A 55,175-nucleotide genomic window follows, 5' to 3' on the forward strand; every position below is an offset into this window, starting at 1 on the left:
ACAGCTCGCCGCGCTTCGTCGTGCCGACGACGCCGCCGACACCGACGTGGTCGCCGAGGTCGACCGTGGCCGCGAACGACGGGTCGCCGCTGATCATGACCTGCAGGTCGCCGGACCAGTCGCGCAGGGTGGCGAAGCACAGTGCGCCGTGGTCGCGCAGCCGCACCACCCGGCCGGCCACGCTGACCCGCTCGCCGGTGCTGGTGCCGGGCGGGAGGCCGGGGTGCGCCGCCCGGATCGCGGCGATCTCGTGGGTCCGGGCGAACCCCGGCGGATACGGGTCGACGCCGTCGCGGCGCAGCGCCTCGAGCTTGGCGAGCCGGACCCTGACCTGCTCCGGCCGCCGGTCCTGGACGGCGGGGGCGGGCTCGACCTCGATCAGCGCCCGCGGCGCCTCGCTGGAGACCGGCGTGCCCCGCCGCAGCAGGGTGCGCAGGTTGGGCACGACCAGGAACCCCTCGGCCGCCGCCGACGCGAGACCCACCTTCGCGAGGTCCCGGACGTCCTCGAAGCACAGGAACCGCGGCAGCCACTGCGGGTTGTACTTCACGTTGGAGCGGTACAGCGACTCCAGCTGGAACCAGCGGGACGCGAACAGCAGCAGCGTCCGCCACAGCCGCAGCACCGGCCCCGCGCCGATCCGCGCCCCCTCCTCGAACACGGCCCGGAACACGGCGAAGTTCAGCGACACCCGCTCGACACCGAGGCGCGGCGCCTCCCGCATCAGCGTCGCCACCATGTGCTCGACCAGGCCGTTGTCGCTGGCCCGGTCGCGGCGCATGAGATCGAGGGACAGCCCGTCGGCACCCCACGGCGTGAGCGACAGCAGCGCCACCTCCCGGCCGTCGCGGTTGTGCGCCTCGACGAGCACGCACTGGCCGTCGTTGGGGTCGCCGAGCCGGCCGAGCGCCATCGAGAAGCCGCGCTCGGTCTCCGTGTCGCGCCAGCGGGCGGCGAGCTCGATGATCCGCGCCATCTCCTGCGCGCCGATGTCGGCGTGCCGGCGGATCCGCACCGTGTAACCGGCCCGCTCGACCCGGTGCACCGCCTGGCGGACCTGCCGCAGCCGCGGCGCCTCGAGGTCGAAGTCGCGCACGTGCAGGATCGCCTCGTCGCCGAGCTGGATGACGCGCAGCCCGGCGCGGGCGTACGCGGTCGCGCCCTCCTCGCTCGCGCCCATCACCGCCGGGGTCCACGCGTAGTCGCGGGCCTCCCGCAGCCACGCCTCGATCGCCGGCGGCCACGCGTCGGGCTCGCCGAGCGGGTCGCCGCTGGCGAGGGAGACGCCGAAGACCACCCGGTACGTGACGGCGGCGCGCCCGGTGGGGGAGAACACGACCTCCTTGTCCCGGCGGGTCGCGAAGTAGCCGAGCGAGTCGCGGCGGCCGTGCGCGGCGAGCAGCTGCCGGACGCGCCGCTCCTCGTCGGCGTCCAGCGACGCGGTGGCCCGCTGCGAGCGCAGCAGCGCGAACAGGGCGGCGAACAGGGCGATCGCGCCGAACGCGCCGAGGATCAGGTTGACCCAGCCGGGGGCCCGGCCGTGCAGCCCCACGTCGAAGCCGAACGCTCCACCGAGGACGGTCTTGCCGCTGTACGCGAGGCGCCCCGCCCCCGGCCCGAGCGAGCCCGGGAACAGCTCGACCAGCCCCCAGCCGAGCAGCGTGAACGCGCTGATCAGCACGCCGAGGGTGGCGAGGGCCTTCGGCAGGCTGGCCCGCTGGACGCGGGCGGAGAACCCGCCACGGGCCAGCCACAGCAGCACCAGCAGCACGGAGGTGATGACGGCGTTGGCCAGGCCGGCCGCCGCGCCGTGCCACGGCAGCCGCAGCTCCCGCGCCTCCTCGCCGCGCTCGGCGCCGCCGAGCAGCACGAACACGTCGAACAGCAGCTGCGCGCCGAGGAACAGCGCCAGGATCCAGTAGATGACGCGCTTGCGGTTGTGCACGGCGGCGGCGAGGGTCGCCAGGATCGCGGCGTAGCCGAGGTTCGCGGGCGCCGGCAGCAGCAGCGCGTCGACGGTGACCCGCACGGGGTGGACCCGCGACCCGAGCGCCGCGGAGACCGCGGCGACGGCGCACAGGACGGCCACGGCCAGCAGCCCGCCGGCGAACCAGTCGGGAAGCCTCGCGCGCAGCGTGTTCATCGGGACATCATGGCTGAGCGCGTTTCGGAATTCGTCCCGCGGGTGATGATGCTTGCATGGAGGACATCACCGCGCTCATCCTCGACGACCACCACGCGTTCCGCCGCGGCTTCGCCCGCCTCGACGACGCCCGCGGCGAGGAGCAGCTTACCGCTGTGTGGGAGTCCCTGGCCCTCCACCTGGAGATCCACGCCGAGGCCGAGGAGCGGATCCTGTACCCGCACCTGCTCAAACGCTCCGACGACGCCGACGAGGAGACCGACGACGCGATCCGGGACCACAACAAGATCCGCGACGCGATCGAGGCGGCCCGCTCCCAGGCGGTCGGCTCCGACGGCTGGTGGAAGGCGGTGTGGGAGGCCCGCACCGAGAACAGCGAGCACCTCGCCGAGGAGGAGGACGAGGTGCTGCCCGACTTCCGCAAGCACGCCGACATGGACCTGCGGGTGTCGCTCGGCGCGCAGTGGCTCACGTTCTACGGCGAGCACCCGAGCGGCAAGGGCCTGACGTTCCGCGACAAGGACCCGCAGCAGTACATCCGCGAGCACAGCTAGGCATATCGGGTGCGTCGCGGGGGACCTACCCGCGCATGACAACTGTGCTGATCACCGGTGGCCTCACCGGCATCGGACGGGCCACCGCCGAGGCGTTCGCGGGCCAGGGCGCGGACGTGGTGGTCGCCGGCCGCCACGACGCCGAGCTGCCCGCCGGCGCCGTCTTCATGCACGCCGACGTGCGGCGCGAGGATGACGTCCGCCAGCTGGTCGACGACACCGTCACGCGCTTCGGCTCCCTCGACGTCGCGGTCAACAACGCCGGCACCGAGGGCACCCCGGGCGCCGTCGTGGAGCAGACCGCCGACACGTACGCCGCGACCTTCGACACCAACGTGCTCGGCACCCTGCTGAGCATGAAGCACGAGCTGCGGGTCATGGCCGAGCAGGGCCACGGCAGCATCGTCAACGTCTCGTCGGTGCTCGGCCACCAGGGCGCGCCCGGCTCGGCCGTCTACGTCGCCAGCAAGCACGCGGTCGACGGGCTCACCCGCTCGGCGGCCCTGGAGGCGGCCGGCACCGGCATCCGGGTCAACGCCGTCGCGCCGGGGCCGGTCCAGACGCCGATGCTGCAGCGGTACGAGACGTCCACCGGCTCGTCCGATCTGGTTTCGGGCGTCCCGCTCGGCCGGCCCGCCACCCCCGACGAGATCGCGAAGGCCGTGCTGTTCCTCGGCTCCGAGGCGTCCAGCTTCATGACCGGCGAGGTGATGTACGTCGACGGTGGCGCGTCAGCCCGGTAGTTCGAGCCCGTGGCGGTCCAGGGCCTCCTCGACCGCGGCGCACACCTGCTCCACCACGAGCACCCGGGCCGTGGGCTTGTCGTCGCCGGGGATGACGTGCCACGGCCCGGCCGGGTGGTCGGTGTGGGCCAGCATGTCCTCCACCGCCTGCTTGTACGCGGGCCGCTTCTCCCGGTTGCGCCAGTCCTCGTCGGTGAGCTTCCACGAGCGCAGCGGGTCGTCGCGCCGGCTCTGGAAGCGGCGCAGCTGCTCCTTGCCGGAGATGTGCATCCAGAACTTCACGATGACCATGCCCTCGGCGGCGAGCGTCCGCTCGAACTCGACGATCTCCTCGTAGGCGCGGCTCCACTGCTCCTCGGTCGCGAACTGCTCGACGCGTTCGACGAGGACCCGGCCATACCAGGACCGGTCCAGGACCGTCATCCCGCCCCAGCCCGGCAGCACCGGCCAGAACCGCCACAGGAAGTGGTGCCGCTTCTCGTCGTACGTCGGCGCCGCGAACTGCGCCACCCGCACGTGCCGCGGGTCGAGGTGGTCGACGAGCCGCTTGATCGAGCCGCCCTTGCCGGAGGCGTCCCAGCCCTCGAATATCACGCACAGTGGCGGTCCGAGCCGCGCCTTGTCGCCACCGATCTGCCCGCCGAGCGTCAGCCGGAGCCGCAGCAGCCGCTCCTGGGCCGCCGCGAGCCGGGGGCCCGCCTCCGATTTGGGCAACGTGTCGTGGAGGTCGACCTTCGACAGGCGCTTCATGGCCTCCAGCCTCGCATGGGTTCACCCTCCGTGCGTGACGAGCGCAACGCACTTCCTGTCGCCCATGTGGCCGCGCCGCAACCAAGGGATGGGACAGTACAGGGCATGAGCACGAAACGGGCGCTGCGGATCGCCGCGCTGCTCGTCGTGCTGGGTGTGGCCACGGTCACGCTCAAGGACAAGCTGCCCGACCCGGACCAGATCGCCGACACCATCGCCTCCGCGAGCCCCTGGTGGCTGGTCCTCGCCGCGGTGGCGGAGCTGGTCTCCCTGCGGCACTTCGCCCTCCAGCAGCGCCGCCTCCTCGCCGGTTTCGGGGTGCGGATGTCGGTGCCGCGGGCCGTCGCGGTCACCTTCACCCGCTCCGCGATCTCCTTCAGCCTGCCGGCCGGCTCGGCCGTGTCCGCGGGCTTCGCGTTCCGCCAGTTCCGCACCGCCGGCGCCACCCGCCGCACCGCCGGTGCCGTGGCCGTCCTGTCGTCCCTGCTGTCCGGTCTGGCGCTGCTGCTCATGTACGGCGCCGTCGTCCTCGTCCCGCACGGCGACGCCACCGGCACCGGCCACACGCTCGCGCTGGTCCTCACCCTGCTGGTCGGCGCCACCGTGGTGTTCGGCCTGGACTTCCTGCTCTTCCGCGGCCCGCTGCCGCCCGCGCCCGCGCTCGACGAGGAGCCGGCCGGCCGGGCGCCCGGCGGCCTGGTCGCGCGGGCCAGGGCGGCGGTCGCGCGCACCGTGGCCGACCTGCGCCGCCTGCCGCCCCGCTCCTGGGTGGTGTCGCTGGTGCACGCCACCGTCAACTGGGGCCTGGACTTCGCCTGCCTGGCCGCGACGGCCGCCGCGTTCGGCATCGACGTCAGCGTGGTCGCGCTGGCCACGGTGTACCTGACGGTGCAGCTGGTCCGGCAGGTGCCGATCAGCCCCGGCGGCATCGGCGTGGTGGAGGTCGCCCTGCTGGCCGGCCTGGTCTCGGCGGGCGCGCCGCAGGGTCCGGCCGCCGCCGCGATGCTCGTCTACCGGCTGCTGTCCTGCTGGATCATCATCCCGCTCGGCGCCCTCACGTACGCCGTCCTCCGCCGCCGCCCGGCGCCGGAGCCGTCCAAGGCCCCCCGCCAGCCGACCCCGGTCGCGTAAACCTCACACAGATCTTTCAAACTTCACAACGTCTTGTTAGATTCGGTGCCGTGCCCGCACCGGATCGACTCGACCTCACCCTGCGCCTCGTCCGTGGCAGCGGCCGGCTGACCCTGGCCGAGCTCGCCACCCGCCTCGGCGTCTCGGAGATGACCGTCCGCCGCGACCTCGACCAGCTGCAGGAGCAGGGCCTGGTCCGCCGGGTCCGCGGCGGCGCCGTCGCCCTGGACGTCCCGGTGGACGAGGCGGGCTTCGACGTCCGCGCCCAGTGGCAGTCGGCGACGAAGGCCCGCCTCGCCGCGGCCGCCGCCGACCTGATCGCCCCCGGCGGCACCGTCCTGCTCGACGCCGGCACCACGACCGCCGCGGTGGCCGCCGCCCTGGCCGCCCGCTTCGGCGCCGCCCCTTCCCCCTCGGGGCCGTTGACGGTGGCGGTGCTCAGCCTGCAGGCGGCGGTGCGGCTCGCCGACCAGCCCGGCATCAGGCTGCTCATCCTGGGCGGCGAGTCCCGCGCGGGGGAGCGCAGCCTGGTCGGCCCGCTCGCCCTGAGCGCCCTGGACCAGCTGCGCTTCGACACGTTCATCATGTCGATCGGCGCGGTCCATCACGACCTGGGCTGGTCCGAGTTCGACCTGGACGACGCCGCCGTGAAGCGCGCCGCCCTGCGCCGCGCCGGCCGGACCATCGTGGTCGCCGACGCCAGCAAGCTGGGCGTCCAGGCGTTCGCCCGGGTCGCCCCACTCTCCGCCGCCGACATCTTCGTCACGTCCACCGCCGCCCCACCGGCCGCCACCTCCAGCGCCACTGGGACCGGCGGTGCTTCGGGCGCCGCCACTCGGGCCGGCGTTGCTGCGGGCGACGATCCTTCAGTCAGCGTCACTTCGGCCGGTGGCCCTTCCGGCGGCGCCACTCCGGCCGGCGGTGCTCCGGGCAGCGCCACTCTGGTTGGCAGTGCTCCGGGCGGCGCCACTCTGGTTGGCGGTGTTCCGGGCGGCGGTCCTTCCATCAGCGCCACTTCGGCCGGCGGCCCTTCCGGCGGCGCCACCCCGACCGGTGGTGGTCCGGGCGGCGCCATTCTGTTTGGCGGTGTTCCGGGCGGCGGTCCTTCCATCAGCGCCACTTCGGGCGCCGCCACTCCGGCCGGCGGTCCGTCCCGCAGCGCCACTTCGGCCGGTGCCACTCCTGACAACGCCACTCCTGGCAACGCCACTCCTGGCAACGCCACACCTGACGGCGGTGCCGCCTACGGCAGTGCCGCTTCCCACGGCGCCGCCGCGACGGACGCCGCGGCCGAGACGCTCGCAGCGCTGCGGGCGGCCGGCGTTGACGTCATCACCACCGACAACCCTGAGGAGTTCCCGTCATGATGATCCTGGTAGCCGGCCCGTACCGCTCGGGCACCGGCGACGACCCCACCAAGCTCCAGGCCAACGTCGACGCCATGAACGACGCAGCCGTCACCCTCTTCCGCGGCGGCCACCTCCCCGTCACCGGCGAGGCCCTCGCCCTGCCCCTCATCGAGCGCGCCGGCTCCACCACCGTCGGCGACCCCGTCTTCGACGAGATCTTCCACCCGATCTCCGCCCGCCTCCTCACCCACTGTGACGCCGTCCTGCGCATCGGCGGCCCCTCCACCGGCGCCGACGAGATGGTCGCCCAGGCCCGCACCGAGGGCAAACCCGTCTACACCACCGTCACCGAGGTCCCCGCGGCATGACCCCCGGCCGCTGGGCCGGCCCGAGCCGGACCGCTCGCCCCCGACCCCACGGCAACAGGGCAGCGGGGTCGAGGGTGACCGCCAAGGGCTCGGTCAGCGTGAGCGCCTCGCCCGGTCCCGCCTTGCGTCCTCGACGTAGCGGCCGCCGTCGAGCCGGTGCAGCCTGAGCGTCACCGCGCCCGGCGGCTCCTGTTCGGCGAGGAGATACCAGGCGATGCCCGCCTCCGCGTAACACCGCATCTTGACCACGAGGTCCGACTGGGTGTTGTCGCGTGCCACGACCTCGGCGACAAGGGTCAGTTGCCGGGCCTCCAGCACCTGCTCGTCATCGTCGGCCGTGTCCGCCACGATCACATCGGGGATGACGATCCGGCCGGGGCGCAGCCGGACGTTCACTGCCTTCAGTGCGAACAGGCCGGCTGCCTCGGCTGGACCGTCGAGCGCGCTCGCCAGCAGTGACGACACCCGCTGGTGACTGTTGTTCAGCAGGGGGCCCGTCACCAACCTCCCATCGAGGAGCTCCACCCGGTCCAGGGTCGGATCGAGTGCGAGGAACTCCTCTTCCGACATCATCGTCATCATATCATCTTATGCCGACAGCTCCTCGGGGGCGAGCGGCGAGACGGGGAGGCCCACGGGGCGGGCGGGGCGGTCCGGGCGGGGGACGGCGGCGAAGGAGATGAGTTTGAACCAGGCGGGCACGTCGCGGCGCAGGTCGGGCGGGCCCTGGATGGTGACGGCGCCGGAGCGCAGGGCGTCGGACCAGTCCAGGTCGCCGAGCCAGACCTCGACCATGCTGCGCAGGTCGGCGGTCACGTGCACGGCCACGTCGAAGCCGGGGTCGGCGTCGCACACGTCCGCTTCGGTGGGGGTGAGGACGAGCCACCACTTGCGCAGCGAGGCGGCGACGGCCGGGAACTCGAACTGGATGACGGTCCGGCCGGAGGGGAGGGCGTCGTGGTCGACCCGGCGGTGCATGTCCCACAGCAGGATCTTCGGGTCGAGGTCCTGCTCGCCGAGGTGGCCGATCCAGCGGATGCCCCACTCGCCGAGCGCGGCGACGATCGGGGCGAGCTCCTGGCCGGCGGGGGTGAGGCGGTAGCGGACCTCGACGCCTGACTTGTGGCGTTCGGCGACGCCGGCGGCGACCAGGTGCTGGAGGCGCTTCGACAGCAGCGTCGGGGACATGCGGGGCAGGCCGCGGCGCAGGTCGTTGAAGTGCCGGTCGCCGCCGACGAGCTCGCGGACGACGAGCAGGGTCCAGCGCTCGTCGAGCAGCTCCATGGTCTTGGCCACCGGGCAGAACTGGTAGTACGACGCTCCCATGTGCGCACCGTAATGTCGGCTCGGCGACTAGTACAGATCCTGTACTGGTGACGCCCCGGCGGCGATTCCTACGGTCGAGGACATGCAGATCACAGACATGACCGCCGACCAGGCGTTGAAGAGCAAGCACCGGGCGATGTGGGCGACGGGCGACTACGCGGCGGTCGCCGCGGACGTGATCCCGGCGCTCGGGCCCGTCCTTTCCGAGGCCGTGGCCGCCGGGCCCGGGCAGCGGATTCTCGATGTGGCCGCGGGTTCGGGCAACGCGGCGATCCCGGCCGCGCGGGCCGGCGCCGGCGTGGTCGCCACCGACCTCACCCCCGAGCTGCTGGAGATCGGCGAGGGGCTGGCCGGCCGGCACGGCGTCACCCTCGAGTGGCAGGCCGCCGACGCGGAGGCGCTGCCGTTCGCGGCGGGCGCGTTCGACACCGTGATGTCGTGCGTCGGGGTCATGTTCGCCCCGCACCACCAGGTGTGCGCCGACGAGATCGTCCGCGTGCTGCGGCCGGGCGGGACGATCGGGCTGGTCAACTGGACGCCGCAGGGCTTCATCGGGCAGATGTTCGCGACGATGAAGCCCTACGCGCCGCCCCCGCCGCCCGGCGCCCAGCCGCCGCCGCTGTGGGGCGACGAGGCCCACGTCCGCGCCCTGTTCGGCGACCGCGTCACCGGCGTCGTGGCGCAGCGGCGGACGCTGCCCGTGACGGTGTTCCCGACCGCGGAGGCGTTCCTGGAGTTCTTCAAGCGCACGTACGGCCCGACGATCGCCGTCTACGCCGCGAACTCCGGCGACCCGGCGGCGCTCGCCGCGCTGGACGAGGCGCTGCTGGACCTGGCCCGGCGCCACGACCTCGGCGGCGGCGCGATGGAGTGGGAGTACCTGCTGTTCACCGCCCGCACCGGGGCCGCCGGCGAGTAGCCCCCGGGGCCCGGCTCAGCGCACGCCGCGGACCAGGAGCAGGACGCCGGTGGTCATCTCGAAGACGAACATCGGCGCGTACAGGGCGGGGTTGACGACCGCGGTCGCCTCCGGGAACGCGATCGTGACGAGGCTGCCCGCGGCGAGCAGCGCGGACGCCGCGACGCCGAGCCCGGCCAGCCACCGCGGCACGTACCGCGACCGGTACAGCAGATAGGCGAAGACCGTCGAGCCGAGTCCGAGGAAGACCAGGCCGATGCTGTACCCGACGGCGTGGGCGCTGGTGGCCACCCAGGCCAGCGCCGCCGCCTGGTCCGGGTCCAGCGCCCGCACCTCGTCGCCGCCGCTGACGAGCTGGAGCACGACGGTGTTCGTCAACGTGTACGCGGCGAGCACCGCCACCTGCGCCAACCGCCAGAACGCGCCCAGCGCCGCCAGCGGCCAGCTGATTTTGCGCAGCAGCACGAAGTACGCCACGGCCAGCGCCGCGTCGCCGACGTCGCAGAGCAGGTCCACGGCGGCGCCGACCCGCAGCAGCCGTTCGTGGTCGAGGAAGCGCTGGGCGGTGTCGTCCGCGCCGGGGAACGTGCCCGGCACGTAGATCTGAGCGAACACGCCGGCCGCCATCAGCACGAGGTACAGGGCCCCGATGACCCGCGCGGCCCGCCGCTGCGCGGTGTCGACGGGCTGGGTCGTCTCAGTCGTCTCAACGGTGTCAGTCATGCCCGACAGGGTGTCCGCGCGGGCGCCGGGGTCGCGTCGGTCCAGCGGCGGTGTCCGGGCTGCGCCCACCGTCGTACGCCGCCGCCCGGCTACGCCGTACGGAGTACCCCGGAGACCTCCGGACGGAGACGGCGCTGGATGCCCGGGCTGACCTACAGTGCTCGCATGACCCTGAAGAGCCAGGGTCCGGGGCGGCGGTCCGCGCCCGGCCTGGCGCTGTTCACCGCGGCCGCGCAGGTGCTCGGCACGGCCCTGCTCGCCCAGGGCCGGCCGGGGCCCGCCGGCTACACCCTGCTGGTCCTCGGCGGGTTCGCGCTGGCCGACCGGCACCGCTTCCCCCGGCGCAACTTCGTCGTCGTGGTCGCGTTCGCCGTGGCGTACCACGTGCTGTGGCCGCCGGTCGGGGTGACGCTCCTGGCACCGGTGTTCGCCGCGTCGGCGGCGCTCGTGGCGGGTCACCGGATCCTGGTCTGGGCGGCCGCGCCGGGCGCGTACGCCGTCTGGGCGGTCCTCGGCCCCGGGGCGGCGGACCGGTTGCTCCTCGGCGCGGCCGTCGTTGCCGGCCTGGGCCTGGCCGCCGAGGCCGTGACGCTGGCCGCCCGGCCGGTCGTCCGGGCGCTCCGCGAGCGGCGGCGCCTCGCCGAGGAGCGGGAGCGCCGGCAGGCCAGCGAGGCCCGCCTGCGCATCGCCGCCGAGCTGCACGACGTGCTCGGCCACCACCTGTCCCTGATCAACGTGCGGGCGGGCGTCGGGCTGCACCTGATGGACCGCGAGCCGGAGCAGGCCCGCAGCGCGCTCGACACGATCCGTCAGGCCAGCGCGGAGGCGCTGGGCGAGGTGCAGTCGGTCCTCGACTCGCTCTACCCGGACGGTCAGGCGGCCCCCCGCGCGCCGGCGCCGGGGCTGGACCGCCTCGACGGGCTCACCGCCGACGCCGGCCTGCCGGTGCGCACCGTCGTGGACGGTGAGGTCCGGGCGCTGCCCGCGCGCACCGACCGGGCGGCGTACCGCATCGTGCAGGAGGCGCTGACGAACGTCCGCCGCCACGCCGGTCCCGGCGCCGCCGCGACCGTCACGCTCGGGTACGAGCCGGCCGCCCTGGTCATCCGGGTCGACGACGACGGCGGCGGCGCGGCGCCGGCCCACACCCCGGCGCGACCCGGCAACGGGATCACGGGCATGCGGGAGCGGGCCGCCACGCTCGGCGGCACGCTGAGCGCCGGGCCCGCCCCGGAGGGCGGCTGGCGGGTCCAGGCGAGCCTTCCCCTGGAGGCGGCATGATCCGGGTGGTGCTCGCCGACGACCAGACCCTGGTCCGGGTCGGGTTCCGGGCGCTGCTCGACGCGGAGCCGGACATCGAGGTCGTCGGTGAGGCGGGCGACGGCGCGCACGCGGTGCGCCTGGCCCGCCAGACCCGCCCCGACGTGGTGCTCATGGACATCCGGATGCCGGGTGTCGACGGCCTGGCGGCGACCCGGCAGATCGTCGCGGACCCGGCGCTCGCCGCGGTGCGCATCCTCGTGCTCACCACGTTCGAGCTGGACGAGTACGTGGCCGAGGCCCTGCGGTCCGGCGCGGCCGGGTTCCTGGTGAAGCACACCGACCTGGCCGAGCTGGTCCGGGGTGTGCGCGTCGTCGCGGCCGGCGACGGGCTGCTCTCGCCGGGCGTGACCCGCCGGGTCATCGAGCGGTTCGCGGCCCGCACCGCCGGCCCGGCGTCGCCGCAGCGGCTGGCCGAGCTCACCGACCGGGAGCGGGAGGTCGTCGCGCTGGCCGGTCAGGGCCTGTCCAACGACGAGATCGCCGCCCGGCTGACGGTGAGCCCGGCGACCGCGAAGACCCACGTGTCGCGCGCGATGGTGAAGCTCGGCGCGCGCGACCGTGCGCAGCTCGTGGTCTTCGCCTACGAGGCGGGCCTGGTCCGCCCCGGCTGGCTCGACTGAGCCGGCTCCTGTTCGCGTGCGCCGGCTCGGTGATGACGATCATGTCGTCGGGTCGCTCCGGGCCTCCAGCCGTTCGAAGCGCTGCCGGGCCGCCTGCGGGGTGCCCAGGCCGAGGCTCAGCGCGATGTCCTGCCAGGTCATCGCGCGGGCGCGGGCGGTCTTGAGCAGGTACAGCTCCGTGGCGTCCACTTCCGCCCGCACCTCGGGCAGCAGGGTCAGCGCCGCGACCAGGTCGGACCTGTCCAGCGCGGGCTCGCCCGGGGCCGGCGGGATCGACCCGGCGGCCATCGCCGCGGCGACGCGGACCACCTCGTGCGGGGCGGCGACGTCCGCGTGGGTATGCCGCGAGCGCAGCTCGGGCGATGCGGCGTGGCGCTCGGTGAGGTGGGCCAGCGCGGCGTAGACCCGCTCCGCGCGCCGTGCCCCGGGGTCGGGGAAGGTCAGCATCTCCGTCATACCTCCGGAGCATGCCAGCTCAACAATCCGTTTTCAACAGATTGTTGAAAACGGATTATTCAAACTGGACGAGGCGCTGGCGCTGGCGGCCCAGGCCGTCGATCTCCAGCTCCATCACGTCGCCGGCGCGCAGGTACGGCTGGCCGGGCAGGCCCATCGCCACCCCGGCCGGGGTGCCGGTGTTCACGATGTCGCCGGGGCGCAGCACCATGAACTGGCTCAGGTACCAGACGACGTGCGGCACGTCGAAGATCATGTCGCCGGCCAGCTCGTCCTGGCGGGGCTCGCCGTTGACCCACGACCGCAGGCGCAGCTCGGGCACGGTCAGGCCGTCGGCGGGCACGAGCCAGGGGCCCAGCGGGTTGAACGTCTCGCACGACTTGCCCTTGTCCCACTGGCCGCCGCGCTCCAGCTGGAACTCGCGCTCGGAGACGTCGTTGCTGATGGCGTAGCCGGCGATGTGCGAGGCGGCGTCGGCGGGGCTGTCGAGGTAGCGCGCCTCGCGGCCGATGACCACCGCGAGCTCCACCTCGTAGTCGGTCTTGACGCTGTTGCGCGGGATGCGCACGTCGTCGTCGGGGCCGACGACCGTGTCGGCCGCCTTCATGAACACGACCGGCTCGGCGGGCGGCTCGGCGCCGGACTCCGCGGCGTGCGCGCGGTAGTTGAGCCCGATGCAGACGACCTTGCCGGGCCGGGCGACCGGCGCGCCCCGGCGGAGGTCCTGCTCGGGGAGCACGGGCAGGGTGTCGAGGGCGTCGCGGACGCGGGCGATCCCGTCGGCCGCGAGGAACGCGCCGTCGATGTCGGCGGTCAGCCCCTCGAGGCTCCGCGCGCGGCCCTCGGCGTCGAGCACCACGGGTCGTTCGGCACCGGAGGGTCCAAGCCGGGCAAGTCTCATGGGCTGCTACGGTACGAGCGAAGTGGCCAAGTGGTCAAGCCAATCCTTGCCGCTCGCGGGCGACGGCCGCGATCCGCTCCAGGTGCGCCGTCATGGCCCGGCGCGCGGCGTCGGGGTCGCGCGCCTCCACGGCCGCGACGATGGCCTCGTGGTCCTCGGCCGTCCGCCCGTGTACGCCGGGCCGCCCCGACGTCATGGACCGGCTCGACCGGCCGAGGCCGGACAGGGACTCCAGCATCGCGGCGAGCAGCGCGTTGCCCGACGCGCCGGCGATCAGCCGGTGCAGCAGCACGTCGGCCTCGACCTGGTCCTCGCCGAGGATCGCCGCCCGCATGGCCGCGACCTGCTCGCCGGTGGCCCGCTGTGCGGCGAGGCCGGCCAGGGCCGGCTCGAGCAGCAGGCGCGCCTCGAACAGCTCCTCCACGGTGCGCTCGTTGAGCGCCATCACGAAGCGCATCGGCTCCAGCAGCGCCGCCGTGGACAGCCCCGCGACGAACGTGCCCGCGCCGTGCCGGCTCTCCAGGATGTTGAGCCCGACGAGCGCCCGGATCGTCTCGCGCAGCGTCGGCCGGCTGATCCCGAGCAGCTCGCTGAGCTCGCGCTCCGGCGGCAGCCGCTGCCCCGGCGCGAGCCGCCCGTCGACGATCATCTGCTGGATGGCGCGCACCGCCCCCGTCGCCGCCGAGGTGCGCTCCACCTTCGCGAACTCCGCGCCGCTCACCCCGCCCACGCTACGGCAGCCCCCGCGCTGGGGTGCTACGGCAGGGTGGTGACGGCGAACGTGCCGGGGTCGGCGCCGGTCCGGGCGACCGCGGTGCCGTCCGGGGACCAGATCGTCGAGTGGCCGGCGGTCTCGGCGTAGCCGTCGCCGGTCGGGCCGGCGAAGCTGGCGAGCGCGACCCACACCCCGTGCGCCTTGGCGATGCGGGCGCCCCGGCAGTCCTGCTCGGCGAGCTCGTCGGCGGACATGCACATGGCGGCGGCGTAGACGTCGATGCCGAGGGCGGCCGTGCGGGCCTGGTGCTCCGGGACCGAGGTGTCCTTGCAGACGGCGAGGCCCAGCCGGTAGCCGTCGACGGTGACGACGGCGGGTCCGTCGGCGGGCCGGAAGCGGCGCTGCTCGGAGGTGCCCAGGTGCACCTTGCGGTAGGCGACGGTGACCGTGCCGGCGACGCCGTCCACGGCCAGGACCGCGATGTGCGGGCCGCCGGCGCCGTCGACCGGCGCGCCGGCCAGGGCGAGCGTGCCCGTGTCCTGGCAGGCGTCGAGGAGCGGGGACAGGGCGGGGTGGTCCACCGGCACCACGTCGGCGTCGAGCTCATAGCCCGTCAGCGACAGCTCGGGGAAGACGACGACCCGCGCGCCCGCCGCGTGGACCACCGCCGCGTGGGTGGCGGCGTTGGCGGCCACGTCAAAGGCGTCGCACTCCGGCTGTGCGACGGCGACGATCAGAGGCATCCGTGAATCTTACGTGCTGGGCGGCCGTCCCCGAGGACCGGCCGCACCAGGGTCACCCGCCGGCAACATCTTGACGTTCATCGATGTCGATGGTTGGCTGCGAGGGTGCTGAACCGCTGGTTCCCCGCCCTCGCGGCGCTTGCGCTCCTGACCGTCGCCACGCCCGCGCACGCCACCCCGGGGCAGCCGGAGGTGTCCGCGGACCCGTCCAACGCCTGGAGCGCCGAGCTGCGCGCCGTCGGCGGCGACGACGTCAACGTCGCCTGGACCGGCGCCGCGCTGCGGCTCGCCGACCCGTCCACCGCGCCGGGCGGGCAGCGGGCGCCGGTGGCGCAGGGCATGCTGCTCACCGCCGCGCACACCCTCGCCACGCCCGCGAACCTGGTCACGGCCGCCGTCGCCGGATCGGCGGACGTCGAGTACCGCGGCCGGCGCGGCGACCAGTGGACCGAGTGGCAGACGGCAGGCACCCCGCTCAAGGAGACCGTCGGCGTCGTCGAGGTGCGGGTGGTCCTGACCGGGGCGGCAGCCGTGACCGCCGTGCGGCTGGCGGCCTCCAGCGCGCCCGCCGCGACCGGGCTCGCCGCCGTCGGCAACGTCTACCGGGTGTACGCGACCCGCGAAGGGCTCGTCGGCGGCACCACCGCGAACGGCCACGTCATCACCAGCCGGGACCACTTCGTGGCGCTGCCGTCGCGGCGCGGCCTGTCGCCGAAGGGCACCGGCGACTACACCGTGCGGGTCTGCACGACCAGCGGCGCGCGGTGCGAGTTCGCCCCCGTCTGGGACGTCGGCCCGTGGAACACCACCGACGACTACTGGAACCCGCCGGCGACCCGCCAGTCGTGGAAGGACCTCCCGCAGGGCCGGCCCGAGGCGCAGGCGGCGTACCAGAACGGCTACAACGGCGGGAAGGACCAGTTCGGCCGCACCGTCGCCAACCCCGCGGGCATCGACCTCGGCGACGGCGTCTTCTGGGACGGGCTGCAGCTGACGAACAACGCGTGGGTCGACGTCGCCTACCTGTGGACCGCCGGCGGGCCGCGCGGCGTCATCGGCAGCGGGCCGCTGAACATCCGGGCCGGCGCCGGCTCGAGCTTCGCGAGCAAGGGCTACGCCGCGACCTACGCCCAGGTGCCGATCGAGTGCTGGGTGACCGGCCAGTCGATCGCCGGGCCTTACGGCACGACGACCCGCTGGGACCGCGTCGGCGCCGGGCAGTACGTCAGCCACGCGTACATCTCCTCGACGTCGGGCGGAGCGGCGCCCGCCTGCTGAATCCGTGCATTGACCGCACCGAATGCACGCGATCCCTCGTCGACACCCTCGCTATTCGATGCGAACGTTGCCGATGGATGCCGTGGCGATAGTGTGCCTTGTCAATATCATCACGGGTTCGGTCTGCCAGTTTCCGGTCGCGGTCACCCCCGCCCGGTGCTGCGGGCCGACTTGAGGAGGCTTCATGGTGCGGAAACGCCTGGTCACGACCGCGGTCGTCGTCCTCGCCGTGCCGGTGCTCGTCGCCCTGCCGGTTTCCCCGGCGTCGGCGGCCCCGGTCAAGGCGCCTGCGGCGTCCGGTGCGAGCAAGACGTCCGACACGCGGCACATGACGCGGACCCAGTTCACGTTGGACGGCAAGCTGGTCGACACGTCGAAGATGGCGAAGCCGGCGCAGCAGCGGCGCTCGCTGGCCGCGGGGGAGACCCCGACGGTCGGCACGGTCCGTCAGTGGCTGGGTTCGGACGACTACCAGGGCCGGCTGTACCGCAAGGACTACGTCCTGCGCGGTGTCGGCGAGCACATCGAGGTCTGGGTCGCGGTCGACACCTCGTTCCCGGCGGGCGACTGCCGTAACGCGGTGCCGAACACGACCACGGTCACCGACGCGCAGGTGGCGAACTTCATCCACGAGTTCGACACCAACATGTACCCGAAGGAGACCGCCGCCTTCAGCACGCCGCCGAACCGGGACGGCAGCAACGCGCTGCTCGGACCGGACGCCAACGGCAACGGCGGCGTCTACACCGGCGGCGGCGAGAAGACCGTCACGCTGGTCGACAACGTCCGGGACGACAACTACTACACGTTCCCGGCCGCCACGACCTACATCGCGGGCTTCTTCTCGACGCAGTTCAACGAACTGTTCGACCGCAACGTCATGACGATCGACGCGTACGACTGGGAGCACCGTACCGGCGCCAACCCCGTCGACGCGCCGAGCAGTGACGTGTGCACCAGCCGCCCGGCCCGGCCGACCCTCTACGAGGGCACGTTCGCGCACGAGTGGCAGCACCTGCTGCTGTCCTACGTCGACCCGAACGAGACGACGTGGCTCAACGAGGGTCTCGCGGACTTCGCGCAGACGCTCACCGGCTACGTCGACGGCACCAAGACGGTCTACGACAAGGGCGGCGACAGCCACCTGTACTGCTTCCAGGGCTACGGTCCGGTGCAGACACCCTTCAACCCCAACCCCCGTGACTGCGGTGGTTCCCAGAACTCGCTCAACCTCTGGGGTGAGGGCGGCAGCGGCGCCGGTGTGCTCGCCGACTACGGCAACGCGTACCAGTTCCTGCTGTACCTCTACGACCACTACGGTCAGGACATCATCGAGAAGCTGCACCGCGACGGCGCCCTGCAGGGCATCAAGAGCGTCGACGCGGCCGTGAAGGCCGAGGGTGCCAAGGACGCGTACACGGTGCTGCACGACTACCAGTCGTCGGTGCTGCTGGACAAGCTCCTGGACGACTCGCGCTGGAGCCTCGTGCTCGGCGCCGACAAGTCCAAGGTCACGTCGAAGAGCGTCCGCTCCTCGGTGAACCTGGCGAACACCCAGAGCTACAGCGTGCCCGGAGCGGCCCCCAACGGCGCCGACTACGTGCTGCTGCAGAAGAACGGCACGGCCATCAAGGGCAAGGACCTGCGTTCGCTCAAGTTCACCGGCGCGTCGGCCCTGCCGTCCCTGCCGCTGGCCTGGACGCTGGTCAACAACGACCCCGACCGGCCGGGCAACTCGGTGCTGTTCTCGGGCAACGCCAACAACACCGACGCCACCGCGGTCATCCCGGTGACGGTCCCCGCCTCCAACGCGACGCTGACCTTCCAGGCGAAGTACGGCGCCGAGCTCGGTTACGACTACGGCTACGTCGTGGTCTCCACCGACGGTGGCACGACCTACGCCGCGATCCCCGGTGACAAGACCGTCGACGCGCCGCTCGGCCCCGGCCTGAACGGCACGACGAACGGCTTCGAGGCGCACAGCTTCGACCTGTCCGCGTACGCGGGCAAGTCGATCCTGCTGGGCATCCGCTACGTCAGCGACGGCGGTGTCAACGAGGGCGGCCTGCTCGTCGACGACATCGCGCTCGGCGGCACCCTGCTGAGCGACGGCTCCAGCCTGGCGCCGTTCGACTCGCCGACGGAGATCACCCCGGTCAAGGTCAAGAACTGGCACGTGAAGCTCGTCGGCATCGACGAGGCGAACCACCTCGCGTGGCAGTTCGAGTTCACCGGCAAGAACAGCATCACGCTCAACTGGATCCAGCTGGCGCTGCTGTCGCTGTTCCCGAAGGTCGTGGCGGTCGTCGCCTACGACGAGCCGACGGAGCAGGTCCAGCAGTACGCGCCGTACACCCTCACGGTGAACGGCGTCGTCCAGCCGGGCGGAGCTGCCTGACACCTTCGGGTGCCATGACGGCGGGCACCCCTTGCCTCGTGCGAGGGGTGCCCGTCGTTGCTTGCCGCCGCTGTACCGCGTTTCGCGCGCTGCCGAGCAGGCGCTACCAGCCGTCAGCGGCGCTGTGACGTGTTACCAGCCGACGGCCACCAGCAGCCACTGCGGGTTGCCGTGCGAGACGAACGACGACTGGCCGGCGTAGTCGTCGTACGGGAACCCGTACGACAGCTTGTCGATGGCGTGGTCGTGCCAGAACTTGGCGTAGTAGTTCGCCGGCGCGGCCTGGTAGTACAGGCTCGGCGTCGACCACTGCGACTCCGGCAGCTGCCGCACGTGCCGGTTCAGCGCCGCGCAGTTCGCCGGGTCGTTGGCGAGCACCCCGGCGCAGCCGAAGACGTCCGACGTCGGGGCGTTGATGCCGTACTGCGCGGCGTACGCGGTGAAGTAGTTCGCGTTGACGCCGCCGGCGCGGAACGTCGGGTCGCTGCCCGGCGCGATGATCCGGTACGGCGCCTGCGACTGCGCCAGGACGTCGAACTGGGCCGGCACCTCGTCGATGAACCGCTGGAACGTCGCCGCGCGGCTCTCGGCGAACGTGGCCTGGTCCTCGCCGACCTGCACGTCGTAGCCGTCGCGGGCGTGCAGCCGCATCGCCAGCTTCAGCCCGAACGCGTCGACGCGGGTGGTGTTGCCGTTGAAGACCGCCGGCCCGACGGTGAACTCGATGAAGTCGTAGTACTGGCTGTTCGGGCTGCCGAGGTAGAAGTACATCCGGCCGGCGGAGTTGGCCGGCATGTCCAGGTACGGCTGCTCGGCGATGCTGTGCGTCTGGCCGTTGAAGCTCCAGTACACCTGGCTGTCGGGGTACTGCCCGTTGGTGCGGTTGAGCACCTTGACCATGACGACGTTGGACGGGTTGGGGATGGAGCTGGTGTCGCCCCAGAAGGACCCCGGCGGCTGCGACGATGGCGGCTGCGACGACGGCGGCTGCGAGGTGGGCGGCACCGGTCCGGTCGTGCGGACCTGGAACTCCCACAGCGAGTAGCCGTAGGCGGTGGCGCGGGCGGTGCCGTTCATCCGCACGTACCGGCCGCTGCCGGACACGTCGAGGGTCTGGATGCCGCCGGCGCCGGTGGTGGTGGAGTAGACGGTCGTCCAGGTGCTGCCGTTGGTGGAGAGCTGGATCGTGAACGACCGCGCGTAGGCGGCCTCCCAGTTCAGGACCACCTGGCAGACGGTCGCGGTCGCGCCGAGGTCGACCTGGACCCACTGCGGGTCGCTGAACGCGCTGGACCAGCGGGTGCCGGTGTTGCCGTCGAAGGCGGCCGACGCGGGCGACGCGGCGTTCTCCGTCGACGACGCGGTGGCCGGCCGGCCCTGGGCGGCGTTCGCGGTGCCGCACGTGGTGCCGCCGGTCGTGCCGTACACCTGGAACTCCCACAGCGAGTAGCCGTAGGCGGTGGCGCGGGCGGTGCCGTTCATCCGCACGTACCGGCCGCTGCCGGACACGTTGAGCGTCTGGATCCCGCCGGCGCCGGTGGTGGTGGAGTAGACGGTCGTCCAGGTGCTGCCGTTGGTGGAGAGCTGGATGCTGAACGAGCGGGCGTAGGCGGCCTCCCAGTTGAGCACGACCTGGTCGACCGTGGCGGTCGCGCCGAGGTCGACCTGGATCCACTGCGGGTCGCTGAACGCGCTGGACCAGCGGGTGCCGGTGTTGCCGTCGGTGGCGAGGGCCGCGCCGGACGCGGCGTTCTCCGTCGACGACGCGGTGGTGGGCTTGCCCTGCGACAGCAGGCTGCTGGCGGCGCTGGCGGAGGTGACGGTGAAGGCGGCGTAGCCGGCGACGAGCGCGGCCACGAGCAGGCCGGCGAGGCGCCGGCCCTTCAATCTGCGCATGGTTCTCTTCTCCTGGGCTTCGGACGGGGGCGTGCTTGACCGTCGCCGCACCACGTCGACGCACCGGGAGGGCGGTTGCCGGTGCTGGCGGGCGTTCGGTCGGACCGATCGAAGAGAGCGCTCTCTCGGACTCAGCGTGGTCGATCCGCGCTGCACCGTCAAGACCCGCGTTTTGAGGCTCGCCGATGCGGGCACGGGGCATGGCAGGGAATCCTGGGAGGTGCACCTTGTCCGACACACAATCTGCCCCGGCGCCGACCGGCGGCGTCATCCGCAGCCTGATCCCGGCCCGGATCGACCGGCTCACCTGGGCTCCGTTCCACACCAGGATGGTGTTGGCGCTGGGCACCGCGTGGGTCCTGGACGGCCTGGAGATCACCATCGCGAGCGCTGTCGGAGCGGTGCTCAACAAGCAGGAGACGCTCGGGCTCAGCAGCACGCAGGTCGGCGCCATCGCCACCGTGTACCTGCTGGGAGAGGTCTTCGGCGCGCTGTTCTTCGGCCGCCTGTCCGACGCGCTCGGCCGCAAGAACCTGTTCGTCGTCACGCTCGGCGTCTACCTCGCCGGCAACGCGCTGACCGCGCTCACCTGGGGAAACGGCACGCTGAGCCTGATCTTCCTCTACCTGACCAGGTTCATCGCCGGTGCCGGCATCGGCGGTGAGTACGCCGCCATCAACTCCGCGATCGACGAGATGATGCCGGCGAGGTACCGCGGCCGCGTCGACATCGGCGTGAACGGCACCTACTGGGGCGGCGCCATCATCGGCACGCTCGGCACGTACATCCTGCTGAACCACATCTCGCTCAACATCAGCTGGCGGCTCGGGTTCCTGATCGGGCCGATCATCGGTCTGCTCATCTGGAACCTGCGCAGGCACCTGCCGGAGAGCCCCCGCTGGCTGATCATGCACGGGCGCGAGCGGGAGGCGGAGGAGAGCATCGCGGCGATCGAGCGGGACGTGGAGCGGTCGGGCCAGACCCTCGCCCCGGTCGACGAGCGCGCCGCCATCGAGATCAAGCCGTCCACCTCACACGGCTACCTCTCGCTGGTCAAGGTCCTGTTCCGGCACATGCCGTCCCGGTCGGCGCTGTCCGCGACCCTCATGATCACGCAGTCCTTCCTGTACAACGCCATCTTCTTCACCTACACGCTGGTGCTGTCGAAGTTCTACGACGTCGACGCGGAGAAGACCCCGATCTACCTGATCGCCTTCGCCGTCGGCAACCTGGCCGGCCCGCTCCTGCTCGGCCACCTCTTCGACACCGTCGGCCGCCGTAAGATGATCACCGGCACGTACCTGATCTCCGGCATCCTCCTGGCCATCTCGGCCTGGATGTTCGACGCGGGGATGCTCAACGCGTTCACGCAGACCCTCGCCTGGTGCGTCATCTTCTTCTTCGCCTCGGCCGGCGCCAGCTCCGCCTACCTGACCGTCAGCGAGATCTTCCCGCTCGAGATCCGGGCCCAGGCGATCGCCGTGTTCTTCGCCATCGCCCAGTGCTTCGGCGCCATCGGCCCGATCTTCTACGGCTGGCTCATCGGTGAGGGCGAGGACCCCGGCAAGCTCTTCATCGGCTATCTGATCGGCGCCGCGGTGATGATCGTCGGCGGCGTCGTCGAATGGTTCCTCGGCGTCGACGCCGAGGGCAAGCCCCTGGAGGACGTCGCCGTCCCGCTCTCCGCCGTCACCACCCGCCCCCGCTCGACGGGCTGACCACCACACTGCCCCGCTCGTGGTACCGTCTAGTACCATGAGCGGGACGCTGGTGCGGTGGGCGACGAGGCACGGGTTCGCGCGACTGGGCATCAGCGCCGCGGCCCGCAAGGGTGACCCGCAGGCGCGGTTCTTCGTCGACCCCGCCGTCCGCGCGGACCCGTACCCCTTCTACGACCAGATCCGTGCGCAGGGGCCGCTGGTCCACGGGCGGATCATGTGGGCGACCGCGCGGCACGACGTGGCGTCGGCGGTGCTGCGCAGCGAGGCGTTCGGCGTCGGGTTCAACGACCAGCGGCTGCCGGCGCCGATCGCGCTGCTGTGGCGGCTCGGCCGGCGCACCGCCCCGATCGGGCCGGTCGACCCGCCGTCGATGCTCGTCACCGACCCGCCGGACCACACCCGCTACCGGCGGCTGGTCTCGAAGGTCTTCACCGCCCGGGCGATCGAGGCGCTGCGGCCCAAGATCGAGCGGACCGCCGAGGAGCTCCTGGACGGCCTGGGCCCGCGGTTCGACCTGGTCGAGCAGTATGCGGCGCTGTTGCCCGTCACCGTCATCGCCGACATCCTCGGCGTGCCCCTGGCCATGCGCCGGCAGTTCCTCGACTGGGGCACCATGGCCGCGCCGACGCTCGACCTGGGGCTCACGTACCGGCAGTACCGGCGCACCGAGATCGGCATCCGGCAGAGCAACGCGTGGATGCGCGGGCACTTCGACCGGCTGCGCCGCGAGCCCGGCGACAACCTGCTCAGCCAGCTGGTGCACCTCGAGGGCGAGCAGCTCACCGACGACGAGCTGCTCGCCACCGCGGGCCTGCTGCTCGCCGCCGGCTTCGAGACGACGGTCAACCTGCTCGGCACGGGCGCGGCGCTGCTGATGGCCCACCCGGCGCAGCTGCGGCTGCTGCGGGACGACCCGTCGCTGTGGCGCGGCGCCGTGGAGGAGATGCTGCGGTTCGACTCCCCGGTGCAGAACTCGGCCCGCATCTGCCAGCGGCCCGTGGAGATCGCCGGCATCCAGCTGCAGCCCGGCCACGTGGTCGTGCCGATGCTCGGCGGCGCCAACCGCGACCCCGCCGTCTTCGCCGACCCCGGCCGCTTCGACGTCACCCGCGCCAACGCTCGCGACCATCTGTCCTTCTCCGGCGGCGTGCACTACTGCCTCGGCGCCGCCCTGGCCCGGCTGGAGGGCGAGATCGGGCTGCGCACCCTCTTCGACCGCCACCCCGGCCTCACCGTCGCCGGCGAGCCCCGGCGCCGCAGGACGCGGGTGTTGCGCGGCTATGAGTCGCTGCCCGTCGCCGTATCGGTGACCGTCTGACCGCGGGCGCGTCTCCGGCGTGTTTCCGGCGGAACCGTTCCGCCGTATTCTTCGCGCGCCGATGAATTGACCGGCGGCCGAAACAATGCCGACCCGAAATTGTCGTCCCCACATCACACGGCGACCCCAGGATGCACGCCGAGGGATGACTGTGGGGTGGGCAATTGCGCAAGCGGCCGGTATTCGTCGCATTACTGACACTGGTGGCGGCACTGCTGCCCGGACCGGTGCCGGCCGGCGCCGCGACCCCACCCGGATTCTCCACGCGACTCGTCGTCGGTGAAGGCCTCGACGGCCCGTCGGGATTCGACATCGCCCCCGACGGCCGGGTGTTCATCCTCGAACGCAGTGGCAAGATCAAGATCTTCAAGGACGGCCGTCTCCTCCCGGAACCCTTCGCTGACCTGCCCTCGGAGGCCTCCGGCGACCGCGGGCTCATCGGCATCGCGTTCGATCCCGGGTTCGGCGTCGCCAACCACCACGTGTACTTCTATTACACCGGGCACGACCTGCTGAATCACCTCGTGCGATTCGACGCTTCGGGCGACATCGGCACCGACGGCCCGTACACCATATTTCAGACACAATCGCCGTCGCAGTTGCTGCACGTCGGTGGAAGTATCAGGTTCGGGCCCGACGGAAAGCTCTACTTCGCCGTCGGCGACAACGGCTATCCACCGAACGCACAGGATCTGACCAACCCGCACGGCAAAATTCTGCGGATCAACCCGGACGGCACCATTCCGCCGGACAACCCTTTCGCGGGGCAGCCCGGAAAACTCGGTGCGATCTGGGCATACGGATTCCGTAACCCGTGGCGGTTCCAGTTCGACGGCGCCACCGGCCGGCTCTACGGCGGCGACGTCGGCGACTACACGTGGGAAGAGCTCAACCTCATCGTCAAGGGCGGCAACTACGGCTGGCCGGTGCACGAGGGCCGCTGCGCCGCCGGTTGCGCCGGCTACACCGAGCCGCTGCACGCCTACAACCACGACGGCGGCAGCGGCGCGGTGACCGCCGGCCCGGTCTACCACGGCGGTCAGTTCCCCGCCGAGTACCAGGGCAGCATGTTCTTCGGCGACTACTCGCGCGGCTTCATCAAGCAGGCGCTGCTCGACGACGCCGGGCAGATCACCCAGGTCCGCGACTTCGACCCCGACGCCGGCAGCGTCGTGGACCTGAAGGTCGCCCCCGACGGCTCGCTGTACTACCTCACGTACTTCCCCGGCCAGCTGTACCAGGTCTCCTACAGTCTCGCGGGCGGCGCGCCGACCGTGCGCGCCCAGGCCGACCGCACGGGCGGGCCGCAGCCGCTCACCGTCCACTTCACCAGCGCCGGCACGAGCGACCCCGACGGCGACGACCTCACGTACCACTGGGACCTCGGCGACGGCAGCGCCAGCACCGCACCGGACCCGGTGAAGACCTACGCCGCCGTCGGTGTCTACCCGGTGACGCTGACCGTGTCCGACGGCCGGAACACCGTCACGTCCCGGCCGATCGTCGTGCAGGTCGGCTCCCCGCCGGCGGTCCAAGTCGCCGCGCCCGCGGACGGCGCCCGCTACGACGCCGGCGACACGATCACCTACAACGCGTTCGGCACCGACGCCGCCGGCTACGACGTCAGCGACGGCGACCTCAAGACCGAGGTGTTCCTGCACCACAACACGCACGTCCACCCGTTCGTCGGGCCGCTGACCGGCCGGGTCGGCACGTTCACCATCCCCGTCACCGGCGAGGCGTCGGCCGACACCTGGTTCGAGATCGCGGTGACCGCCACCGACCGCAACGGGCTCAGCAGCACGAAGTCCGTCTACATCTACCCGCGCACGGCGCCGATGACGTTCACGACCAGCCCGCCGGGCCTCGGCGTGACCCTCGACGGGGTGCCGGTCCCGACCCCGTCCACGGTCCAGGGCGTGACCGGCTTCCGGCGGGAGATCGCCGCGCCGCCGACGACGCGCGCCGCCGACGGCACCGTGTACCACTTCACCGGCTGGTCCGACGGCGGCGCGATCCGGCACTTCGTCACCACCCCCGCCGCCGCCACCACGTGGACCGCGACCTACGCGCCGTCGGCGCCGTTCCTCGGCGAGTACTTCAACAACCAGCAGCTCGACGGCCCGCCCGCGCTGACCCGGCAGGACCCGGTGGTCGACTTCATCTGGTCCGTCGACCCGCCCGGCCCGGGCGTCAACCCCGACCACTTCTCCGCCCGCTGGTCGAAGACCGAGTTCTTCGCCACCGGCCGGTACCGCTTCACGGTCGCCTCCGACGACGGCGCCCGGCTGTTCATCGACGACCAGGTCGTCATCGACCAGTGGCACGACCAGGGCCCGACCGCCTACGAGTACGTCGCCGACCTCGCCGCCGGGCAGCACAGGATCCGGCTGGAGTTCTACGACAACGTGGTCGACGCGAGCGCGAAGCTGACCTGGGAGACCACGCCGGAGCAGCCCCGCGACACGTTCACCGCCGAGTACTGGAACACCCCGGGAGCCGGCTCCGCGCCGGCCGTCCCGGCGACCGCGCCGCAGCTGCGCCGCGACGAGACGGCCGTCGACCACGACTGGGGCCTCGGATCGCCCGACCCCGTGATCGACGCGGATCACTTCGTCGCGCGGTACACCCGCCCGCTGACGCTGACCGCCGGCTACTACGACTTCGTCACCACGTCCGACGACGGGGTGCGGCTGTGGGTCGACGCCCAGCTCGTCGTCGACCACTGGGGCGACCAGGGCGTCACCGAGTACCGGACCCGGCTGGCGCTCGGCGGCGGCGCGCACACGATCGTCATGGAGTACTACGAGAACGCCGCCGGCGCCCTCGCCCGGCTCGGCTGGAGCCGCGCCGGTGACCTGCCCCCGGCGCCCGCCTACGAGGCGAGGTACTGGAACACGCCCGGCGCCGGCTCGCAGCCGTCGATCCCTTCGCGGGCGCCGGACCTCGTGCGGGACGAGACCGCGATCGACCACCCGTACGGCGAGGGCGGCCCCGGCGGCGACATCGACGCAGACCACTTCGTCGCCGTGTACACCCGCACCGACGTGCTCCCGTCCGGCCTGTACCGGTTCGCCGGCGCCAGCGACGACGGCATCCGGGTCATCGTCGACGGCGCGGTCGTCCTGGACCGCTGGCGGGAGCAGAACGAGGAGTTCACCGCCGACAAGCTGCTGCTGGGCGGCCCGCACACGATCCGCGTCGAGTACTACGAGAACGCCGCCGGCGCCCTGCTGCGGTTCGGCTACCGGCGCGTCGGCGACGTCACCTCACCACCCGGCTGGGACGGCGCCTACTACCGCGGCACCGACCTGGCCGGGGCGCCGGCGGTGCAACGGCAGGACGCCGCCGTCGACTTCGACTGGGGGCTCGGCGCGCCCGGCCCCGGCGTGCCCGCCGACGGGTTCTCGGCCCGCTGGACCCGCACCGACAACCTCGCCGCCGGCGTCTACACGTTCCGGCTCCTCGCCGACGACGGCGTCCGGCTCCACGTCGACGGCGTGCTCGTCCTCGACGAGTGGCGCGACCAGCCGCCGACCACGTTCGTGGTGCAGCGCAACCTCGCCGAGGGCGCCCACGTGATCACCGTCGAGTACTACGACCGGGCCGCCGGCGCCATCGCCCGGCTCAGCTACGCCAAGACCGCCGACCCGCCGCCACCCACCCCGTGGACGGTGTCCTTCTACGCCAACCCGACCGCCACCGGGGAACCCGTCCTGACCCGGCAGGACCTGGCCGTCGACCACGACTGGGGCCTCGGTGCCCCGGCCGAGGGGCTGCCGGCCGACGGGTTCTCCGCCCGCTGGACCAGGACCGACCACCTGCCCGGCGGCACGTACCGCATCACCGCCACCAGTGACGACGGCATCCGCGTCTCGATCGACGGAGCCGTGGTGATCGACGGATGGTCCGACCACCCGCCGACCACGTACACGTTCGAAACCCCGCTGCCCGAAGGCGACCACACGGTCACCGTCGAGTACTTCGACAGCGGCGGCGGCGCACTGGCGCGCTGTTCGGTCATCCGGTTGTGAAGCTCATCGGTCGTATCGAAGGAGATCCCGTGACCCCGAAGGCCACGATCGTCATCCCTTGCAGGCACGAGGAGGAGAACGTCGGTCCGCTGATCGACCGCTTGTCGGCGGTACTGCACGATGCCTCGTACGAGCTGCTGTTCGTCGACGACAGCGACGACGAGCGCACCGTCGACGCCATCGCGGCCGCCGCGGCCCGCCTGGAGCGCGACGACCTCCGCGTCCGGGTCTTCCACCGCACCGGCGGGCAGCGGGCCGGCGGTCTCGCGGGCGCCGTCGTCGACGGGTTCCGGCGGGCCCGCGCGCGGAAGGCCCTCGTCATGGACGCGGACCTGCAGCACCCGCCGGAGCTGGTGCCGGCGATCCTCGCCGCGCTCGACGAGCACGACCTGGTGATGGCGAGCCGCTACCGGGAGGGCGGCAGCAGCGGCGGCCTCGACGGCCCGCTGCGCCGCCTGGTGTCGACCGGCTCGACGATCCTGGCGCGCCTGGCGTTCCCGTTCGCGCTGCGCGGCGTGACCGACCCGATGACCGGATTCTTCGCGGTACGTCTGGACAGGATGGACACCGAGAAGCTCCGGTCGCGCGGGTTCAAGATCCTCCTGGAGATCCTCGCCCGGTTCCCCCGCCTCCGCCGCACCGAGCTGCCGCTGCGGTTCGCCGAACGCGTCGCCGGCACCAGCAAGGGCGACCTGCGCCAGGGACTGCTGTACCTGCGGCAGCTGCCCTGGCTCCGGCTCGTCACCTGGTTCGCCGCGCCCGCCGTCCGGTGGGGCGCGCTGCTCGGCACGGTCGCCGCCGGCACCGCCGCCCTCGCCGTGTCACCGCTGTCCGGCGCCGCCGTTCTCGCCCTGCTCGTGACCGCCGTCGCGCTGTACAACACCGTCGTCGGCGCGCTCGAGGTCCGGTGGCGCCTGTACGGCTGGCGCACCCCCGAAGCCGTCGAGCAGATGCGCTGGCCGGCCGCCGTGCCCGACGAGGCGAAGGAGCGCTTCACCATCATCGTGCCGGCGCTGCACGAGGAGTTCGTCATCGCCGGCACCCTGCGGCACCTGCTCCAGCAGGACCACGACGACTACGAGATCCTCGTGTCGCTGTGCGAGGGCGACGACGCGACCCTCGCCGAGGTCCGGCGCGTCCAGGCGCTCGACGACCCGCACGGCCGGGTCCGCACCGTCGTCCGCGCGTACACCAGATCCAACAAGCCACGCCAGCTCAACGCCGCGCTCGCCGTCGCCACCGGCACCGTCATCGGGGTCGTCGACGCCGAGGACGACGTCGCGCCGCAGCTGCTCACCCGGGTCAACACCCTGCTCGGCCGCACCGACGCCGACGTCGTGCAGGGCGGCGTGCAACTCATGACGCTCGGCACCCGCGCCCGCGACTGGTTCAAGGTCCACAACGTGATGGAGTACTTCTTCTGGTTCACCAGCCGCATGTTCTACCAGGTGCGGACCGGGTTCGTGCCGCTCGGCGGCAACACCGTGTTCATCCGGCGGCGGCTGCTCGAGCAGGCCGGCGGCTGGCCCGACAACCTCACCGAGGACTGCGCGCTCGGCGTCCTGCTCTGCACCCGGTACGGCGCCCGCGTGGTCGCCGCCTACGAGCCGGAGCTCGCCACCCGCGAGGAGGTCCCGCAGACCATCGGCGACCGCCGGGCCGGGTCCCTCTTCTGGCAGCGCGTCCGGTGGAACCAGGGCTTCCTCAGCATCCTGCTCGAGGGCCGCTGGGCGACGCTGCCCACCCTGCGGCAGCGGGCCCTCGCCGGGTACATCCTCGCGACACCGTTCCTGCAGGCCTTCTCCGCGCTGCTGCTGCCGCTGTCGATCGCCACGATCCTGTGGCTGAAGGTGCCCGTCGGCGTGGCGATGCTGATGTACGCGCCGTTCGTGCCGATCCTCATCACCCTCGCGACGCAGCTCGTCGGGCTGCGCGAGTTCGCCCACGCGTACCGGCAGAAGGTGCTGTGGCGGCACTACCTCTTCCTGCTCGTCGGCGCGCCCGTCTACCAGTGGGTGCTGATGGGCGCGGCGTTCTGGGCCGTGTGGCAGCACGTCGACGGCAACACCACCTGGCACAAGACCGCCCACGGCGGCCACCACCGGCCGCTGTCCCTGGAAGGCGCCGTCGCGTGACCGCCGTCCTTGAGATCGAGCGCAGCCCCGTCCGTGGTGCCGCTGCCGCTGCCGCTGCCGCTGGCGAGCCGCGCCCGTCGCGCTGGCGCACGCACCGGGCGTCGCTGGCGGTGCTCGCCCCGCTGCTCGTCCTCGCCGGGCTCGTCAACGGCTGGAACCTGCACGGCTGGCCCGGCCGCGTCAACGACGACGAGGGCACCTACGTCAACCAGGCCTGGGCGCTGCTCGACCACGGCGCCCTGTCGCACTACACCTACTGGTACGACCATCCCTTCCTCGGCTGGGCGATCATCGCCGGCTACGCGGGCCTCACCGACGGCTTCGACCGCGCCCCCAGCGCCGTCATGGTCGGCCGCGAGGTCATGCTCATCTCGGCGGTGGTCAGCTGCGCCCTGCTGTTCCTGCTCGCCAGGCGGCTCCGCTTCAGCCGCGGCTGGGCCGGTGCCGCCGTGTTCCTGTTCGCGGTCAGCCCCCTCGCGGTCTACTTCCACCGCATGGTGTTCCTGGACAACCTCGCCACCATGTTCGTCCTCGCCGCGCTCGCCGCCGCCGCGTCACCGCGCCGCAGCGTCGGCGCCGCCCTGTGGAGCGCGATCTGGTTCGCCTCGGCCGCCCTGTGCAAGGAGACCATCGTCATCCTCCTGCCGGCCCTGGTCTGGCTGCTCGTCCAGCACACCTCCCGGCGGACCCGGGTGTGGAACCTCGGCGTGTTCCTCGTGTCGTTCGGTGTACTGGTCGCCTCCTACCCGGTGTTCGCGCTGCTGAAGAACGAGCTCCTGCCCGGCGAGGGCCACGTCAGCCTCGGCTGGGCGCTGTGGTGGCAGCTGTTCGCCCGCTCCGGCAGCGGCAGCCTCCTCGACCCGTCCTCCGGCACGTCCAGCCTCGCCAGGTCCTGGGTCGACCTCGACCCGTGGCTCCTGCTGGCCGGCGTCGCGCTCATTCCGCTCGGCCTGGCCGTGCGCCACCTCCGGCCGATCGGGCTCGCCCTGCTCATCCAGGTCGTCATGATGTGCCGCGGCGGCTACCTGCCCTTCGCCTACGTCATCGCCCTGCTGCCCTTCGCGGCGCTGCTCATCGCCGGTGCCGGGGCCCAGCTCTCGGCGCGGCTGCGGGCGCCGTTCGTCGTCGCCGCCGCTGTACTGGCGGCGCTCCTCGTCCTTCCCGGCTGGGCGGCGACCCTGCGCGAGCAGGCATCCTTCGACGGCAGCGCGAACTCCCGCGCCGCGACCCGCTGGGTCGTCGACCACGTCGACCGGTCCGCGGTCGTCGTCACCGACGACTACATCTGGATGGACCTGAAGCTCGCCGGGTTCACGAAGCCGGTCTGGCTCTGGAAGGTCGACACCGACCCGGAGGTGATGGCCGAGGTCCTACCGGCCGGCGTGGCCAGCATCGACTACATCGTCATGGCCGACCAGGCCGCCAGTACCCTCGCCGGCCTGCCGACCCTGCGCCGGGGCATGGAGTCCTCGACCGAGGTCGCCCGCTTCGGCGACATCATCGTCCGGAAGGTGCGCGCGTGAAGCCCTTCCTGCGCCTGGCCGGGTTCGGCGCCGTCGGCGCCTCCGGAGTCCTGCCCAACCTCGCGGTCATGTGGCTGCTCGTCGACCACTGGCACCTGCACTACCTGCCGGCCGCGGTGGCCGCGACCGAGGTCGCGATCTGCTGGAACTTCGTCCTCGTCGACTTCGTGGTGTTCCGCGACCGCCGCGGCCGGCACTGGGCGGGGCGCCTCGCACGGTTCGTGGCCCTCAACAACCTCGACCTGGCCGTCCGGCTGCCGCTGCTCGCGCTGCTCGTCTCATGGGCGGGCGTCGACGAGCTCGCCGCCAACCTGGTGACCCTCGTCCTGGCCTTCGCCCTGCGCTTCGCCGTCACCAACCGCTTCATCTACCGCCCCGCCCCACTGCCGGAGTCCGCCTGACAACTGCCGCTCTTGTCGCTTCGCCGCTCCTTTTCGACACCTGCCGTGCCGCGGCCCCCGGATGCGCATCCGCCGGGTGCTGCGGCATGCTGGTGCCGTGGTCTTCGAACTCGGCACCGACGGCCCGAAGGTCATCGTCGTCGGCGTCGACGGCTCGGACCCGTCCCTGCGGGCCGGTGCCTACGCGGCAGGCCTCGCCCGCAGGCAGGGCGCCCGGCTCGTCGTGGTCTACGTCGCCGGCGCGCCCACCGCGAGCCTCTTCGTCGCCGGCGCGGCCGCCGCCGTCGAGCAGGCCATCACCGACGCCACCGAGGACATGCGCCGCCAGGTCGAGGCCGGCTCCGTCCACGCCGGCATCCGCGCCGAGTTCGTGGCCGCCCGCGGCGACCCGTACTCCGAGCTCGTCCGCGTCGCGACCGAACTGCGCGCCGACGCCGTGGTCGTCGGCGCCTCCTCCCGCCTCGGCCACCGCTTCGTCGGCTCCCTCGCCGTCCGCCTCGTCAAGTCCGGCAAGTGGCCCGTCACCGTCGTCCCCTGACCCCCACGCCCGGGGTGCTCACAACGCGGGAACCACACGGCCGCGATGCGGAGCGTCGGGTCCTCCCCGCCGAACCCGGGCGCTCCGATTGTCCGGACGAGATACCGCACTCCCTCAACGGTCGCCGGACGGGCCACAGGCGCGGAAGGACACGGCTCGCCGCAGCGGGCTGGTCATGTCACCGGTCCATCGTCCGCGCCGGCTCGTCGCCGACGACACGGCCCTCGCGGTGGAGCTGCCGCCAGAACGCACCGTCCTCGTCGCTCGCGGACGCCTCCTCGGGCGTGAACAGCGCCAGCGCCTCCTCGACCCGGCTCTGGTCGACCAGGAGCACGGCCAGCCTGGCGGCGGTCCGAGCGGAGTCGTCGGTGGACTCCAACGTCTGGATCGCTTCGCCGGGGCGACCCGCGAGCACCAGAAGGTCGGCCAGCTTCGAGCTCCCGTACCAGGTGCCACCCTCGTGGTGAGCGCGCAGCTCGGCGATCGCCTGCTCGACCCGCCCCGAGCGGGCGAGCACCTCGACGCGCTCGAATAGCAGCGTGGCGAGCACCGCCGTGGCGTTCCAGGACCACATGGAACTGTCGGCCTCGATCTGCTCGCGTACCAGCGCCGTGAGCTCGCCGTCGTAGCCGTGCTCGCCACGTGACGGGAGCGAGGGGGTGCGCGCTCGTCGGCTTCGAGAGGATGCCCCGGCGGCGAGGAGCGCCGGTCTGCTGGTCTGGGCTTGTGCGGTGCCTGACGTGGGCTCTGGGGGTGATGCTGGGGGACGGCGGCGTCAATGGTTCCGGCGGCGTCGGTGGTAGGCGTAGGTGGCGACGGCGAGGAGCGGCCCCCACAGCAGCAACGGCAGGTAGCAGATGTAGAAGATCGTGGCCGGCCAGGCTCCCTGCCGGGTGGGGAAGTCCGGGGGAGCCGGGGCACCGCTGAGCGTGACTCCCCGGAAGATGGCGGCGAAGGCGGCGGTCCACAGTACCGTCAGGACCGCGGCGGCGACCGTCGCGGGAATGACGGCGACCGGTGCCGGCACGGTCCGGCCACGGAGCCAGGGAATCCAGCGCGGGAATCGTTCGCCCCAGGAGGCGACCAGTCCGACGGCGGTGAACGCCACCAGTTCGGCCACGACCGACAGGCTGACGACGTACGCCTGCACGCCGAGCCCGCCGCCGTGCAGGAGTGTGGCCGGAAGCCGCCAGAGGCTGGACGGCAGGACGACGAGCGGCACCGCGTACGCGGCGATGCTCGCCCAGCGGGGAGCTCCGGGGACAGGGGCGTGCGCGGCCCGCCACGCGGCCCGCAGCCGCCCGGTGGGCATCGGCGGCGGTGGCGCTCGGCCTGCCGATCCTGGTGGAGCTGACCCCGCAGCGGGTGCTGGCGTGGTGGGCGGCGTGCCTGCTCGCCGCGGTGCTGCTGGCCGTGACGCCGCTGTTCCGGCGGCTCGAGGTGACCGCGCTGTCCGAACTGCTCGACGTCGATGTGCCCAGACGGGCCGACCCCGTCTATCTGACGGCGCTGACCAGCCTGCATCTGTACGGGGGTGCCACGCTCAGCGCAGGTCTGGTGGCGCTGTCGCCCGAACTCGTTCGCGCTGCCGGACTGCGGCCAGGCGCGCCGGGCGACTCGGCCGAGGTGCTCCTGGCCGCCGTCGCCATCCTGGCCGCGATGGTCGTCGCGGGATTCGGCCAGCGCTGGGCGGCGCGCCGGCTGCTGCGCACCGAGCCGTCACGCGTGCTCGACCAACTCGGCCGCCGCCAGGCCCTCGCCATGGAGCTGCACGACGCCGTCGGCCATGCGCTCAGTGTCGTCCTGGTGCAGGCGATGGCCGCCCAGTCCGCGCTGCAGCGGCCGGATCCCGCCGCCGCCGTCGAGTCCCTCGAGCATGTGACGGCAACCGCCCGGCACGCCCAGCAGGACCTCGACGTGCTGCTCGGCGTGCTCGACGACGGCGTCTCCGCCCAGACCCCGACGCTGGCGGCGCTCGGCATGCTCACCAGCGGCCTCGACGTGCACGCCAGCGTCGGCGATGTGCACAAGGTCCCGGCCGCACCGTCGCGGGCGGCCTTCGCGATCGCCCGGGAGGCCCTCACCAACGCCCTGCGGCACGGGCGCGGCCCGGTGACGCTCGACCTCGCCGTCGGCCCCGACCTGGTGCTGACCGTGGACAACGCGACCGTGGACAACGCGACCGTGGGGACGCCCGGTGGGCCGGGCCGCGGTCTGACCGGGATGCGCATGCGCGCCCGCCTGGCCGGCGGTACCTGCACCTGGCAGCAGGTGGACGGGACGTGGCGCGTCCAGGCGAGGCTGCCGCTGTGATCCGCGTGGTGCTGGCCGACGACGAGCAGCTCATCCGGGCGGGATGGACCACCATCCTCTCCCTCCACGACGACATCGACGTGGTGGCCGAAGCGGCCGACGGCGGCGAAGCCGTCGAGGCCGGCGTCGGCGCGGACGTGGTGCTGATGGATGTCCGCATGCCGCGCATGGACGGCCTCACCGCCACCCTGGAACTCGCCCGCCGCGCCCCGGCGACGCGGGTGATCGTGGTCACCACGTTCGAGCACGACCAGCTCGTCTGGGGTGCGCTGCGCGCCGGTGCCGCCGGCTACGTGCTCAAACGCGCGCCGGCCCGGGAACTGGTGGACGCCATCCGGTTCGTGCACACCCGTGACGCGGTGCTCTTTCCCGACGCGCTGCGCCGCATCGCCGCCCCTCGCGCCGGCACGGCCCGATCCGGCCCGGTGGCCGGACTGACCCCCCGCGAACTGGACGTCCTGCGCCACATCGCGCTCGGGCAGAACAACGCGGAGATCGCGGCCGCGCTGTACGTCACCAGGGAGACCGTCAAGACGCACGTTGGCAACGTCCTGGACAAGCTCGGCGCCCGCGACCGCACCCAGGCGGCGGTCCTCGCCTACGAACTCGGCCTCGTCTTTCCTGGCACCCATCACCGAGGTCAGGGCCGCCGGGCGTCCTGGAAGCCGCCGAGTACGGGCTGGCCGGACCGCCCGCGCTGCACGAGCGCGGGCGGCGGTGGGTGCGGTCAGGCGCGGCGCAGGGTCAGCTCGGTGATCTCGCTCGGGGCGAAGATGCGGAACGGCGGACCCCAGAAGCCGGTGCCGCGGCTGGTGTAGAGCTGGGTGCGCGCGCCGTGGCTGGTCAGGCCCTGCACGACCGGCTGGTCGAGGCGCACCAGGTAGTGGAACGGCCACATCTGGCCGCCGTGGGTGTGGCCGGACAGTTGCAGGTCGATGCCGTGCGCGACGGCGTCGTCGATCTGCTTCGGCTGGTGGGCCAGCAGCAGGACGGGCAGGTCGGGGTCGGCGCCGGCGAGGGCGGTCGCGTGGTCGGCGCGGTGGCCCGCCAGGCCGGTCCCGGCGGCGGTACGGTCGTCGACGCCGGCCACGACGAGGCGGTCGCCGCCGCGCTCGACGACCAGGTGCCGGTTGTGCAGGGCCGCCCAGCCGAGCTCGCCCATGCGCTGCAGCCAGCCCTCGGCCTCGCCGTAGTACTCGTGGTTGCCGGTGACGTAGACGCGGGCGTAGCGGGCCTTGACGTCGCCGAGCGGGGCGGCCTGCTCGGTGCGCTGCGCGACGGTGCCGTCGGCGATGTCGCCGGTGTGGGCCACGATGTCGGCGTCGAGGGAGTTGACGACCTCGGTGACGCCGCGGGACCAGCGGGCCCGGTCGATCGGGCCGTAGTGCGTGTCGGTGAGCAGGACGACCTTCAGCCCGTCCAGTCCGGCGCCGAGGCGGGGGATCGCGACGTCGACCCGGCGGACCCGCGGCACCTTCATCGCCTCGACGTAACCCCACAGCAGCAGGCCGACGGCGACGACACCGGTGAAGCCGGCGACGATCCGGGAGCGCAGCGGGTCGTCGACGCCGCCGGCGAGCAGGCCCAGGCGCAGCAGGTCGCCGGCGACGGCCCACACGAAGAGCTGCCACACCACGCCGAGGGTGGTGTCGGCGACGCGCGACGCCCAGTCGACGTGGCGGCGGCCGTGGCCGAGCATCATCAGCACCGGGAACGCGACGGCGGTGCCGGCGAACAGGACGGTGCCGGCGACGCGGACGCCGAGGGGCCACGCGTTGCCGGACAGCACCAGCGACCACCACGGCACGCCGAAGAGCAGCGCCAGCACGGTGGTGAGCGTCAACGCGAACAGCATGGGGCGCAGCAGCGACCGGCGCCGCGCGACTGGGACCGCTTCAGTGGTAGCCACAGTTCAGCATGGCACGCAGTGCCATCACCCGACCAAAGCAAGGCCGGGCGAACCTGTGATCCGTCACAGGTCACACGAACTGGAGACGACTACTGATACTTGCGGGATGAATTGTCCCGATTGGCCGCGCCCGGGGTGGCCTCCCAGTGGCGGCGCAGCACCTCCAGCTCGTGCCGCCGCTGCTCGGTCACGTCACGCATCGTGATGACCAGGCCGCGGACCAGCCGGTCGTCGCGCAGGTCACGGAAGCGGACCTCGACCAGCACCCGGGTGCCGTCGGGGCGGCGCAGGCTCCACGTGTCGCGGGTGCCGTCCCGGCCGCCGACGAGAGCCACCCCCAGCGTCGCGTCGACCTGCTCCCGGTCGTCGGGCGCCACGATCTCCCGCAGCGTCGCGAACGGCGTCGGCCAGATCCCCAGCAGTTCCGTCACCGACGGGCTCGTGTACCGGATCCGTTCGTCGTCGTCGAGGACGATCACGACGTCGTTGGTGTGCTCGGCGACGGCCCGCAGGTAGTCGTCGCTGTCGCGGCGGCTCGCGGCCTCGGTGAGCGCGATCCGGGCGAGCGCGAGCGCCGCCTGGCCGGCGAGCACGGTCACCGCGTCCTGCACGGTCCGCAGGTCCCTGCGCTCGGCGGCGATGTACAGCACGGCCGCGTCGAGCGGGCAGATCAGCACGTCGCCGAACTCGCCGAGCCGCTCCTGCCACAGCGGCGGCGTCGCGCCGACCGGCACGATCCGCGGCGCGGACAGCTCGTTGAGCGGCAGCAGGTCGGTGAGGCTCGAGTCGACGACGATGATGTGCGGCGTGTCGGCCGGCAGCAGCTCCCGGACCGCGGTCCGCACGGCGACGGCGACCGCACCCGCGTCGGTGACGCTGACCAGGACCGTGCCGGCGTGCCGCAGGGTCCGCTCGCGGCGCAGCCCCTCCGCGTGGTGCCGGACGGCGTCGTTGAGCCTGGTGACGAGGAGCGCGAGGGTGATGCCGGCGACCGCCGCGATCATCGGGCCGTCCTGCACGGTGCCGGTCAGCGCCTGCGCCAGCAGGACCAGCGGCGCGAACGCGACGGCGCCGAGCAGCCACGGCATGCCGAGCCCGCGGTCGGGGGTGTCCGCCGCCGCGGGAGCGGGCGGGGGAGCGGTGAGCCGGGCCATCGACGGCAGCAGTGCCGCCGCGCCCCAGCACGCGTAGAGCACGAGGTACGCGGCGTCGGCGGGTCCGCCGGGCGCCAGCCCGTCGCGGGACTGGGCGAGGCCGTAGGCCACGTCACCGACGAGCATCCCGGCGGCGCCGGCGGTGAGCAGGATCGCGGAGGGGTTGCGCGGCGCCGCGCGGGTCAGCCGGACCGTCACGACCAGCACGACGACGTCGCCGAGCGTGTACGCCGCCTGGATCGACCACTCGGTCCCGGTCATCCCGTCGGCGGAGAGCCTGGGCCCGACGATGAACACCCAGCCGGCCAGCAGCGCGGCGCTGGCGAGGGCGAGCAGGTCGAGCAGGCCGGCCCGGTCGGCGAGCGTCGACGAGGCGCGGGTCAGCCCGATCAGCGCGGCCGCCACGAACGGGAACATCGCCAGGTAGAACAGGTCGGCGAGGGGCGGCGGGTCGGTGGCGGCGCCCGCGACGAGCCCGAAGAGGGAGTCGCCGGCCGTCATCGCCATGAGCGCGGCGGCAAGCGCCCACCACGGCCCGGGGCGCCGCGGCCGGTTCCGCCGTACCCCGATCAGCACGGCTCCGGCGCCGCACAGGCCGATCCCGGCCCAGGCGACGGAGTCGAGCTCGGGCGCGATGAACAGCGTGCAGGCCAGCACCGCCATCAGCGCGCCATACGCCGCGGCGATCAGGACCTGCCGTCTACCCATCGACATCCTTACCGTATGTAGCGTCCTCTATACCACACTGTGGCCGACCGGACCTAGATCCCGGTGGTCGGCCAGCAGTTGCGGCGTCACCCAATCGCGCCGCCCGCGTGCCTCCTCGCCGGTGATGCCGCGGCTGGGCATCTCGGCGAGCAGCAGCACGGAGAACTGCATCCGGTACAGCATCAGCCGCAGTCGCTGCGACGGCGTGAACGTGTGCGGCGTGGCGCCGTAATACCCGCGCAGAACCGGGTGTTCGGGCAGCTCCTCCATCCTCCGGCCGATCGCGGTGGACACGAAGTCGTACAGCGGGTCGCCCCAGAAGTACCGCTCCCCGTCGACGAGACCGGTGAGCCGGCCGGCGGAGCCGTCGGCCTCGCACAGCACGTTGCCGTCCCACAGGTCGAAGTGCACCAGCGCGGGCCGCTCGACCTCGTCGAGGACGCCGGCGTGCCGCTCGATCGTGGCGAGCACCTCGCCGGCCGGCACGGGCAGCTCCACGTCCCAGTCGGCGGCGTCGGCGAGCAGGTCGGCGGTCATCGCGGTGAACGCCGCCGACCACGTCGCCCCCGACGCCCGCCCGGTGCCCTCGTAGCCGAAGTGCGGGCCGGTCACCCCGTGCAGGTGCCGCAGGGCGACCCCGAGCTGCTCGCGCACGGCCTCGCCGGCGGTCTCGTCCGGCAGCTCGGTCAGCGGCCGCCCCGGCAGCAGCCCGACGACCACCACGTCGTCGTCCGCGTGCAGCACCGGCGGCACCGGTACGTGCGCCGTGTTCGCCGCCACCGCCCGGTAGTAGCGCGCCTCGGCCGCGATGACGCCGCGCTCGTACCGCAGCAGCGGCACCTCCGGCGGCGGCCCGACCTTCGCCACCACGTCCCGCCCGTCATCCAGCGTGGCGCGCCACACGGCGGCGAACGTCCCGCCGCTCAGCGGTCCACAGTGGACGACGGTCAGGCCGGCCCGCTGCCGCAGCAGCGTGGTCACGTCGCCGGCGGTCAGGAGGCGCTGGGTGGGGCTGGGGGCGTGAGACACCCCAACACTCTAGGCGAGCCGCGAGGGTCGTGATCAACACGCCGTCGACATAGGCGTTGATCATTGGATCTGTTAAATCCTGTATTGACAAGCATTGGGGGTGGTGTAAACGACCTTGCAGGCCATAGCGTGCACGAAACGCCTGACTCAATGGGGAGGCCAAGTGAGGAAAAGGCTAGCGAGTCTCGCCGTCGCCGGGTTGGTGGGCGCGGCGCTGGTGGCGCTGCCGCAGAGTCCCGCCGCGGCGGCACCGTCCAAGGAGCTCAGCGACGGCATCAAGCGCCAGCTCGCCGCGGGGATTCAGGTCGTACCGAAGCAGCAGGGCACCCTGAAGGCCCCGGCCAACGCCGTCAACCCCTACACCGCCCTGCTGAAGGATCCCAGCAAGGTCGACAAGTACTACTGGTCCGAGGTGGCCAAGCAGCAGGCGGCCGCACGGGCCAACCTGAAGAAGAACTCACTGACGGCGGCGGCGACGTCGCCGTTGCTGCACGACGAGGCCGAGCCGCGCGGGACGTTCGGGTCCAACGACAGCCACGCCACGGCGGAGCTGGTCAAGGGCTTCGGCACCGCCAAGAAGCTGAACAACCGGGCCCGCGTGCTCGGGCAGCTGTCGCCGGAGACGGTCAGTCCGACCACGGTCTCCGCGCCGGCCGAGGACAACGGGGCCATCCCGATCGCGTCGGACCTGCTGCTCGGCGCCGGCCGCCGGGGCATCTCGACCAGCGGCGACATCGGCGACGGCCCGCACGGCAGCGCCGGCGACGACACCGGCGACTTCGACTTCATCAAGGTGACCGCGCTCGCCGGGCAGCAGCTGCTCGCCGGCACGGACACGCCGAGCGGGCCGCTGGACACCGTCATCGGCCTGTACGACGCGACCGGCGAGCTCGTCGGCACCGACGACGACGGCGGACCCGGGCTCGACAGCCTGCTGGACTTCACGTTCACCACGTCCGGCACCTACTACCTGCTCATCTCCGGATTCGGCACCGGCACGGTGTTCCCCGCCGACCCGTTCGACTCCGGCAGCGGGCTCGGGTCGGGCAGCGAGGGCCCGTACCTGCTCACCGCCACGCTCGCCTTCCCCGACCGCGACTTCTACGCCGTCGACCTGCTCGCCGGCGACGTCCTCGGCGGTTCGGTGACCGGCGTCGGCACCCGGCTGACCGTCCGCGACCCGTCCGGCCGGATCGTCTTCGGCTCCGAGCAGGACGCCAGCTTCATCTACGCGCCCAGCTCGCCGCTGCCCGGCGGCGGCAACGCGGTCGTGTCGCAGGTCGCGGCGACCACCGGCCGGTTCACCGTGGAGGTGGGCGGCAACGCCGGCCTGTACGACATCACCCTCGAGGCCTATCGCCCCGGACCTGAGGCGCAGGACAACGGCACCGTCCAGACGCTCTTCCTGGACTTCGACGGCGCCCGGATCAACACCGCCATCTTCGGCGGCCCCGGGGTGCGCACCCTGTCGCCGCTCGCCGGGTTCCTCGGCAAGTGGGGGCTGAGCGCCGCCGACGAGAACAAGGTGATCAACGAGGTCATCGCGGCGGTGAAGGAGAACATCATCACCGACATGAAGGAGCGCGGCACCGACCCGCGCTTCGGGCTGAAGATCCTCAACAGCCGCGACAACCCGGACCCGTTCGGCCAGCCGAACGTGCACCGCATCGTCGTCGGCGGCACGATCGCCGAGTCGGGCATCGACACCATCGGCATCGCGCAGTTCATCGACCCGGGCAACTACGCCACCGAGGACAGCGCGATCGTCCTGCTCGACGTCCTCAGCGACCCGAGCGGCGCGGCCTCGCTCAACACGTACATCACCCCGGCCAGCAACAAGATCAAGTTCATCGGCCGGGCGCTGGGCAACGTCATCACCCACGAGGCGGGTCACCTCTACGGCAACTTCCACACCGACCCGCTGAACTCCACCCCCAACCTCATGGACGCCGGCGGCGCGTTCCCCGGCCTCTTCGGGGTCGGCCCGGACAACATCGGCGGCACCGCGGACGACTTCGACTACGACTTCGGCGACGACGAGTTCTTCCCGAACGAGGGTCTCGTCGGCGTCGAGGACACCCTGAACACCGCGGCCTGGGGCCTCACCAAGGGCAAGGCCAAGTGACGCGTTAGCTGTCTCACCTCGCGGAACATCCGCGTCCGCGGCGGGGTTCTCCTCGTCGTGGACGCGGATGTGGTGGTGATCGGCGCCGGGCAGGCGGGCCTCTCGGCCGCGTACCACCTGCGCCGGCTCGGCCTGGACCACGTCGTGCTCGACGCCGACGCCGCACCGGGCGGCGCCTGGCAGCACCGCGCACCGTCCCTCGACGCGTCCTCGCTGCACCGGATCTTCGACCTGCCGGGCCTGCCGTTCACCCCGCCGTCCTCGGGCTCCGCGGCTTCCGTCGTCGCCGCGTACTTCGCCGACTATGAGCGACATTTCGGACTTGATGTGCGGCGTCCGGTGCGGGTCCTCTCGGTGTCGCGCCCGTCCTCCTCGTCGGGTTTCGTCGTCGGTACGACCGGCGCCCCGTTCCACGCGCGAGCCATCGTCAACGCGACCGGCACCTGGACGCGCCCCTACATCCCCACCTATCCGGGCACCTTCGCCGGGCGGCAGCTGCACTACGCGGCGTACCGCGGCCCGGCCGAGTTCGCCGGCCTGCGGGTCATCGTCGTCGGCGGCGGCAACTCCGCGGTCCACGTCCTCTCCGAGCTGCCGGGCGTCGCCGCCTCGGTCCGCTGGGTGACCCGCCGCCCGCCCGTGTTCCACGACGGCGAGTTCACGGAGGACCACGGCCGCGCCGTGATCGCCTCGGTCACCGCCCGGGTCGCGGCCGGCCTGCCACCCGCCAGCGTCGTGAGCGTGACCGGCCTCGGGTACACCACCCTCGTCCGCGCCGCCCTCGCGAAGGGCGCCCTGGACCGGCACCCGATGTTCGACCGCCTCGTCCCCACCGGCGCCATGTGGGGCACCACCTTCGAGCCCGCCGACGTCATCATCTGGGCCACCGGCTTCCGCGCCGCCCTCACCCACCTGGCCCCGCTCCACCTGCGCGAGCCGGGCGGCGGCATCCGCATGACCGGCACCGCCACCACCCGCGAGCCCCTCGTCCACCTCATCGGCTACGGCCCCTCCGCCAGCACCGTAGGCGCCAACCGCGCCGGCCGCGCCGCCGCCCTTTCGCTAGCCGGTGTCATTCCCCCATCCGGCGGAGACGCCCACCCACACCTCGACACGCCGCAAGCGGCGCACAGCCGCGCGTGACGCGCCGGCCGGGACCGCACGTGCGCGCCGCATCCGGCGGTCGCCGCCCGCCGCTTCCTTGATGGTCCTTCCTTGATGGTCCGTCGGCGATCTCAGCTCGGCGCAGTCTGCCGGGACCATGCCGTTGGCGGTGTCGGGGCGGTGGTGTCATGCGGTGCCGACACACGACGTCCGCAGTGAATGAACTGAGCCGGAGGTCGGCGCTGCTGCGCTGGACCGTTGGCGGCAGCCAGGTGCCGCGCCTGCAGGGTTCCCAGGCCGTTGCTCAAGGCCCGGCGGTGCGCAGGCGTTCGCGGGGTTGGGGAGTGAGCGACGGCCGGGTCGCTGGGCGGTCTTCAACATGTCATGGCCATCGCCGGACCCCATCCTCGCCCGGGAGCCTGACCGCTCGCGGGGTTACGGCAGCCGGGGTGGGGCGATGGAGGCGCGGGAGCGCAGGGGCATGTCGACGAGGTGGGTGCCGGGCTCGCGGTCCGGGTCCAGGAGGAGCTCGACGGCGCGGCGGCCGAGCTCGAAGTGGGGGAGGGCGACCGACGTCAGCTGCGGCCGCAGCCACGATGCCAGGTCCGAGTCGTCGAAGGCGACCACCGACAGGTCGTCCGGGATGCGCAGCCCGGCGGAGGCGGCGGCCTGGTAGGCGCCCATGGCGAGCCGGTCGTTGAGGCAGATCAGCGCCGTCGCGCGCGGGCCGCCGGCGAGGAAGGCGCGGACGGCCTCGTACGCGGGCTCCGGCCACCACGAGCACTCGACCGTCCCCGCCACGCGCAGGCCGGCGGCGGCCAGGGTCTCGTCGATGCCGGTGCGGCGGTTGCGGGCGGCGTACACGTGAGCGGCCGACTCACCGACGATGTGGATGCCGCCCGTGTGGCCGGCGGCCAGCAGCGCCGACGCGGCCGAGCGGCCCGCGGCGAGCTCGTCGGGGACGACACTGACGGCGCGACGGCCGCCGGCGACGCAGTTGACGAGGACGACGGGATGGCCGCGCAGGGCCGACGGGATGCGGATCTCGCGGGTGTACATCGCGGCGTAGAGAAATCCGTCGACGCCACGGTCGAGCATGTCCTGGATGAGCCGCTGCTCGGTGGCGGGGTCGCCCTCGGTCTCGCCGATGAAGAGCAGGTGCTGGCGGGTCAGCGCGGTGGCGGTGCTGCCCCGGATGATCTCGCCGGCGAAGGCGTCGGTGGCGATCGTGTCCGACACGAGGCCGATGGTCTGCGTGACGCGGGTGCGCAGGCTGCGGGCGGTCAGGTTGGGCCGGTAGTCCAGCTCGCGGGCGGCGCGCAGCACGCGCTGCTCGGCGTCGGCGGAGATGCGCATGTCGCGGCGGCCGGTGAGCACGAACGAGGCGGTCGTGCGCGAGACGCCGGCCCGCCGCGCGACGTCCAGCAGCGTGACCCGGCCGGCCGTCATCCGCCCCCGTCCAAGACGAACCCCCTCCAGACCAGCGCTGCCCGGGACCAGTCTGCCGCACGGGGCCGATCCGGAGCGGCGTCGACACTGCTGAATGCGTTCAGCAGCCGCTCAGATGCCTTTGCTGCCGTTGCCCTTCAACGTGCGGCTGATCTTCTTCGGCAGCAGCACGAAGCAGTGCGCGCTGTGGTTGCCGGCGCCCCACTCCTGCGCGTTCACGGCGACCAGCGGGTACCAGTAGCGTGCCTTGGCGCTCGCGAGCGGGTTGATGGCGCCGCCGGTGTAGCTGCGGATCTGGTCGACGCACGCCGTGTCGAACGCCGCCTTCGACGCGTCCCGGCTGGCCGGGTACGTGCCGGACTTCGACGCGATGAGCCCCATGAACTCCGCGTCGTGGGGCGCGGTGCAGGCCACCGGCGTCAGGTCGCTCCAGCTGTCGATGCCGCCGACGAGGGCCATGCACCCGTACAGCCGCTCGCTGCCGGCCCGCAGGCTGCCCTGCAACGACGCGGTCCCCTCCTCGAAGTAGCCGTCGTGGCTCTTCAGCGCCGCCACGTCGCACCGGAAGAACCTCGCGCCGCCCCGCCACTGGGTGGTGGTCGGCGGGTACACGAGCAGCCGCGCCCTGCCGAGCTTCCAGGACCCGCCGAGGAACTTCGTGACCTCGGCCTCGCACGCGGCGTACGTGTCGGCGATCTTGTCCAGCGTCGGCGGCGTCTCGGCGTCGGCCGTGGCACCGGTGAAGTGCCCGACGTGCACGGTTTCGCCCATGTGCGAGCCGCTGCACGGCGCCGCGACCGTGGCGATCGGCACCGTCACGATGTCGTCGACGGTCGGGGTCGAGGTGGTCCAGCAGTCGCCGACCTTCGGTTCGGGCACCTTCGCCTCGGGGATCATGGCCCACCCGTTGACGAGGTCCTTGTCGACCCCGGCCGGCACGCTGGCCGAGCAACCCGTCACCGCCGCCAGCAGTACCACCGCGACAGCTACCATCCGTGATCGCACCACGTCAATGCCTCCCCCGCGAACGTGCGCGGTGTGCAGTGTGTCAGCAGTCGATCAATCCCACAAGCGAGAAGAATTCGTGCCGTGGGGGAGGGAACCCGGCGCCGGCCGCGGACAGGTACCAGGTGTGACAGCTGAAATGCGGGTCCGGATTCGGGCCGGGGACGCCGACGCCTTCGGCGCGCTCTTCGACGAGCACGCCGACGCGGTGCACCGGCACGCCGTGTGGAGCATCGGCGACCCGGCGCACGCCGAGGACGTGGTGTCGCTGACGTTCCTGGAGGCGTGGCGGATCCGCGAAACCCTGCACCCCGACGGCGGCAGCCTGCGCCCCTGGCTGCTCGGCATCGCGACCAACGTGCTGCGCAACCGCCGCCGCGCGGCCCGCCGGCACCGGGACGCGCTGAGCCGGCTCCCGCTGCGCGACACCGTCCCGGACTTCGCCGACGAGGTGATCGCCCGGATGCACGACGCCGACCAGCTGGCCGCCGCGGTGGCGGCCCTGCGGGCGCTGAGCCGGGCGGACCGGGAGGTGTTCCTGCTCTGCGTGTGGTCGGAGCTGGACTACGCGTCGGCGGCCGAGGCCCTCGGCGTCCCCGTCGGGACCGTGCGCTCCCGGCTGTCACGGGCCAGGACCCGGCTGCGGGCCCTGACACAGCAGCCGGACTCCGTCGAGCAGGGAGAGCACCGATGAACGACCAGACCACCCCCGCCGCCCCGCCCGTGCCCGTCCTGCCCGCGGCCCGCCGGCAGGCGCTGCGGCACCACCTGGTGAACGAGATCCACCGGCCGGCCCGGCGCTCCCGGCGGGCGCTGCTGCTCGTGCCGGCGGGCGTGCTCGCCGTCGCCCTCGCCGCCGGCGTGGTCGCCTATTCGCTGGCCCCGGTCAGCGCGCCGCTGGTCGTCACCGTCGCCCAGGGCGACCACGGCGCCGCGACGCTGCTGCTGCAGCGGATGGCCGCGGCGGCGACCGGCGAGCCGGGCCCCTCGCCCAGCGGCGGCGAGTACCTCTACGTCAAGAGCCGGGTCGCGTACTCGGAGGTGGGCAACGGCCCGGCCCGCCTCCAGCCGGTGCACGAACGGGAGATCTGGATCCCGCTCTTCCACCGCGGCGACGGCCAGGTCCGCCAGCCGTTCTACGACGTGCCGCTCATCGGCGCCATCCCCTCGACGCGGAAGCTGCCGGACATGACACCCAACGCGCAGGCCGTCGACCTGCCCGCCGACCCGGACGAACTGCTGGCGAAGCTCTACGAGCGGCACACCGGCCAGGGCTACGACCCGGACAGTGCCGTGTTCACCGCGATCGGCGACATCCTGCGCGAGTCCCTCGTCCCCCCACAGATCAGGGCCGCCCTGTACCGCGCCGCGGCGAAGATCCCAGACGTCGAGGTGATCCGCGGCGTCACCGACGCAGCCGGCCGCCCAGGCATCGCGGTCGCCCACACCGACCAGAGCTGGCGCCACGAATGGATCTTCGACGAGCGCACGTTCGACTACCTGGGCGAGCGCAGCTACCTCGTGGAGGACACCGTCGACGGCCCAGCCGGCACGGTCCTGGGCATGTCCGCAGTCACCCAGCGAGCCGTCGTCCCCAACCTCGGCGCCCGCCCGAAGCACTAGCTCCCGAACGTCGGCCGGGATGTTCTGTCGTACCCCTGTGCTTGAGTGTCGGTATGCCTCGACGCCGCGCCGCTCACACTCCACGGTCGCCCGCCGTCGCGGCTGCGCCTGGACCGCACCGGGCCCCATCCGGCGGAGCAGTCCAGATCGGTGACACTGCTGTGAGGGCGACCGGCTGTGGGCGGGGTGACTGCTGAGGCCACGCATCACGACGTACACGCCCGGCACGGGCCGGTCGGCCGGGTCGATCTCGGTGTCATCCGACCGGCGTCAAGGGGCATTGCGGCGGCGACGACCATCGCGCGTCGGTCGTCGGGGCCTGGCGCCGGGACCGGCCCTGACGGGCATGGGCTGCTCGTCTCCGGCCGCGCGGTCCGCGCGGAGCATCGCACGCACCTGGCCCCACACGAGATAACTGCCGCTGCGCGACCGCGGCCCGCGCTTCGAAGCCGGCTTTGAGCGGGCCGCGATGGCGGTGGCTTCCACGGTGCCGGACTGGCCCGGCGCGGCCCCCGCCGGCTCCCACCACATGGGGCCGGCCGCTACCAGTGGCGCCAGGCACGTCGGCTGTGGGTGTGTCGTGTGGTGGTTTCCCTACGCTGGGCTGTTCTAGCGTGACCCTCGCCTGCTCCCACCACACGGGACCGGCCGCTACTAGCGGTGACAGCCTGGGCGCCGAGCACGCCGAGTATGCGTGGGTCGCGGCTGACTATCCCGCCGCCGGACTGGCCCTTGCACCCCCCCCGCAGGCCTTCCACCACACCGGACCAGGGCCGCTGCCAGCGGCGACACCCCGGACGCCGAGTACGGCAGCGGGGGGTCAGTTGGCCGGCTGAAGTCCACACCAGCCGGCCAGACCGCCACGGGACCGGCCGATCCCTTGGCGTGGCTGTGACTTGTCGGCGTTGCGCCCCTGAACGAGCACCGGCCACACCCGCGTGACTGTGGAGTCGACCTGGGCGGCTCAGTCGATGTCGCCGTCCGCGTCGGGGAGGGCGACGTCCCGTTCCTTCAGCATCGCCCAGCGTCGTCGGCGGTCCACCGCCGCAACCTCTGAGACGGCGCGCCGTACCGTTCCGGCAGGTCAGGCCGCGGCGACGCGGTCCGCTTCACCCCGCAGATTGCATGACGGGACCGGCCGCTACTAGCGGTGACAGCCTGGGCGCCGAGCACGCCGGGTGTGCGTGGGTCGCGGCGGTGGCTTCCCCGTGCCGTGCCGGCCCGGCGTGGCCCCGCCGGCCTTCCACCACACACCGGACCAGGTCGCTGCCTGCGGCGACAGCCCGGGCGCCGAGCACGCTGGGTATGCGTGTGGGCCGTGGCGATGGCTTCCCCGTGCCGGACTGGCCCGGCGCGCCCCCGGCCGGCTTTCCACCACACCGGACCCGGCTGCTGCCAGTGGCGACAGGCCGGACGCCGAGCATGGCAGCAGGGGACAGTTGGCCGGCTCAGATCCGCCCTCACTGGCCGGCCCGCCACGGGACCGGTCGGTCACGTCCACGGGAGTGGTGTACGAATCGCCCACCTTTGCGGTGGTTGAGGAGATAGAGGCGGTCACCGCTTGATCCTTCGAACTGACCAAAGTGCGAAGGAGAGATCAAGCGATGACCGCACCCAAGAGTGTGGACGTCTGCCGGTTCCTGCGTGAGGAACTCGGCTCGGCGTCACCCGATCTGCTGCGTTCGATGGTGAAGACGTTCGCCGAGGCGCTCATGTCGGTGGAGGCTGACGCGGTCTGCGGCGCTGGCTACGGCGAGCGCAGTGACGACCGGACGAATCAGCGCAACGGGTATCGGCAGCGGGACTGGGACACCCGGGCCGGCACGGTCGAGCTCGCCATCCCGAAGTTGCGGCAGGGCAGCTACTTCCCGGACTGGTTGCTGCAGCACCGCCGACGCGCCGAACAGGCCCTGATCAGCGTGGTGGCGACCGCGTATCTGCTCGGGGTGTCGACCCGGCGGGTGGAGAAACTCGTCGAGCAGCTCGGCGTCACGAACCTGTCCAAGAGCCAGGTGTCGGAGATGGCAACGCATCTGGACGCGCAGGTCGAGGCGTTCCGCAACCGGCCCCTGGACGCCGGCCCGTACACGTTCCTGGCCCTGGACGCCCTCGTCGTCAAGGTGCGGGAACGGGGGCGGATCGTCAACGTTCACACCCTGGTGGCGACCGGCGTGAACGGTGACGGGCAGCGGGAGATCCTCGGCCTGGACGTCACCTCCGATGAAGACGGCGCCGGCTGGCTGGCGTTCCTGCGTTCACTGACCGCCCGCGGCCTGTCCGGAGTGCGCCTCGTCGTGTCCGACGCGCACCGCGGCCTCGTCGCGGCGATCGGGGCCGCGTTGCCGGGCGCGGCGTGGCAGCGCTGCCGCACCCACTACCTTCGGAACCTGCTCACGAAGGTCCCGAAATCTGCGCAGCCGTGGGTCGCCACGCTGGTCCGGACAATCTTCGACCAGCCCGACGTCGACGCCGTCCGAGCCCAGTACGCCCGCACCGTCGCGACCCTCGCCGAACGGTTCCCGAACGCCGCCGACCACCTCGACGACGCCCGCGAGGAGTTGCTCGCCTTCACCGGCTTCCCGCGGGAGGTCTGGAAACAGGTCTGGTCCAACAACCCGCAGGAACGGCTGAACAAAGAGATCCGCCGCCGCACCGACGTCGTAGGGATCTTCCCGAACCGGGCCGCGGTCATCCGCCTGATCGGCGCCGTCCCGGCCGAGCAGACGGACGAGTGGACCGAGGGCCACCGCTACATGGGCCTGAAAATCCTCGCCAAAGCCCGCCCGACCGTCATCACCACCGAGGGAACTCAACCCGACCGAACCGCCACCGAACTGACCGCCGCCTAACATCAACCACAACGGATCAGCGCTGACCGCCTCCTACACCACCAGCGCGGACGCGACCGACCGGTCGATCCCTTGGCGTGGCTGTGACTTGTCGGCGTTGCGCCACTGATGCACTGGCCGCACCCGCGTGACTGTGGAGTCGACCTGGGCGGCTCAGTCGATGTCGCCGTCCGCGTCGGGGAGGGCGACGTCCCGTTCCTTCAGCATTGCCCAGGGTCGTCGGCGGTCCACCGTCGCAACCGCCGATACGGCGCCGTTTCGGCAGGCACGCCGCGGCGACACGGCCCGGCTCACCCAGCAGATCGCATGGCGGTGATCCCGTCACTGGCCGGTGCGGACGGGCTGAGCGGGCGGCGGTGTCAGTGCAGTCCGGTCGGCACGGGCCGGATCGCCTCGGGTGGGACAGTCAGGAGCGAGCCGACCCGATGGTCCGTGGGACGGAACCTAGACGCCGGTTGTGGCGGGGAGTTTGCCGGCGTTGACGGCGGCGACGAGGGCGGCGTGGTCGGCTTCGGTCTGGTCGGCGTAGGCGGCGGCGAAGGTGGCGAAGCCCTCGTCGAACTCGTCGCCGTCGGCGGTGTCGGGGGCGCCGCAGTAGCCGGACAGGGTGCGTGGGTCGATCGACTGGGCGTGGGCGCGGGCGAGGACGACGCCGCAGACGCGGGCGTAGTCGTCGAGCTGGCCGGCGCGCAGCGTCGTCGGGTCGATCGAGCCCTTCATGTCGCGGAACTGGCGGACCAGATAGGGCACGCCGTCGATGCTCGTCCAGCCGAGCAGGACGTCGCTGACGGTCTGCATCCAGCGCTGGCCGCGCACGACCCGCTCGCCGGCGTGCTGCTCGGGCGCGGGTGGCAGGTAGGGGGCGAGGGCGGACGCGCGGGCCTGCTTCACCTGCAGCACGAGGGCCTCGTCGTGGTTGCCGTGCAGGAGCACCACATACGAGCGGAGGCCGACGCTGCCGAGCCCGACGATGCGGTGGGCGACGTCGACGACGGCATAGCGGCCGAACAGGGTGCGGATCTCCTCCTCGAGGGTGGCGGCATAGCCGTCCAGGGACTCGATGACGCGGAACGAGTCGGTGGAGTCGAGCGGCACCAGGATCGGCGGGTCGGGGGTGAAGCGCCACGCGTCGTGGTCGAGGCGCTGGGTGAACTTCTGCGCGACGCGGCGGCTGGTGTTCTTCTTCGCCTTCTTGCGGACCCGGTCGAAGACGTCGGCGAGGTCGCCGATGCCGAAGTGCTCCAGCGTCGAGTGGTCGGTGGTCAGGTAGTACGCCTCCAGCAGCGACATGTCGGCGAGCTCGGCGAGGGCCTGGCGGTAACCGGTCGCGCAGTCGCGGGCGGAGTCGCGGCACTCGTCCTCCGGCAGGCCCGCCTCCCGGCCGGCGCTGACGATGCTGGCGGTGAGGCGCTTGAGGTCCCAGTCCCAGGGCCCGACGACGGTCTCGTCGAAGTCGTTGACGTCCATCACGAGCCGCCGCTCCGGCGAGGCGAAGAAGCCGAAGTTGGCCGCGTGCGCGTCGCCGCAGATGAACCCGTGGAACCCGGTGTCGGCGCCGCCGGCGAGGTCGGCGGCCATGACGGCGGCGGAGCCGCGCAGGAACGCGAACGGGGAGCTGATCATGCGGCCGACGCGGATGGGCACCAGCTCGGCGACGCGCTCAGCGTTGGAGGCGGCGATCACGGCGACCGGATCGCGGCCGGCCGCCGTGCGGGGCTCGGTCAGCGACTTGGCGGGGGTGCTGGTGCGACGCTGGACGCCCTCGGCACGCAGTGCTTCGGGGGCCGCCCATCCGGTGGAGCCGATCATGCCCCTACGGTAACGGCCCCCAGGTGACACGGCGGTGTCAGATTCATGGCTCCAGCAGGTGCTCCTCCAGCGCCGTGAGGTGCGTCTCCGGCAGGCCCATCTCCAGCAGGTACCCGCGGACGGAGCCGTGCCGGCCGTGCAGGTCGCGCAGGAAGAGCCGCATCGCGTCGGCGGGCGCGGCGAGGTACCGCTCCGGCATCGCCGCGATCTCCGGGTTGATCCGGCGCAGGTACGCCATGGCGGGGCCGGTCGCCCCGGCGGTGAGCGCGTAGTCCTCGGCGATGTCCTCCTCGGCGACGCCGAGCGCCCCGAGGGTCAGCGCGGACACGACGCCGGTGCGGTCCTTGCCGGCGGTGCAGTGCACGACGACCGGCGCGTTGTCGGCCGCCGCGATCACGGTGACCGCGGCGACCATCGCGGCGGCGCCGGTGTAGGCGATGTCGAGGTACCGGTTGGCCAGCCAGCGGGCGTCGCTGGGCTCGTCCTGGTCGGGCGCGTCCTCCCACTCGGCGTGCTCCGGGTGCAGGTGGTGGTACGCGAGGCCGGGGAACTCGGGCACCCGCCCGTCGCGCGCCACCTCCCGCGGGCGGCGCAGGTCGATGACGGTGCGCACCCCCACCGCGGTGAACGACGCGGCGTCGGCGGGGTCGATCCGGCTGAGCGAGTCGGAGCGGAAGAGCCGCCGCCAGCGCACCGTCCGGCCGCCGGTGCCGGTGTAGCCGCCGAGGTCGCGGAAGTTGAACAGGTTGGGGTGGTCGTAGCTGCGCACGCTGCGACCTTATCGGGTGCGCCGGTAGGCTTAGGTTCTGTGGATCCGGCCAGGTCGAAGCGTGCGTCGGTCACCGAGCCGCTCGGCGTGCTGCTGGCCAGCGTGCCGAAGAGCCGCCCGAGCTGGCTGACCGTCGTCAAGACCACTGTCGCGGCGACCACGGCCTGGGTCTTCGCCCGCCAGCTCGGTGACAACGTCGCGGTGCTCTTCGCCCCGATCGTCGCGATCCTGACGCTCCAGGCCAGTGTGTACGGCTCGATCGCCACCGGCGTGCAGCTGCTCTTCGCCAACCTGGTCGGCACGGCCGTCGCGATCGGGTGGGTGAAGTTCCTCGGCCTCAGCTGGTGGTCGCTCGCCCTCGCCGCGTTCGGCGCACTGGCCCTGGCCCGGCGGGTCACCAACACCCCGCTCGCGCGCAACCAGCTCACCATCGCCGTGCTGGCGGTGATCATGTTGGCGCCGGTCGCCAAGGGGTACGGGCAGTGGCGCTTCATCGACGTCGCCATCGGCAGCGTGGTCGGGCTGGTCGTCGCCGTGGTCGTGCCGGAGCGGCCGCGCCTGCGGCAGGCCTGCGAGGCCATCTCCGTCTGGGCGGCGGGGTGCGTGTCGGTGCTGCGGGACGTCGCCGACGAGCTCGACCGCCGCGACGGGACCCCGCCCCTGGACACCCGGGACGGGCACGACTGGATCAAAGCGTCGCGGGGGCTGACCGACCTGAGCACCGCCGCCGCGGCCGAGGTCGCCGCGGTCGAGGAGACGGCCCGGCTCAACGTCGCCGCGGTCCGGCTCGGGGAGCGGGTCGTCGCCCTGCACGAGGAGCAGGTGTTCCTGGTCCGGATCAGCCTGCAGATCAGGTCGGTGTCGCTGGCCGTCGACCGGCTGTACGACCGGGCGGGGCAGCCGCCGGCCCTGGACCGGCAGACGCTCTCCGCGCTGCTGCGGTCGATCGCGGCGCTGCTGGAGGACCTCCTCGACGGCAAGGAGACCGACGACACGCTGCTGCGGGAGGCGCTGACCGGCGCCGTGGAGCGCACCCACCAGGTGTTCCCGAGCGCGGTCGTGGTCCTCGACTCCGTCAGCCTGCTCGGCCGGCTCGACCAGCTGCGCCAGGACATCGTCGGCGAGGACGCGACCGCCCTCATCGACCCGGACACGTTGCCGCGGTCGTGACTCTCCGTCCGGCACCGGGCATGATAGGGCAGGCTTACCTGGGTCTGGCCGCTGAAAGGTGTGGACGGTGCACAACGGGGACGAGTCACTCGCCACCCTGCTCGGTGGGCGGCGAGCGGCGCTCGACAGCGTCGTCCCTGTCGCCGGGTTCGTGGCGGGCTGGCTCGCCGGGGGCCGGTCGATCGCTCTGGGGGCCGGGATCGCGGTCCTCGCCGGCGCGGCCGTCGCCGTCTGGCGGCTGCGGCAGGGGCGCCCGCCCGCGGCGACCGTCGTCAGCCTGCTGCTGGTCTGCCTGGGCGCGATCGTGGCGCTGCGCACCGGCCGGGCCGAGGACTTCTTCCTGGTCCGGCTGCTGACGAACGCGGCGAGCGCCCTGGCGTGGGCCGGCAGCATCCTGGTCCGGTGGCCGTTCCTGGGCCTGATCGCCGGCACCGTGCTGGGGCAGAAGGCCAGGTGGCGGCGCGACCCGGCGCTGCTGCGGGCGTACCAGGCGGCGAGCTGGGTGTGGGTCTGCCAGTACCTGGTGCGGCTGCTGATCTTCGTGCCGCTGTGGTGGTCCGGTCACGTGGTGTGGCTGGCCACCGCGCAGGTGGTGCTGACCTGGCCCCTGGTCGCGGCGTGCCTCGCCGTGAGCTGGTGGGTGCTGCGCCGCAGCCTGCCGCCTGGCCACCTCGGCCTGCGCCATCCGCAGCCGGCGCCGACCGGTACCGACGCCGGCGCCACCCATCAGTGACGCCGGTGCCGCGCGGGGCCTTCATCGGTCCCCGGCGCCTGGTGTCTGTCAGGGCGCCTTGAGGGCGATGACGGCCTCGTCGACGGTGTCGGTGAGGGTGAAGACGCGGTCGAGCGCGGTCAGGTCGAAGATCCGCCGGATGCGGGCATGCGGGCAGACCACCGCGAATCCACCCGATTCGGTGTCCCGCAACCGCTTGTGTACTGACACCAGGACCCGCAATGCTGTGGAGTCGATGAACTCCACCTCCGACAGGTCCAGGACGAGCAGCGTCGCTCCCTCATCGAGGCAGCGGTGCACCCACGTGTGCAGCGCGGGCGACGTGGCGACGTCGAGCGCCCCGGTCGGGGTGACCACGACGCAGCCGTCGACGGTCGCGGTCGCGAAGGCGTCGGTCATGTCCGCTCCCACGGCCCTGTTCGGTGCGGCAGTCGGTCCCTCAACGGTGATCCCCCTCGATGCGCGGATGGTGCTCGTCCCCGAAGGGGCGGCCCGCGCTCGCGACGCGTTACACCCGGTCGGCGACGCCGGTGCGTGACGCCGACCTCGCCGCGCCGTTACGGGCGGCGGCAAGCGGTGACGAGACCGGTTTCGCCGTGCTGTGGCGCGCTCTGCAGCCGGCGGTCCTACGGTACCTGCACGCGGTGTGCGGCGACGCGGCGGAGGACGTGGCGTCGGAGACGTGGCTGCAGGTCGTCAGGGACCTGCCGCGCTTCGCGGGGGACCCGACCGCGTTCCGGGTCTGGCTGTTCCGCATCGCCCGGCACCGCGCCATCGACGACGGCCGCCGGGTCTGGCGCCGCCGGGAGGAGAGCCGCGACCAGGTCGAGTCCGGCCGGCCCGCCCCGGACGCGGCCGCCGAGGTCATCGAGCACGCCGGCACCGAGTGGGCGCTGCGGCTCATCGGCGAGCTGCCCCAGGACCAGGCCGAGGCGGTCCTGCTCCGCGTCGTCGCCGGTCTCGACGTCGCCGGCACCGCCGAGGTCCTCGGCAAACGCCCCGGTGCCGTCCGCATCGCCGCCATGCGCGGCCTGCGCCGCCTCGCCGCGCACCCCCAGGTCAGCGCCCGTCGGGTCCCCGCCGGCAGCACCGGCGCGGGCGCCGGCGCCGACCTTCCCCACGCCCACCTGGAAGGCGCCTGATGCTGGGCTGGTGGCGCCGCCGGGCGCGTTCGAAGGCGGAGGCGCAGCGGCTCCTCCAGCGCATGACCGGCGAGCCCGGCGGCCGTGGCGACGCCCACGGACGCGGCGGACCGGGCCGGACGGGCGACATCGGGGACTCGCCGCTGGCGGGGCTGCTCCGGGCGGCGGCCGGTCCGGCGCGGCCCGGCGAGCTGGCGGGTTCGATCCGGAAGCCGCGGATCTTCACCTGTTCGTCGGCGCGGCCGACGAAGACAAGGTCCCCGTCGCCAGTCCACCGC

General features: G+C 72.7%; 47 protein-coding genes and 1 pseudogene (1 of these 48 running past the window's edge). 28 read left to right on the forward strand and 20 right to left on the reverse strand.

Annotated elements, in window-relative coordinates:
- On the reverse strand, positions 1-2,143 hold the 5' portion of the coding sequence (lysX, locus tag AB0J72_RS26950) for a bifunctional lysylphosphatidylglycerol synthetase/lysine--tRNA ligase LysX (protein WP_363403232.1). 1,112 nt of this gene lie to the left of the window's left edge; the window shows 2,143 of its 3,255 coding nt (coding positions 1-2,143); its start codon is at positions 2,141-2,143; its stop codon lies off the left edge, out of view.
- Between the two features lie 56 nt (positions 2,144-2,199).
- Between lysX and AB0J72_RS26955 the strand changes: the two genes are divergently transcribed.
- Both AB0J72_RS26955 and AB0J72_RS26960 read left to right on the forward strand, forming a co-directional pair.
- Positions 2,200-2,697, forward strand: a complete 498-nt coding sequence (locus AB0J72_RS26955) for a hemerythrin domain-containing protein (protein ID WP_363403234.1) — start codon at positions 2,200-2,202, stop codon at positions 2,695-2,697.
- A 35-nt stretch (positions 2,698-2,732) separates the two neighbouring features.
- Positions 2,733-3,440 (forward strand): SDR family oxidoreductase, encoded by a 708-nt coding sequence (locus AB0J72_RS26960; RefSeq protein ID WP_363403236.1) that lies wholly within the window; start codon positions 2,733-2,735, stop codon positions 3,438-3,440.
- Here the strand turns inward: AB0J72_RS26960 and AB0J72_RS26965 are convergent.
- Complete coding sequence (locus AB0J72_RS26965) at positions 3,429-4,190, reverse strand: UDP-galactose-lipid carrier transferase (protein WP_363403238.1); 762 nt, start codon at positions 4,188-4,190, stop codon at positions 3,429-3,431. The two genes, AB0J72_RS26960 and AB0J72_RS26965, sit on opposite strands and share 12 nt — an antisense overlap.
- A 105-nt stretch (positions 4,191-4,295) precedes the next feature.
- Here AB0J72_RS26965 and AB0J72_RS26970 point away from each other — a divergent pair, with 105 nt between their 5' ends.
- The 3 genes from AB0J72_RS26970 to AB0J72_RS26980 are packed head-to-tail and all read left to right on the forward strand — an operon-like array spanning position 4,296 to position 7,038.
- Positions 4,296-5,321, forward strand: coding sequence for a YbhN family protein (locus AB0J72_RS26970; protein WP_363403240.1), 1,026 nt, complete (start codon positions 4,296-4,298; stop codon positions 5,319-5,321).
- A gap of 50 nt (positions 5,322-5,371) precedes the next feature.
- On the forward strand, positions 5,372-6,688 hold the full coding sequence (locus AB0J72_RS26975) for a DeoR/GlpR family DNA-binding transcription regulator (RefSeq protein WP_363403242.1): 1,317 nt from the start codon (positions 5,372-5,374) through the stop codon (positions 6,686-6,688).
- Positions 6,685-7,038, forward strand: coding sequence for a DUF4406 domain-containing protein (locus tag AB0J72_RS26980; protein WP_363403244.1), 354 nt, complete (start codon positions 6,685-6,687; stop codon positions 7,036-7,038). The genes AB0J72_RS26975 and AB0J72_RS26980 overlap by 4 nt, the downstream gene beginning before the upstream one ends.
- 93 nt (positions 7,039-7,131) lie before the next feature.
- Here AB0J72_RS26980 and AB0J72_RS26985 read toward each other — a convergent pair whose 3' ends face one another.
- Positions 7,132-7,617: a Uma2 family endonuclease gene (locus AB0J72_RS26985; protein WP_363403246.1), complete on the reverse strand. Its 486-nt coding sequence runs from the start codon at positions 7,615-7,617 to the stop codon at positions 7,132-7,134.
- A 9-nt stretch (positions 7,618-7,626) separates the two neighbouring features.
- Entirely contained in the window at positions 7,627-8,364 is a 738-nt protein-coding gene (locus AB0J72_RS26990) for a helix-turn-helix domain-containing protein (protein WP_363403248.1), read from the reverse strand.
- Positions 8,365-8,446: 82 nt separating this feature from the next.
- Here AB0J72_RS26990 and AB0J72_RS26995 point away from each other — a divergent pair, with 82 nt between their 5' ends.
- Positions 8,447-9,283: a class I SAM-dependent methyltransferase gene (locus tag AB0J72_RS26995; RefSeq protein ID WP_363403250.1), complete on the forward strand. Its 837-nt coding sequence runs from the start codon at positions 8,447-8,449 to the stop codon at positions 9,281-9,283.
- Positions 9,284-9,298: 15 nt separating this feature from the next.
- On the opposite strand, the gene AB0J72_RS27000 is transcribed toward AB0J72_RS26995, so the two are convergent.
- Positions 9,299-10,006: a DUF4386 domain-containing protein gene (locus tag AB0J72_RS27000; protein WP_363403252.1), complete on the reverse strand. Its 708-nt coding sequence runs from the start codon at positions 10,004-10,006 to the stop codon at positions 9,299-9,301.
- 165 nt (positions 10,007-10,171) lie between these two features.
- On the opposite strand from AB0J72_RS27000, the gene AB0J72_RS27005 reads away from it, so the two are divergent.
- On the forward strand, positions 10,172-11,287 hold the full coding sequence (locus AB0J72_RS27005; protein WP_363403254.1) for a histidine kinase: 1,116 nt from the start codon (positions 10,172-10,174) through the stop codon (positions 11,285-11,287).
- Positions 11,284-11,949: a response regulator transcription factor gene (locus AB0J72_RS27010; protein WP_363403256.1), complete on the forward strand. Its 666-nt coding sequence runs from the start codon at positions 11,284-11,286 to the stop codon at positions 11,947-11,949. Before AB0J72_RS27005 ends, AB0J72_RS27010 begins: the two co-directional genes overlap by 4 nt.
- Before the next feature lie 39 nt (positions 11,950-11,988).
- Here AB0J72_RS27010 and AB0J72_RS27015 read toward each other — a convergent pair whose 3' ends face one another.
- Genes AB0J72_RS27015 through AB0J72_RS27030 form a run of 4 tightly spaced genes read right to left on the reverse strand, consistent with a single transcriptional unit; the run spans position 11,989 to position 14,764 of the window.
- Positions 11,989-12,405, reverse strand: coding sequence for a DNA-binding protein (locus AB0J72_RS27015; protein WP_363403258.1), 417 nt, complete (start codon positions 12,403-12,405; stop codon positions 11,989-11,991).
- Positions 12,406-12,460: 55 nt separating this feature from the next.
- On the reverse strand, positions 12,461-13,306 hold the full coding sequence (locus tag AB0J72_RS27020; protein ID WP_363403260.1) for a fumarylacetoacetate hydrolase family protein: 846 nt from the start codon (positions 13,304-13,306) through the stop codon (positions 12,461-12,463).
- 34 nt (positions 13,307-13,340) lie between these two features.
- Positions 13,341-14,027 carry a FadR/GntR family transcriptional regulator gene (locus tag AB0J72_RS27025; RefSeq protein ID WP_363403262.1) on the reverse strand — a complete coding sequence of 229 codons (687 nt, stop codon included), beginning with the start codon at positions 14,025-14,027 and terminating at the stop codon, positions 13,341-13,343.
- Positions 14,028-14,062: 35 nt separating this feature from the next.
- Complete coding sequence (locus AB0J72_RS27030) at positions 14,063-14,764, reverse strand: carbon-nitrogen hydrolase family protein (protein WP_363403264.1); 702 nt, start codon at positions 14,762-14,764, stop codon at positions 14,063-14,065.
- 105 nt (positions 14,765-14,869) lie between these two features.
- Here AB0J72_RS27030 and AB0J72_RS27035 point away from each other — a divergent pair, with 105 nt between their 5' ends.
- Both AB0J72_RS27035 and AB0J72_RS27040 read left to right on the forward strand, forming a co-directional pair.
- On the forward strand, positions 14,870-16,042 hold the full coding sequence (locus tag AB0J72_RS27035; protein ID WP_363403266.1) for a hypothetical protein: 1,173 nt from the start codon (positions 14,870-14,872) through the stop codon (positions 16,040-16,042).
- 184 nt (positions 16,043-16,226) lie between these two features.
- Positions 16,227-18,440 carry a choice-of-anchor J domain-containing protein gene (locus AB0J72_RS27040; protein WP_363403268.1) on the forward strand — a complete coding sequence of 738 codons (2,214 nt, stop codon included), beginning with the start codon at positions 16,227-16,229 and terminating at the stop codon, positions 18,438-18,440.
- A gap of 132 nt (positions 18,441-18,572) precedes the next feature.
- Here the strand turns inward: AB0J72_RS27040 and AB0J72_RS27045 are convergent, their stop codons facing one another.
- Entirely contained in the window at positions 18,573-20,336 is a 1,764-nt protein-coding gene (locus tag AB0J72_RS27045) for a discoidin domain-containing protein (RefSeq protein WP_363403270.1), read from the reverse strand.
- A 227-nt stretch (positions 20,337-20,563) separates the two neighbouring features.
- Here AB0J72_RS27045 and AB0J72_RS27050 point away from each other — a divergent pair, with 227 nt between their 5' ends.
- From AB0J72_RS27050 to AB0J72_RS27080, 7 genes are all read left to right on the forward strand, one after another.
- A complete protein-coding gene (locus tag AB0J72_RS27050) occupies positions 20,564-22,054 on the forward strand; it encodes an MFS transporter (protein WP_363403272.1) in 1,491 nt (496 codons plus the stop codon).
- Between the two features lie 37 nt (positions 22,055-22,091).
- On the forward strand, positions 22,092-23,375 hold the full coding sequence (locus AB0J72_RS27055; protein WP_363403274.1) for a cytochrome P450: 1,284 nt from the start codon (positions 22,092-22,094) through the stop codon (positions 23,373-23,375).
- A gap of 203 nt (positions 23,376-23,578) precedes the next feature.
- A complete protein-coding gene (locus AB0J72_RS27060; RefSeq protein ID WP_363403276.1) occupies positions 23,579-27,409 on the forward strand; it encodes a PA14 domain-containing protein in 3,831 nt (1,276 codons plus the stop codon).
- Between the two features lie 29 nt (positions 27,410-27,438).
- Positions 27,439-29,544: a glycosyltransferase gene (locus AB0J72_RS27065; RefSeq protein ID WP_363403278.1), complete on the forward strand. Its 2,106-nt coding sequence runs from the start codon at positions 27,439-27,441 to the stop codon at positions 29,542-29,544.
- Positions 29,541-31,067, forward strand: coding sequence for a glycosyltransferase family 39 protein (locus AB0J72_RS27070; RefSeq protein ID WP_363403279.1), 1,527 nt, complete (start codon positions 29,541-29,543; stop codon positions 31,065-31,067). The genes AB0J72_RS27065 and AB0J72_RS27070 overlap by 4 nt, the downstream gene beginning before the upstream one ends.
- The gene (locus tag AB0J72_RS27075; RefSeq protein WP_363403281.1) at positions 31,064-31,468 is read left to right on the forward strand and encodes a GtrA family protein; all 405 of its coding nucleotides are present in this window, start codon (positions 31,064-31,066) and stop codon (positions 31,466-31,468) included. The genes AB0J72_RS27070 and AB0J72_RS27075 overlap by 4 nt, the downstream gene beginning before the upstream one ends.
- A gap of 97 nt (positions 31,469-31,565) precedes the next feature.
- Positions 31,566-32,006 (forward strand): universal stress protein, encoded by a 441-nt coding sequence (locus AB0J72_RS27080; protein WP_344502308.1) that lies wholly within the window; start codon positions 31,566-31,568, stop codon positions 32,004-32,006.
- Positions 32,007-32,184: 178 nt separating this feature from the next.
- On the opposite strand, the gene AB0J72_RS27085 is transcribed toward AB0J72_RS27080, so the two are convergent.
- Together AB0J72_RS27085 and AB0J72_RS27090 are read right to left on the reverse strand one after the other, a co-directional pair.
- Positions 32,185-32,580, reverse strand: coding sequence for a hypothetical protein (locus AB0J72_RS27085; protein WP_363403283.1), 396 nt, complete (start codon positions 32,578-32,580; stop codon positions 32,185-32,187).
- Between the two features lie 201 nt (positions 32,581-32,781).
- Complete coding sequence (locus AB0J72_RS27090) at positions 32,782-33,318, reverse strand: hypothetical protein (RefSeq protein ID WP_363403285.1); 537 nt, start codon at positions 33,316-33,318, stop codon at positions 32,782-32,784.
- An 8-nt stretch (positions 33,319-33,326) separates the two neighbouring features.
- Between AB0J72_RS27090 and AB0J72_RS27095 the strand changes: the two genes are divergently transcribed.
- Together AB0J72_RS27095 and AB0J72_RS27100 are read left to right on the forward strand one after the other, a co-directional pair.
- Positions 33,327-34,319 carry a histidine kinase gene (locus AB0J72_RS27095; protein ID WP_363403286.1) on the forward strand — a complete coding sequence of 331 codons (993 nt, stop codon included), beginning with the start codon at positions 33,327-33,329 and terminating at the stop codon, positions 34,317-34,319.
- Complete coding sequence (locus AB0J72_RS27100) at positions 34,316-35,137, forward strand: response regulator transcription factor (protein WP_363403288.1); 822 nt, start codon at positions 34,316-34,318, stop codon at positions 35,135-35,137. Before AB0J72_RS27095 ends, AB0J72_RS27100 begins: the two co-directional genes overlap by 4 nt.
- On the opposite strand, the gene AB0J72_RS27105 is transcribed toward AB0J72_RS27100, so the two are convergent.
- The 3 genes from AB0J72_RS27105 to AB0J72_RS27115 all read right to left on the reverse strand — a co-directional run bounded on the left by AB0J72_RS27105 (position 35,047) and on the right by AB0J72_RS27115 (position 39,119).
- Positions 35,047-36,174 carry a metallophosphoesterase gene (locus AB0J72_RS27105; RefSeq protein WP_363403328.1) on the reverse strand — a complete coding sequence of 376 codons (1,128 nt, stop codon included), beginning with the start codon at positions 36,172-36,174 and terminating at the stop codon, positions 35,047-35,049. The genes AB0J72_RS27100 and AB0J72_RS27105 overlap by 91 nt on opposite strands.
- A gap of 143 nt (positions 36,175-36,317) precedes the next feature.
- Entirely contained in the window at positions 36,318-38,090 is a 1,773-nt protein-coding gene (locus AB0J72_RS27110) for a PAS domain S-box protein (RefSeq protein WP_363403289.1), read from the reverse strand.
- 27 nt (positions 38,091-38,117) lie between these two features.
- A complete protein-coding gene (locus AB0J72_RS27115; RefSeq protein WP_363403291.1) occupies positions 38,118-39,119 on the reverse strand; it encodes an aminoglycoside phosphotransferase family protein in 1,002 nt (333 codons plus the stop codon).
- A gap of 163 nt (positions 39,120-39,282) precedes the next feature.
- On the opposite strand from AB0J72_RS27115, the gene AB0J72_RS27120 reads away from it, so the two are divergent.
- Together AB0J72_RS27120 and AB0J72_RS27125 are read left to right on the forward strand one after the other, a co-directional pair.
- Positions 39,283-41,244 (forward strand): hypothetical protein, encoded by a 1,962-nt coding sequence (locus AB0J72_RS27120; protein ID WP_363403293.1) that lies wholly within the window; start codon positions 39,283-39,285, stop codon positions 41,242-41,244.
- A gap of 57 nt (positions 41,245-41,301) precedes the next feature.
- Positions 41,302-42,387: an FAD-dependent oxidoreductase gene (locus tag AB0J72_RS27125; RefSeq protein ID WP_363403295.1), complete on the forward strand. Its 1,086-nt coding sequence runs from the start codon at positions 41,302-41,304 to the stop codon at positions 42,385-42,387.
- A 396-nt stretch (positions 42,388-42,783) separates the two neighbouring features.
- Here AB0J72_RS27125 and AB0J72_RS27130 read toward each other — a convergent pair whose 3' ends face one another.
- Positions 42,784-43,797, reverse strand: a complete 1,014-nt coding sequence (locus AB0J72_RS27130; RefSeq protein WP_363403297.1) for a LacI family DNA-binding transcriptional regulator — start codon at positions 43,795-43,797, stop codon at positions 42,784-42,786.
- A 111-nt stretch (positions 43,798-43,908) separates the two neighbouring features.
- Positions 43,909-44,790 carry a septum formation family protein gene (locus AB0J72_RS27135; RefSeq protein WP_363403299.1) on the reverse strand — a complete coding sequence of 294 codons (882 nt, stop codon included), beginning with the start codon at positions 44,788-44,790 and terminating at the stop codon, positions 43,909-43,911.
- Positions 44,791-44,941: 151 nt separating this feature from the next.
- Between AB0J72_RS27135 and AB0J72_RS27140 the strand changes: the two genes are divergently transcribed.
- From AB0J72_RS27140 to AB0J72_RS27150, 3 genes are all read left to right on the forward strand, one after another.
- Complete coding sequence (locus AB0J72_RS27140; RefSeq protein ID WP_363403301.1) at positions 44,942-45,496, forward strand: sigma-70 family RNA polymerase sigma factor; 555 nt, start codon at positions 44,942-44,944, stop codon at positions 45,494-45,496.
- Positions 45,493-46,425 (forward strand): CU044_5270 family protein, encoded by a 933-nt coding sequence (locus AB0J72_RS27145; protein ID WP_363403303.1) that lies wholly within the window; start codon positions 45,493-45,495, stop codon positions 46,423-46,425. Before AB0J72_RS27140 ends, AB0J72_RS27145 begins: the two co-directional genes overlap by 4 nt.
- A gap of 1,604 nt (positions 46,426-48,029) precedes the next feature.
- Entirely contained in the window at positions 48,030-49,274 is a 1,245-nt protein-coding gene (locus AB0J72_RS27150) for an IS256 family transposase (protein WP_363403305.1), read from the forward strand.
- 444 nt (positions 49,275-49,718) lie between these two features.
- Here the strand turns inward: AB0J72_RS27150 and AB0J72_RS27155 are convergent, their stop codons facing one another.
- Both AB0J72_RS27155 and AB0J72_RS27160 read right to left on the reverse strand, forming a co-directional pair.
- Positions 49,719-51,083: a DUF2252 domain-containing protein gene (locus tag AB0J72_RS27155; RefSeq protein WP_363403307.1), complete on the reverse strand. Its 1,365-nt coding sequence runs from the start codon at positions 51,081-51,083 to the stop codon at positions 49,719-49,721.
- A 43-nt stretch (positions 51,084-51,126) separates the two neighbouring features.
- Positions 51,127-51,852: a tyrosine-protein phosphatase gene (locus AB0J72_RS27160; RefSeq protein WP_363403309.1), complete on the reverse strand. Its 726-nt coding sequence runs from the start codon at positions 51,850-51,852 to the stop codon at positions 51,127-51,129.
- Between the two features lie 39 nt (positions 51,853-51,891).
- On the opposite strand from AB0J72_RS27160, the gene AB0J72_RS27165 reads away from it, so the two are divergent.
- Together AB0J72_RS27165 and AB0J72_RS27170 are read left to right on the forward strand one after the other, a co-directional pair.
- Complete coding sequence (locus AB0J72_RS27165; RefSeq protein WP_363403311.1) at positions 51,892-53,022, forward strand: aromatic acid exporter family protein; 1,131 nt, start codon at positions 51,892-51,894, stop codon at positions 53,020-53,022.
- 67 nt (positions 53,023-53,089) lie between these two features.
- Positions 53,090-53,755 carry a DUF3159 domain-containing protein gene (locus AB0J72_RS27170; RefSeq protein ID WP_363403313.1) on the forward strand — a complete coding sequence of 222 codons (666 nt, stop codon included), beginning with the start codon at positions 53,090-53,092 and terminating at the stop codon, positions 53,753-53,755.
- 48 nt (positions 53,756-53,803) lie between these two features.
- On the opposite strand, the gene AB0J72_RS27175 is transcribed toward AB0J72_RS27170, so the two are convergent.
- Complete coding sequence (locus tag AB0J72_RS27175) at positions 53,804-54,154, reverse strand: STAS domain-containing protein (protein ID WP_344502324.1); 351 nt, start codon at positions 54,152-54,154, stop codon at positions 53,804-53,806.
- Positions 54,155-54,213: 59 nt separating this feature from the next.
- Between AB0J72_RS27175 and AB0J72_RS27180 the strand changes: the two genes are divergently transcribed.
- Positions 54,214-54,897: an RNA polymerase sigma factor gene (locus AB0J72_RS27180; protein ID WP_363403316.1), complete on the forward strand. Its 684-nt coding sequence runs from the start codon at positions 54,214-54,216 to the stop codon at positions 54,895-54,897.
- Positions 54,897-55,175 (forward strand): annotated as a pseudogene (locus AB0J72_RS27185) (hypothetical protein); the annotation flags it as partial. The gene AB0J72_RS27180 and the pseudogene AB0J72_RS27185, both read left to right, overlap by 1 nt.

Source organism: Dactylosporangium sp. NPDC049742 (assembly GCF_040674675.1).
Classification (GTDB): Bacteria; Actinomycetota; Actinomycetes; order Mycobacteriales; family Micromonosporaceae; genus Dactylosporangium; species Dactylosporangium maewongense.

Coding starts and splice junctions, on each gene's coding strand:
- AB0J72_RS27055 (WP_363403274.1), top strand. CDS start 22,092: ATGAGCGGGACGCTGGTGCGGTGGGCGACGAGGCACGGGTTCGCGCGA.
- AB0J72_RS26970 (WP_363403240.1), top strand. CDS start 4,296: ATGAGCACGAAACGGGCGCTGCGGATCGCCGCGCTGCTCGTCGTGCTG.
- AB0J72_RS27085 (WP_363403283.1), bottom strand. CDS start 32,580: ATGTGGTCCTGGAACGCCACGGCGGTGCTCGCCACGCTGCTATTCGAG.
- AB0J72_RS26995 (WP_363403250.1), top strand. CDS start 8,447: ATGCAGATCACAGACATGACCGCCGACCAGGCGTTGAAGAGCAAGCAC.
- AB0J72_RS26980 (WP_363403244.1), top strand. CDS start 6,685: ATGATGATCCTGGTAGCCGGCCCGTACCGCTCGGGCACCGGCGACGAC.
- AB0J72_RS27045 (WP_363403270.1), bottom strand. CDS start 20,336: ATGCGCAGATTGAAGGGCCGGCGCCTCGCCGGCCTGCTCGTGGCCGCG.
- AB0J72_RS27175 (WP_344502324.1), bottom strand. CDS start 54,154: ATGACCGACGCCTTCGCGACCGCGACCGTCGACGGCTGCGTCGTGGTC.
- AB0J72_RS27030 (WP_363403264.1), bottom strand. CDS start 14,764: ATGCCTCTGATCGTCGCCGTCGCACAGCCGGAGTGCGACGCCTTTGAC.
- AB0J72_RS26990 (WP_363403248.1), bottom strand. CDS start 8,364: ATGGGAGCGTCGTACTACCAGTTCTGCCCGGTGGCCAAGACCATGGAG.
- AB0J72_RS27105 (WP_363403328.1), bottom strand. CDS start 36,174: ATGCTGTTCGCGTTGACGCTCACCACCGTGCTGGCGCTGCTCTTCGGC.
- AB0J72_RS27130 (WP_363403297.1), bottom strand. CDS start 43,797: ATGACGGCCGGCCGGGTCACGCTGCTGGACGTCGCGCGGCGGGCCGGC.
- AB0J72_RS26960 (WP_363403236.1), top strand. CDS start 2,733: ATGACAACTGTGCTGATCACCGGTGGCCTCACCGGCATCGGACGGGCC.
- AB0J72_RS27140 (WP_363403301.1), top strand. CDS start 44,942: ATGCGGGTCCGGATTCGGGCCGGGGACGCCGACGCCTTCGGCGCGCTC.
- AB0J72_RS27000 (WP_363403252.1), bottom strand. CDS start 10,006: ATGACTGACACCGTTGAGACGACTGAGACGACCCAGCCCGTCGACACC.
- AB0J72_RS27020 (WP_363403260.1), bottom strand. CDS start 13,306: ATGAGACTTGCCCGGCTTGGACCCTCCGGTGCCGAACGACCCGTGGTG.
- AB0J72_RS26955 (WP_363403234.1), top strand. CDS start 2,200: ATGGAGGACATCACCGCGCTCATCCTCGACGACCACCACGCGTTCCGC.
- AB0J72_RS27090 (WP_363403285.1), bottom strand. CDS start 33,318: ATGCCCACCGGGCGGCTGCGGGCCGCGTGGCGGGCCGCGCACGCCCCT.
- AB0J72_RS27040 (WP_363403268.1), top strand. CDS start 16,227: ATGGTGCGGAAACGCCTGGTCACGACCGCGGTCGTCGTCCTCGCCGTG.
- AB0J72_RS27150 (WP_363403305.1), top strand. CDS start 48,030: ATGACCGCACCCAAGAGTGTGGACGTCTGCCGGTTCCTGCGTGAGGAA.
- AB0J72_RS27145 (WP_363403303.1), top strand. CDS start 45,493: ATGAACGACCAGACCACCCCCGCCGCCCCGCCCGTGCCCGTCCTGCCC.
- AB0J72_RS27180 (WP_363403316.1), top strand. CDS start 54,214: ATGCGCGGATGGTGCTCGTCCCCGAAGGGGCGGCCCGCGCTCGCGACG.
- AB0J72_RS27015 (WP_363403258.1), bottom strand. CDS start 12,405: ATGACGGAGATGCTGACCTTCCCCGACCCCGGGGCACGGCGCGCGGAG.
- AB0J72_RS26985 (WP_363403246.1), bottom strand. CDS start 7,617: ATGACGATGATGTCGGAAGAGGAGTTCCTCGCACTCGATCCGACCCTG.
- AB0J72_RS27005 (WP_363403254.1), top strand. CDS start 10,172: ATGACCCTGAAGAGCCAGGGTCCGGGGCGGCGGTCCGCGCCCGGCCTG.
- AB0J72_RS26965 (WP_363403238.1), bottom strand. CDS start 4,190: ATGAAGCGCCTGTCGAAGGTCGACCTCCACGACACGTTGCCCAAATCG.
- AB0J72_RS27135 (WP_363403299.1), bottom strand. CDS start 44,790: ATGGTAGCTGTCGCGGTGGTACTGCTGGCGGCGGTGACGGGTTGCTCG.
- AB0J72_RS27110 (WP_363403289.1), bottom strand. CDS start 38,090: ATGGGTAGACGGCAGGTCCTGATCGCCGCGGCGTATGGCGCGCTGATG.
- AB0J72_RS27155 (WP_363403307.1), bottom strand. CDS start 51,083: ATGATCGGCTCCACCGGATGGGCGGCCCCCGAAGCACTGCGTGCCGAG.
- AB0J72_RS27010 (WP_363403256.1), top strand. CDS start 11,284: ATGATCCGGGTGGTGCTCGCCGACGACCAGACCCTGGTCCGGGTCGGG.